Genomic DNA, 57,671 nt, shown 5'->3' on the forward strand with positions numbered 1-57,671 from the left:
CCAAAGAATATTGATAAGATCGTACCGCCTGAATATATCGATCATGCTTATGCGCCGTAGATTTAACGCGCAATATTACAGAAAATGTTAAGCTAATACAGCCTGTGGGCGAGCATATTGTTTAACCAACCCATCAATGATCTGCGCGGTCTCGTCGGGAAAGTTGACCTGTACCCTATCGTTGCTTTGGATCCAGTTGTTGATGTGTGGCACCGCCGCCGAATTGATGCTATCGATCACCGAAACACCCAGCCTTGATGCGGCAAGGGCATTGCAGCGTTGTTCGTACTGATCGCTCATGGGCACCATCATCACCTTTTTTTGCAGGTACAGCGCCTCGGCCGGGCCTTCAAATCCGCCTCCGGTAAGCAATCCTTCGCAATTGGCCATACTTTGGTTGAACATCTGGTTATCTACCGGGAAGATATGGATGTTACCGACCTGGTAAGGTTTCTTTTGGCGTTTGGAAAAGATATGCCATTCTACACCGGTGGTCTGCACCAGGTATTTCACCAATGTGCGGTCATCGTAGGCAGGCAAATAAACGGTGTAGTGACCTTTGTTGGTGGGCTGCAAGCGACGTATCTCACTGCGGATCACGGGTGTATGAATAAAATCGTCATACCGGTCAAAGTGAAAACCGATGTGATGGGTGGTCGGAGAGTAGTACTTGAACAACCATTCGGCATAGTTCCAGCGGCTGGGGCGCGGGGTCTTTGGCGATACGAACGAGCATTGATGGCTCAATGATACCGACGATAAGCCCTGCAACTTACAAGCCCAGGCGCTTACCGGTTCAAAATCGTTGATGATAAGATCATACTGCTTAAGCGGCAGTTGCCTGATATCGCGACGTAGCTGCCATAGGTCCATACGCCGGTAGGTGGACCATTTGTCTACCCCACCCTTTTTACCAAAGACAAAGCTAAAGCCGTGAAAGCGGTATTTGAGCGGTTGCGACAACTGCACCTCTGCCTCGGTACCACTTATGAGCAGGTCGACCTCCCCATACTGCTGCAGCAAAGGCACCACTTCGCGTGCACGGCTAATGTGGCCGTTACCTGTACCTTGTATGCCGAACAGTATTTTCATGGGTGAGATGAATGCAAATATATAGGCCTTTTGTACATCTGCACCTGAACTTGATATGAACTTATTGTAAATGTTCTATTATTTCTCGGCCAGCATCTTTTCCAATGCGAACATCTCATCGCGCAGTTTGGCGGCCTGCAAAAAGTCCATATCCTTGGCGGCGGCCATCATCTCCTTGCGAGTATTGTCAATGGCCTTCTTCAATTCAGGCTTGCTCATATACTGTACGATCGGGTCGGCAGCGATGGATACCTCGTCTGCCTCCACATAAGCCCGCTGTACACCGCCTTTAAAGTCTACCACCGATGTTTGTTCGATGATAGCCTCTTTTGACTTACCCACCGTTTTAGGTATTATGCCATGCTCGGCGTTGTATGCCACCTGTTTCTCACGGCGGCGGGTCGTCTCATCAATGGTGATACGCATACTCTCAGTAATCGTATCGGCGTACATGATCACACGGCCGCGATCGTTACGTGCGGCACGACCAATGGTCTGTATCAGCGATCGTTCTGACCGCAGGAAGCCTTCTTTATCAGCATCCAGGATGGCCACCAACGATACTTCGGGAAGGTCTAACCCTTCGCGTAGTAAGTTGATACCGATCAGTACGTCAAATTCACCCAAACGTAATCCGCGAAGTATCTCTACCCGTTCAAGGGTCTTGACCTCCGAGTGAATGTAGCGACACTTGATCCCTAAACGGTCCATGTATTTGGCCAGCTCTTCAGACATACGCTTGGTGAGGGTGGTCACCAACACACGATCGCCCATTTTAATGGTCTTATCTACCTCTTCCAGCAGGTCATCTACCTGGTTAATGATCGGGCGTATCTCGATCAGCGGGTCTAAAAGGCCTGTAGGGCGTATCACTTGCTCTACCACCACACCGCCCGACTTCTCTAACTCGAAATCGCCGGGGGTGGCGCTCACATAAATGGTTTGCGGGGCCAGGCGCTCAAACTCTTCAAAGTTGAGCGGACGGTTGTCCATTGCGGCCGGCAGGCGGAAACCATATTCTACCAATGATACTTTGCGCGATCGGTCACCACCATACATGGCGCGCACCTGCGGTACGGTCACGTGGCTCTCATCGATCACCATCAGGTAGTCATCAGGGAAATAGTCTAACAAACAGAACGGGCGCATACCCGGTTTACGGCCATCAAAAAAGCGCGAATAGTTTTCGATACCTGAACAGTAACCCAACTCGCGGATCATCTCCAGGTCGTAATTGACCCTTTCCTCCAATCGCTTGGCCTCCAGGAAACGCTTCTCGTCAATAAATTGCTGTTTGCGGGTCTCCAGTTCCTCTTGTATAGCCCAAATACTGCTGGTAAAACGGTCACGCGGGGCAACGTACAAGTTGGCGGGGAAAACCACCATATTGTTCATCTTTTCCAGCGTTTTACCGGTCTTGGGGTCAAAGCTGCTCAACTCCTCAATGTCGTCTCCAAAAAAGGAAATACGGTAGGCATAATCCAAATAGGCCGGATAGATATCGACCGTGTCACCTTTTACGCGGAAGGTACCACGTTTAAAATCGGCAGTGGTACGTGCATATAATATCTCCACCAAACGGTGTAAAAAGGCGTTACGGCTAATGCGTGTGCCCACCGCGAATTTGAAGATAGAGTTGGTAAAATCCTCGGGGTTACCCATACCGTAAATGCACGAGATGGATGACACCACGATCACGTCTCTCCGCCCCGACATCAATGCCGACGTGGTTCGCAAACGCAGCTTCTCGATCTCGTCGTTGATCTGCAGATCTTTCTCGATATACGTATTCGATGACGGGATGAAAGCCTCTGGTTGATAGTAATCGTAATACGACACAAAGTAGTTCACGGCATTCTCGGGGAAGAACTGCTTGAACTCGCCATATAGCTGCGCGGCCAGCGTTTTATTGTGACTCAGGATCAGTGTTGGGCGCTGGGTCTGCTCGATCACGTTGGCTACCGTAAAGGTCTTACCCGAACCGGTAACACCCAGCAGGGTCTGGTATTGCTCACCAGCTTCAACGCCTTGTACCAGTTGCTGAATGGCCGTTGGCTGATCGCCGGTGGGCTTATAATGAGAGTTGATCTTAAAATCCATAGGAAATATAAAGATACGAATATTTTTAGCAATTTGAGACCTGTGACCGGCCCGTTACCGCGTCAGATATTTATCTTCAGGATACCAAACGTTTTGAGGACGTAAATGGTTTATTGTGCAAAACACGTTCACCCTAAATTAATTATATATGCTGTTCGTACTCAATAGATCAAACTCTGTTTGCAACCGATACCTTGCCGAAATGCGCGACATTGACGTGCAGCAGGACCGTATGCGTTTCAGGCGGAACCAGGAGCGCATTGGCGAGGTGCTGGCCTATGAGATCAGCAAAGAACTATTATATACCGAGGCCGAGGTACAAACACCTTTAGGTACCGCTCAGGTGAACCTCCCGGCCGAGCACCCCGTGCTTTGCACCATCCTGAGGGCAGGCCTGCCGCTTCACCAGGGATTTATGAACGTGTTTGACCGGTCGCCCTCGGGCTTTGTGACCGCTTACCGCAAGGTGAATAAGAACGGCACTTTCATCATCAAGATCGAGCATATATCGGCCCCTGACCTGCAAGGCCGTACGCTGATCCTTTGTGATACTATGCTGGCCACCGGTCAAAGTGTGGTGCAGGTATGCAAGGAGATCATGGGACAATACGAATTGGCCGACCTGCACATCGCTGCGGTGATCGCCAGCTCTGAAGGTGTTGAACACGTGCGCGCTAACCTACCTATGGCCAAATTGTGGATAGGCGCCATTGACGAGGAGATGACCACGCGATCGTACATCGTACCCGGTTTGGGTGATGCAGGCGACCTGTCGTTCGGCGAAAAGATATAGCCTGATGTGCAAATGATCGGCTACTATTCGGCGATTTTATAATTCATCTGCACATCCGCATATTTGCACATTGACCAGCATTCGCTCCAGATAAAATGAATAACTATACCCATATCTTCTTCGACCTTGACCATACCATTTGGGATTTTGACCGTAACGCTGAAGAAGCTTTGAACGAGTTGTATGTTTTACACGGGTTAGAGGCTTTGGGCATTAGCTCGTCCACCGAGTTCATTGAGACCTACACGCGCAACAACCATGCGCTTTGGGCCGATTATCATTTAGGCAAGATCGATAAGGAGACCTTGCGCGAGACGCGTTTCCGTAAAACGTTCACTGATCTGGGCCTTACACCCGATGCCATACCGGTCACCTTTGAAGATGCCTACGTGGAACTATGCCCCACCAAGACGAACCTATTCCCGCACGCGCATGAAACGCTGGCTTATTTAAAAAAGAAGTATACCCTGCACATCATCTCCAACGGTTTTGAGTCGGCCACTCGCCGCAAGATCGCAGGAACTGATCTGGCCCAATATTTTGAGAACATCATCATATCTGAGCTGGTAGGTGTGAACAAGCCACATGAAGGCATCTTTGAGCATGCGGTGCTATTGGCCGGAGCTACCAAAGACGAATGCATCATGATCGGTGACAGTTTGGAGGCCGATGTTTACGGTGCGCTTAACTTTGGAATGGATGCCATCTATTTTAATCCACTCAAAGCCGATAAGCCTGAAGATGTGCCGGTGCAGATATTTAGTTTGAATGAGTTGAAAAGGTTGCTATGAAGATAGTTGAAGAACAGCGAGCCATTTATGAGGCCCTTGATGAGTACCGACGCCGGTTGACCGACATTCCGGATGAATTGTTCGACCGTACGCCCCCGTCGGGTGGGTGGAGTTATGCTGAGCTATATTCACACATCATGCAGGCCAGTTTGGGCTCTTCTATAGCCTCCGAAAAATGCTGCCGTAACACCAATGGCGTTACCAAAAAGGGCTTGAACTGGAAAGGCCTTATGTTCTTCCTGTTCGGCAAGTTCCCTAAGTCGTCCACCCCGGCGCCAGCGGCAATAGCCGATCTGGCCAAAAAGATCAGTAAGGAAGATGCCCGCAACCTGATCATCAAACTACGCAAACGCATTGATGAGACCACTCCTCTGTTATTACGTGCTAACGATAACAGCAAGATCAGTCACCCACTGCTGGGCATGCTTAATGCTCGTCAATGGTTCAAATTCACCCGCATACATTTACAACATCATTTAAAGCAGCTCGACAGGATAAAAAAAAGTTTTCCACACAGGTAACTACCTGTAATTTAATATGGTCTTAACGATATAATAATTTTTACGACCGACCTTTATCTTGTTGTTATGAATATCGAATTCCCATATCTCATAGTCACCGGCCTCCTGATGCTTGTTGCCGCTTTTTACCTGAGCCCTTACGAGCTTAGTGTAAAAGAGGACGACGAGGACGAGTAAGCATCCTGCGTACCGGCGGGTACAACGAGGTGACTTATTGGAGCCAGACGAGCAACGCTTTACAGACCACCTGAATGGCCAAGCGCGAAATAGATATCGTAGTTATATCAGACATACACCTGGGCACTTATGGCTGCCATGCCAAAGAGCTGCTTCGTTACCTTAAAAGCATCCGCCCTAAAAAAGTTATCCTCAACGGCGACATTATCGACATCTGGCAGTTCAGCCGGTCGTACTGGCCCGAGGCGCACATGAAAGTGGTACGCCGCATTCTCAAGTTCGTTACCGAAGGAATACCCGTGTACTACCTGACCGGCAACCATGACGAGATGCTGCGCAAATTCACCGACCTTGACCTGGGCAAGTTCCAGTTGCTCAATAAGATGGTGTTAGAGGTGGATGGCAAAAAGGCCTGGGTATTTCATGGTGATGTGTTCGATGTGACCATGCAACATTCCAAATGGCTGGCCAAGCTGGGTGCGGTGGGGTATGATACCCTCATTGTGATCAACAGTATGGTCAACTGGTGCCTAACTGCCTTGGGCAGGCAAAAAATGAGCTTTTCACAAAAGATCAAAGGCAAGGTCAAGGAAGCTGTTAAATTCATCAACCACTTTGAACAGACCGCCGCCGACCTGGCCGTTGATAAAGGATACCATTACGTGATCTGCGGCCATATCCACCACGCCGAGATACGCCAAATCAACGCTACAGATAAGCCCGGCTCGGTCATCTATCTTAACTCAGGTGATTGGGTAGAATCACTCTCGGCTTTAGAATATGCTAACGGTGCGTGGTCCATTTACAAATATGACCATGCCGCCTTCAGTACCGACCCCGATGAGGAGGATAAAGCTGACACTGCCGAACTGGACTCCAGCCTTGACGTTAAACTCCTTTTAGAGAAGTTCAAGCTAAGCGTGCACTGACGCCTCCGCCTAAACATAAGCGCCGGTAGTGTGTTAATTTCAAAAGTCAAACTAACACACTTATGAAAAGAACGATCCTTTGCTTGTCCTTCGCCGTTGTAAGTATGGCGATGTTCAGCAGTTGCCGCGGAGGCCGCGCGCTTCCGAAACCGCCTGGGCCACCACGCCACGCCCAAATGGGACAGTTGCCACGCTAATATGCCCAACGCTCCGCGACCTGCATTGGTAGCCTGAAACACCATGCCGGTCGCGGCGCATAAAAAGCCGGGTTTATGACATGCCGACAACAAGCGGGCGTATCATATACCTAACATTTTTCCGTTAATACAGTATATTTGTAGCCCAACTATTATCAGAATGATACTGTTACGTTTTTTGATCATATCCATTTGTGTGATGTACATCATACGCAGCCTGGTGCGATTATTTCTGCCTATGCTGTTTCAAAGCATGGTGAACAAAGCCCAGCAACAGCATAATTACAGCCAGCAGCGCTATGGCCAGCAACGCCCTCAGCAGCCTGATAACCGCATAAAGGTGGATCATATGCCTCCTGCTAAAAAAAGCTCGATACCTGACAACGAAGGCGATTTTATTGATTACGAAGAGGTAAAATAACCGCGCACATGAATACCCCAGGCAACATATTCAGAGACCGTAATTATAGTTTGCAATCGCTCATCTCACTGGTGACGGCCAACTATATCGTGTTCGCGCTGGCGGTACAAATGTGCACTACCTGCACCCGTACGCACTGGACCCTATGGCTCATCCTGGCCGGTTTGGCCTGGTACAACTACTACATCATCCGCCGCAACCGCGACGAATTTGCCGAAAAACGCACGCAGATCATCTATGGCGTCAGCATTTTAGGTATGGGTATCCTGTATTATTTGCTTGCCGTAGTGGCGCTGCACTGCAATACCCCAACCCCCTTGTAAAACAAACCGTTCGTCATCTCCTTTAATTTTATATTTTTGGGAATTGATTTTTCCAAAACATAGATGAATAATTGGTTCAAACGCAATGGCATTCACTTTGCCATCTTCGGCTTATTTTTAGTGATCTGCTTCCTGTACTTTACCCCGGCTTTTCAGGGTAAAGCCTTAGGGCAAAACGACGTTACCCGCGCCCGCTCTACCCAAAAAGAGATCATGGATTACCGGGCAAAAGGTGAGACCATCCTTTGGACCAACCAGATACTGGGTGGTATGCCTACCTTCCAGATATGGGCACCTTACGCTAAAAATATCACCTCGCATATCGTATCAGGCCTTAAAGCCGTGTTCCCTAACCCGATAGATACGGTGTTGATCCTGCTGTTAGGCGCTTACTTTTTATTCCGGGTGTTACGCATTAACCCTTGGCTTGCTGCGGCAGGTGCGGCGGCGTTCACCTTCTCATCCTACAATATCATTTTGATGGTGGCAGGCCATGCTAACCAGATATTCGCTATCGCCTTTTTTGCCCCTATCATAGCCAGTATCTTACTCACCCTGCGTGGTAAGCATCTCTTGGGTGCATCGCTCACAGCGCTGTTCCTGGCCATGGAGATCAGGGCCAACCACATCCAGATGACCTATTACCTGATGATGGCGTTGCTGATCCTGGTATGTATCGAATTCTATCACGCATTCAAAACCAAGCAGACCGCTGCTTTCATTAAGTCAGTAGCCTATTTGGCCGGCGCCCTGGCCTTAGCCGTAGCGGTGAACGCTTCCATACTGTGGAGCACTTACGAATATGGTAAATACACTTATCGCGGTAAATCGAACCTGACCAAGAACGTAAGCGAACCTGCCGAAGGTTTGGACAAAGACTACACCTTTGCCTGGAGCCAGGGTATCGGTGAGTGTCTGACCTTTTTGGTTCCTAATGCATATGGCGGTGCTTCGGGCATGCGTGAGGTAGATCCGGCCAAGTCGGGCGTTACCAAGGCATTTGTGGCCAAAGGTTTGCCACAAGACCAGGCCGAAGGCTATACCCAGCAATTGGGTGGCATCGGTCTATCTACCTACTGGGGCGACAAGCAATTCACCGAAGGTCCGTTCTATTTTGGCGCTATCATTTGCTTCATGTTCGTACTGGGTGTGATCATTGTGAAAGACCGCCTGAAATGGTGGTTATTGGGCACGGTGGTGTTCACCATGCTATTATCATTCGGCAGGCACTTCCCGCTATTGAGCGACCTTTTCTTTAGCTATTTCCCACTATACAATAAGTTCCGTGCGGTGGAATCGATACTGGCTGTTGCCGGCCTGTGTTTCCCATTGCTGGCCGTTTTGGCTGTTCAAGAGGTGATCGCTGCTCCTGATAAAAAAGCACTCACCAAAAAGGCGTTACTGGCCCTGTACATCGTGGGTGGTATCGCTCTGGTGCTGTTCGCCATACCAAGCGTTCTCCTGAGTTTCCGCTCGGCCAACCAGCAAGACCTCATTACTTATCTTACTCAAGCCTTCCAGGGCGATAGCGCTTTAGCCAACAGTGTGATGAACGGCCTGGTTGAAGACCGCGCTTCATTAGCCCGTATGGATGCCATGCGCTCACTGATCTTCATATTGATCGCCTTTGGTCTGCTCTGGGCTTACCTGAACCAAAAGGTGAACAGCACCTTGTTATCATTGGCTTTTTTCCTGCTGATACTGGTAGATATGTGCCAGGTAGATAAACGCTACCTGAATAACGATAGCTTTACCGAGAAGCAGAACGCCCAGGATATTCAGCCGCGTGAGGTGGATACCTTCATCATGCGCGATACTGACCCCAACTACCGCGTATTTGACGCCACTCAGAGCATTTTACAGGATGCGGTGAGCCCATACTTCCACAAGTCGATCGGTGGCTACTCAGCTGCCCGTTTGAAGCGTTATGACGAGCTGATCGAGAACCAGTTCAGCAAAAGCGTGAACGAAGATGTGCTGGACATGCTGAACGTAAAGTACATCATCTCGGCCGATCAAAAGAACAATGCTGCCACCATGCGTGCTAATACCACGGCTTGCGGTAATGCCTGGTTCGTAAAGAGCATCAAACTGGCCAAGAACGCCGATGAAGAGATGCAGGCGATCAGCAGCTTCGACCCTAAGAACGAGGCGATCGTTGATCAGCAGTACAGCAGCGTGGCCACGATCAAGAACGCCAACGTTGACCCTGCAGCCACCATCAAACTGACCAGTTACAACCCTGACCACCTGGTATACCAATCAGGATCCACTACCGACCAGATCGCGGTATTCTCGGAAGTTTACTATGAAAAAGGCTGGACCATGCTGATCGATGGTGTAGAGAAACCATACTTCCGTGCCGATTACCTGTTGCGTGCCGCACCTATACCGGTAGGCAACCACAAGATCGAGTTCATTTTCCACCCGGCCTCTTACTACACCGGCGAAGGAATATCACTGGCCAGCTCGGCCGTGTTGGTGCTATTGCTGTTAGGCACTGTGGTAATGGAGACCCGCAAAAAGAACCAGTTGGCTCCTAAAGCTTAAATACGCTATAAAGCATATTAAAAAGCCACCGACACCAGGTGGCTTTTTTTGTGGGTTGGAATGAACATTAGCTAATTATGAAATTGGCAAAAAAGAGCGGTTCACCGCTCAAGATGCTGTCGGAATGCCCTGGACGAGCGTCATTAAGGTGTTACATTTCGGACCATCACTGTTACATTTGGTGTTACATTTTGGCTTTTTGTATGCTTTTCCTGGAAAAAGTTGGGTTTTACGAATATCGTAATGACGAAAAGTGGGGAAAGTTGGGGAATTTTGTTACATCGATGTAACACTTCCAGGCGATATGTAACACTGCATGAAACACTGAAAGATCAACGGCTATCTCCATTTAAGATCATGCTATGACCAGTGGGAAAATACATTTCTCACTCCTTTGACCCACCGATCATTGAGGCCCTTTAAGCTTATCAATTTCACGGTAGCGGAGCATGAGCTTTCATAGCATCACTAACACATAGTAGTAGTTCATAAGATCGATCAGGCCAATCATCATAAGAGTTGACATCAACCATTTATCATTGCTAAGCACTTCTTTCTCCTAATACTCAAAAGAACGACCATCGGTTCATTCATCAAGCCGGTCACTTGCCCAAAAGTTTTAACAAAAAAGCCGCCTTACCGATATGGGTAAGGCGGCAATCGATATTATCGTTCAGGTTATAAGTTCTGAATTATTTTACAGCACCTGCGGTGGTGTAAGGAAGGGTGTTAGGGTCAAAATGAGCCCAGCTTGAAGCCCAGTTATCGCTACCGAAAGCACCTCTGTAAGTTACTTTGTCGAAGAAGCTATCAGCAAATTTAGCGTTGGTGAACACAGCTCCCGATGCAGCTGCTGTACCCGACTTAACAGTAAAGTTAGGCGTACCAGCGTTAGCATTACCTGAAGCTTTAAAGTCAAGACCATATTTTAACGGATCGGTCAACAGATCAAGCGCCGACTTGGTAGCATCGAACTCGTTGGCAGCACGCAGGGCAGCTTCAAATAAGGTCTTGTTCTGACCTTTGATCTCGTTGCTTTTGTTATTGCAATTGTAAATGATGTTGTTAGCGAACACGATACGGCCAGCAGTGAAGTTGGTGCTGGTAGCAGCCGGAGTTACCACGGTACCATCGTCAAAGTAAACACCTTCAGTGTAGTTAGCTAATACCGAGTTAACGATGCTTTGAGCCGAGTTACGACGGATCTGAGCAGCGTGCTGGAAGTTAGCGTTGATACCTGATGGAGTTGAGTTGGTACCGTTAGCTACGGTCAGCAATGGGCCAAGGATGGTCATGTTAGAGAACATGGCACCTGTTTGTGGTGTGTTGTTAGAACCGGTAGCATCGTTATCAGACTCGAAACCGTTAGAGCCTGAGAAGTCGGCCACTACCTGTGCACGTTGTGCCAGGCCGAATTGGATCTTACCTGAGAAACCGAAGTCAGTATCAAAGTCATCATCCACCGCACCGATAGAAAGTAAGTGTTTAGCGTTAACAGTACCACCGAACCACTCGAAAGAGTCGTCACCTGAACGGTAAACCTCTACATAGTCGATAGTAGTACCTGAACCTACGCCACCGAAAGTGATACCGTTGATCTCGTTATCTGGTGAGAAAGGGATACCAGCGAACTCTACACGTACATATTTTAAAGTACCTGAGTTGTCGGCAGCATCAGTACCACCGTATTGGATGTATTTTGAAGCATCACCTTTAGCATCTAAACCACCTTCGATAGTGGCCACACCACCGGCAGGGTTGATAGGTGCTTTACCTAAAAGGATCAAACCACCCCAATCGCCACTTGAACGGCCACCGGCCGAAACAGCCGAAGTGAACACGATAGGCTTATCAGCAGTACCTACAGCGCTGATCTTGGCACCGCGGGTGATAACCAAAGTACCTTTTGTTGATTTTTCACCTTTAATGATGGTGCCAGGCTCGATAGTAAGGGTGGCACCGTTAGTTACATATACAAATCCTTTTAACAGATAGATCTTGTTGGCGGTCCAGGTAGTTGACGTTGATATATCGCCGGTCACCTCAACAACGCCGCTGTTGTTTGTACCGCCATCATCTTCAACATCATTTTTGCTACATGAAGCGAAAACGAAGGATAGCAGTGCGAACATTACTGCATAGAGTGTGCTTTTTTTCATATGTGTTTTTGATTTGTGCAAATGAATTAAAATGGTATAAAGTATATGTTAACACGTTTTTATGTTAGCATTAACATTGGCTACCTAAAGTTATGTGTATATGAAAGTGTGAACGTTGAACCTAATTTGTAACGGTTGTAGATAGCGCCTTCAGACAGTGGATAGGTCGATTTTCCCTCTTTGAAATAGAACTTGGTGCTTTGGTTAAGAAGATCCCCGGCGTTGAGTTTGAACTCGCCTTTGTTCTTGAACACACGGTAGCCTAACTGAACGTCGATCACATCACGAGCGTTCTCATACACTGAGGGGAATACGGTACCACCAGCCCTGAATATCCTAGGACCTACGCGGTTGTAGAGTACGTTGATGCTGGCCTTATTTTGAGCGAAGGTTTGTAACAGGCCGGCATTGATCACATATGGCGCCTGACCCACCATCGGACGTTTGCCATCAGGCTCCGAAAGGTCCAAACGTGGGTCTTTCACGGTTGACCTGATCAGTGCCAGGTTAGTGTAAAGGGTGGTGTTCTTCAACTGTGGTGAGAAAAGGTCGAGCGTTTTGCGGAACTCGAACTCCATACCAAAGTTGTTAGCTGTACGTGAGTTAAAGTAAGTGATATTAGGGGTAGACAGTTTATCGTCAAAGTATGACTCGATAGCGTTCTTGAAGTTTTTGTAGAATGCCGATACCGAGATGATCTGGCCTGCTGACGGATAGAACTCGTAACGCAGATCGAGATTGTGGATCTGGGTACGCTTTAACGAAGTATTACCCTGTACAGTAGCGATCAGCTCATAATCGAAGTAAGTTGATGGCGCCAGCTCCCTTAACTCAGGGCGAGCTACTGTACGTGAATATGACAACCTTACGTTAGCCTTTGGTGTAGCGGCATAGGTAAAGTTGGCCGAAGGCAGCAGGTCAAGGTTATCGAGCTTGGCTTTGTTACCGCCCTTAGTGGTCAGATCAAGGTCGAACTTTTCGGCACGTAAACCCCAAACCACGCGCAGTTTGTCGCTTAGTTTATTGTCTAACATGGCGTAACCCGCGTTGGTATAGCTATGAGCCGTGTAAGGGTCATCGGCCAAAGTGATATCCTGAAGGTTATAGTAGTTTTGATCGATCACGCTGCGCAAAAAGATCTTATCTAACGGCAACTGCCTGATCTCTAAAGGAGCCGAGGTGTTCAACACCGGGCCCAGGAAGCGGGGATCAAAGCGACGGTCACGGTAGTTAGAGGCCAAACCTACTTTGAAGGTGCCTTTCTGTTTGAACATGTTAACAGGCAGGCTATAATCTACCTGACCGGTAACGATATTCTCGTTCAGATCAGCGAAATAACGGGCGTTCTGTTTACCCAGGGTGCCAATGGTAGCCTCGTAAACGTTCCCACTTACCAACGCATAATTGGCTTTACGCTGATCAGGCTGCTTGTTCACTACGTTACTGTAGCTACCTACCCAGGTCAGTTTAGCACCACGCGCACCAACGCTATGATCGCCTTGAACAGTGGTTTTGAATAAGCCTTTCTCGATCAGGTCGAAAGCGGTGTAGCGGTTCTGATAACCGGTGCTGGCATCAAATCCCTGACGATACAGGTATTGATCATCAAAATTACGGTTGTAGATGTTCTTCCAAGTGATCTTGTTCTTGCCAAAGCTGTAAGCAAAGTTGGCTAAACCACCGATGGCGGTAGAGAACTTATACTTTTGATCGTTATACTGGTATACGTGGTAGTCGATGTCGACATCAGGCGTGGTTTGCATGGCGTTACGGTAGGTCAGGGCCACGATGGCCCCGAAGCGGTTACCATTCTTACCGATATCCTTAACACGACCTAACGAGATCTGGTAATTTTGGTTGGCGAACGCATTGGTGTTATACACCCGGTAGTTAGGGTTTAGTGAACGCAGGGCAGCAGTTTGTTGTGCTTGTGACAGTGAACCGTTGTTGATACGGGTGGTAGATGGGAAGTTATTAGGTAAGGCACGTGACCCGTCATCAAAGCCTAAATAATCAAGGCTGTTGCGGTAACCGCTTTTGAAGTTCTTGAAAGTAGTGTTGGTGTTATAGGCTAATCCCGCGCTAACGGTCAAAAAGTTCTCATCCGGTATATCTTTAGTATTAATCTGTACTGAACCGCCGGCAAAATCGCCCGGCAGGTTCGGGGTGGCGGTCTTGCTGATCACCAGATTATCGATCAGGTTAGAGGGAACGATATCAAAAGAGAATGCCTTGCGGTTAGGCTCGGTGCTTGGCAGATTGGTACCATCTAACTGAGCATTGTTATAACGATCACTCAGACCGCGTACCACCACAAATTTGTTATCCTGCACCGTAGCACCACTTACCCTGCGCAACACCTCTGAAGCGCTACGATCCGGCGAACGGCGTATAGCCTCGGCCGTGATACCATCGGTAATAGCAGCATTGTTCTTTTGACGAGCATACAGCGAGTTGGTAGACTCTTGCTTAAAAGTAGCCTTTACAGTAACCGCCTGTAGTTGCTGCGTGTTAGCTTCATCAAGCGTGATGTTAAGTGTGGTAGTATTATTGTTGCTTACCTGAACCTCTGATATCAACTTGTTTTGATAACCCACATACCTAACCAGAATGCTGTAAGTACCTCGCGATACATTGAGGATGGTATAATCACCGGTCACGTTAGTGGCTGCCCCACGCTGTGTGCCTTCGATCATCAGGGTAGCGCCGATGAGCGGCTCGCCTGTTTTTTTGTCGGTTATCTTCCCGGCGATCTTGCCGGTGCTTTGAGCAAAACTTAAACTAACTGATAAGGTGAATAGGATACTAAGCGCTAGTTTAAAAAGAGGGGTAGCTATTTTTTTCACTTGTATGTTTTTGTTACAAGCAAAAGTATTAGCGCAAGATTAGCTAAATGTTAGGGTTAAATTAACGGTATAAGGCGTAATTGTAAAGTTAATGTTAGATCAGCTGGGTAATGATTTATAATAACGTGTCTAGTCGACACCTTATGTTATTAGTGGTCCCGGCATATCAAATCGCCATGTTAAGCCTTTTATTTAGAAGGGTAAAAACCAAATTTCCGTGCGATACGGCCGATTTTATCGAAAAAAAAAGAATCTGATTTTTTTAAAAGGCCGCGTAAAAGCCAGTTGTTATTGATGATGCCTACTGCTTCTTTAAGAAAGATATTATCATGCGCTTCGGCACTGTTGAACCTTGTCACCCAATAATTACTATTAGATGCCCTATCATTTAATAACCATCCTAATACTACTCCTTCTGCCCTTAAAGCGGCCTTTTTATAAAGCGAGTTATTGTATTGCTTTAATTGTTTTGCCATGAGCATGTACATCATTGGCCAGCAATCAGTAGTTATTGATTGAGACTTAGCAGCATCCTGATCATCGTGTCGGCGCCAATAATTGATAGTTTTATCGGCAGCAAATAATTTAAAGTTTCTTGCGTTACCATAGATCCATAGCCAATCATTACCACTGTGTGGCTTGTCAACAAATGGGAATCGCAGTAAAGTGCTCCTTTTGGAAATTGTCAATACCGGAAAGGTAACACCATTGATGGCACCATCGATGATCAGCTCCTCTCCTGTCATATATCCCGGTTTATATGTACGTGAGGTTCTCGTGGCCTCCAGAGAGTCGGTAAAGGTGGTAAAGTGACCAAAAAAAACATCAATGTCAGGATGATTGTTATAAGCCTCGTAAAAACTTTCGTAAGCACTAGGAGCTATAAGGTCATCACTACACAATATTGAAACAAATTCACCCTGTGCTATTTGTATACAATTATTCCAGTTGCCGAACAAGCCAAGGTTTACGTCATTCAAGTGATATTTTACACGAGGATCGTTGACTGACTCACATATAATTTTGAATTCATCATGTCCTGATCCGTCATCGCATACAACCACCTCCGTACATCCGTCAACATCAAGTGCCGACCGCAGTGCTTCTTCAAAACCGAAAATACGTTTGTATACAGGTATACCAATGGTATATGATGGTTTGGGTAACATAGCCATATTATTTAACCAAGCTTTTATATAAACTCAAATGCTGGGCTGCAGAAATACGCCAGTCTAAACATTCGACCGAAAAACGGCGCTGAGCGGCCGAAATGCTATCTCGGAATTTTTCATCGGCATAATACTTTTTGAAAAGTTGCACTAATGCACCAGCATCGTTGTTGGGTGCTATCTCAAATACATCGCCTCCACCATATGATCGTATCCCACCGATATCATTGGTAATAATGGGTAAACCAATGGCCAACCCTTGTACAATAGCTGTATTGGCACCACTGGAGGCCAATGGCATCAGCATAACATAGCTGCTTTGGTACTGTTGTAAAAGTTCTTCGTCGCTCAGGTTAGCGTGGAATATGACATTGGGTTGTTGTAGTAAATACTTAATAGCATTGGTGTCTCTGAAATGCTCGGCCAACACAAAATGAAATTCGATTTTACTACTTACTGTATCAGTTATGCTACGATATACCTCCACCATCATGTCAAAATCGCGTAGATAATGCCCTACAAAAAGCACTTTATTTTTGTTGACAGACACTTTATCGTCGGGCTTAAAAAAGTCAAGATCAACTCCGTGCCTAATAAAAGTAATATTTCCATTGTTCATGTATGTTTGAAATTTGGAAATATCTTCTTCATATAAAATAATTGCGTTCTTTAATCTATGCAAACAATCAAGTTTTGCCTGCGGCCATTTATCGAACGGTAGATGTATGGTTCCTAAAAGATTTGCTGGTACTTCTTTTAAACAGTCTACTATATGGATGTTACCTTCAAGGTAAAGGAGATGGGCTATATCAGCTTTTTTCAAATCACGCAAAAAGCATATCTGATTCCAAACTTGCTCGGGACTTTCGTGGGTCCATCTGTACCATTTTTGATAGAGTTTACCGATTAGTTTGTTCTTGAAAATTCGGAGGGACTGATAATTGTGAACTTGGACATCTCTATCTTTAAGATAGTTCGGTAGACACTCATAGCCCGAGTATTTACCGAACCATGCTATTTTATTGATAAGACAATTTACTCTCATTGTTGATTTTGGCCAATAGCCATTCTTTTTAACTTACTAACCACCCGATCCAAGAACCTTTTGTTCCGTTGCATAATCTGTGATAACAGAAAGGCATTACTAAACAAACCGCTTCTATAAATCTGAGTATAAAAAAAGCATCTTATTTTTAAGGAGTCTCCCAATAAACCTAACTGCCCATAAAGCATACGCATTTTCATCGAATCAGAAAATTGATATTTATCCTCAAAAAATTTAAAGAATTGAATTGATGCCTGAATCTTTTTCTTGTATGTCTTCTTTGAATCAGAAGAAATATTATACCCACCCATCCGCCACGATATAGGAGCACCCGAAATGGTATAAATTCCGTCATCCTCAGCAAATTCAGCCCAGGTAGCATCATCAGCAGTCCATGCAAGCGGAAGCTCTACAAATCCTTGTTTTTTTATATATACATCCCGCTTAAAAACGAATTCTACCGCAGTGCTCATGCAATTACCGCTAACGCGGCGGCGTAAATATTCATGAGCGGTCTCGAATGCTGGGTGAGGAGATGCTGGGCGGATAACATCACCTCGATCGTTCACAATCTGTAAGTTAAACCGAATCACATCTTTAGGGCCATGCTTTTCAACAAAAGAATAGAAGCGCTCTACAGCGTCAGGCGGCATTATATCATCATCGCCGAAAAGCCATATATAAGGTTCGTGCTTTGTAAGTGCGATACAACGCTCCCACTGTTTGGTCAGCAAAGTTTTGCCTAAATTATCATCAAAACGATAGAATATTATGTTCTTTTTGAATTCAGGAGTCAAATCTGCCAATATCGGTTGGATGTCATTAGGACTGTTATCGTCACCGATATAAAGTGTAAAATTTTGATTGGTTTGACATGCAATTGAGCGTAAAGTTTCGGCCACATACCTATTTTTATAGTAGGGAATAACTATTGCGAGGTGTTTTTGCACTACTTCGGTCATTGATTCTGGTCTGGAATTATCATGAAAAATCTTCCCACGATTGCAACGAATGCCAATGCGTTAATGGAGTAAGGCCAGCAAGTTCGGCATGAGTTGCGAGCCCCGGTATCGCGTTAATCACTATTCGTTTGTGTTTATACTTTAATCTTACAGGTAATAGTTCAATATATTCTTTCAATGAGCGACTCATAAGTTTAAATTTCTGGCCGGTAAGTAACTGAAAAGCAAAAAAATCATACGGGTTTCTAACATGGGTAAAATGCCACCAAAGTTCTTTATCCTCCTTCAAGGTCTTGACCCGTGTTGCGAAGGTCATTGTTGCTGAATTGGTTTGCTTCCAGTGAAAATGCTCGGTGAATAATACCCTGGTTAATTCACCACCATCCTTTACATAAGGATTGGGGCCGCCTCTGTCGAAATCAACGTACTTGTCAGGATTATCATAAAGGGTTACATAATCAGCTATCTGAATGCCTTCGTTCAAGGCAATGTTTGATCCTGGTAAATGTAGGTAATCATCTTCGACCATATAGACACACGTATCATCAGAAAAGTTGGCTATAGCAAATTCGACAATATACCTCCATGACCTAGAGTTACCTAATGACAAGATATTTGGCTTGATATCGCGTTTATGAAGCTCCGATATGGTCTTTTCGCTACAGTTGTCAGCAAAAATGTGAATATCTGTCTTAAACTCATTAATAAAATTATCAAGACAGCACATTTTTGTGGCCACGTTGAGCCTTTTTTTGGGGTTTCCTCCGTCAGATATTCTGTATAAACATTGCATATTGCTCATAATAAGCCCCCAAATTGCTCTACAAATTTTTTCGTTTCCTCCAAAAATCTTCGCCCCCATTTTTGACAAGGTTCTAGGTGGTTACCTTCTGCCCATTCATTCCAGGCGTTGATAAATAAATACGTGTCATCGCCTTTGTAACGCTTGGCAATATCACTCAACCAACGTGCATAGTCATCTGGGTTGCAATCTTTGAATATGATTGCTCCAGTCCTTTTTCTAGCACTATTATCCCAGCCGGGTGTGATACCCGGATATGTGGTGCTTTTATCAGGGGTGGGTAGGGTAAGTTGCTTATCTACATAAGCCTTATATGAACCTATATAGTTTTTGTAGTAAACCGAATCTTTAATACCCAACCTATGTTTGATTCTATCAATCAGCGGCGGGAACTCTTGCGTTGGAGCTAAATATAAATCTGGGTGGAATTGTACACCACAGTCAAAACCTTGGTTCTCAAAATCCTCAGGATCGTAAAAGGGGCTTTTTATAAAACCCAAATACAGTTCTACACCGCTTTCGGCGGCCACTGTACGCCATCTTGCTATCGTATCTTCAACACTTGGAATTAAATTGGGTCTAAATATCAATAAAAAAGGTTTATCGTTTACTTTGATATATCGATTATCTTGAAAAAAATGTTCTATCAAGAAACGAATATGCTCAATATCATCCTGTTCGCTGTAATTCTGATGCATTAAAACATCTTTTTCATTACCGTCCCACCTTCGACTCCAATTCTCATTGGCCCAGCAAAGCATGAACGGAAAATCAGGTGTTTGGGTGTGTAACATATCATCGAGCGGCCTGTGCAGCAATCGCTTGCCGTTGAACCAATAATGATAATAGCAAAATCCATGTATACCATAAGCTTTAGCCAGTTCGGCCTGTGCTATACGTGATTCTTCAAGCCGAAGATCATAAAAGCCAAGGTCAGCGGGTAGGTGTGGCTGGTAATGACCTTCAAATTGAGGTTTAGCTTTTGTTACGTTGGTCCATTCAGTGAATCCTTTACCCCACCATTCATCGTTTTCTGCGAAAGGATGAAATTGGGGTAGATGTATAGCTATTGGTTTGATCATGAAAGACGATTAGAAAATTTCAAATAGGTACCAATAATAACGTAGTGAATACCCTTTAATAGATTGAGTTGTTTTATTTGCTTTTTACCTTCATTAATGATAGATTTCCTATACTTCCGAAATTCTGGTTTAAGGAGTTGCTTCGAATAGTATCTACATATATTATAGAATATATCAGCTTCAAAGTTCTCATCTTTAGCGAGTGTACTCGCACCACCAGCATTAAAATTAGATACCTTAATGTCCATGTAATCCATTTTGAATCTGGAAGCAACTCTCAAATTCATGTCATAATCTGCACAAACTTTATAGTGGAGATTATATTCTCCACATTCAGAAAACACAGATCTGTGATAAAATATCGCCTGGTGGGCAATGTTTACATTTAGTAGTTTTTCTAAATCAAACTCGCCATCATATACCTGGCCATCATTTGCCCAGCCGGTATTTCCTTTGACAAGCACATTGCCATAAACGACCTTGCTTGAAGTATTAGATATAAAACCGTGAACGTTACCTAAGACATCATTGTCATATAAAGAGTCGTCACTTCCTAGAAAATACAACCACTGACCGCTAGCTAAATTTATGCCCTTATTCATTGCATCATAGATACCATGATCTTTTTCTGAGGTCACCTTTATCCTTTTGTCTTGAAACGAGTTAACTATAGTCAAAGTTTCGTCTTTAGACAATCCGTCGACCAAAATGATCTCAAAATCTTGAAAGGTCTGATTCAAAACACTAGTTAAAGCGCTAGCTATATCTAAGGCGCTATTGAACGTAGGGATTATTATAGAAAAGGTACTCATGAACTACAAGCTTTTGATCACCGTACATGGATTACCACCAGCAATAACATTATCTGGTATGGATTTAACGACAACACTACCCGCTGCAATTATTGAATTCCTTCCTATCGTGACGCCTTTACAAATAATAGACCCTGCACCTATAAATGCATATTCTTTTATATGTACCGGAGAAGTTTTAACGTCATAAGCATAGTGATGTTGATAAGATGTTCTTATTATCGGATCTAATGAATGAAAATTAGTATCCCAAACTCTCACTCCTCCACCTATCATGACGTTATCATCAATAGTGATCTTGTTCCAAGCCAATATCGTACTATTGGATATGCCAACGTTATTTCCAATATTGATCTTGGCTTCGGGAGTGTATGTTATGACCCTCAAGACAGTATCACCCCCAATAGGATTGTTATCGATACCTGAATTGGCAAGAAAACCCGTCCCAATGCTTATTTCGCCTTTATTTAAGATGTATAATTTACCAAAGATATTGAATGTATCATCTATGTTCACACGTGTCTCTTTGAACAAAGCTCTATTGGCCTCTTTGTCTGTTGGAGGCCCACTATTAAAGATCTTCTTCAACCATTTTTTTAACATGTCTCCCAGGTGCTTGATGCGTTCACGATACCATAATTAATGATATTGTACTTGGATCTACCTGTATCTAATATCTCGAACCAAGTGATCTCATGGTTAATGTAAATATTATTGATGGAGCTATCTATACCTAAAGCCAACTGGTAATTTCCGGCACGTAGCGAGTGCTCGATCTTGACTTTGATCTCAAAGTCACCATCTAAAATTATAGATTCTTGGCTATCTAGTAGCCTAGTGGTGAACAAAGAGATATTGTCGGTCGACCTTACGTTAATGGCTAGAGAGACAGCGGAAAATCTTTGTGATGCTCGTCCTTTTAGGGTCAATATGATCGGATCATCGAAGTTGATCGCATTACTTTGTAATGCGTTATTGAACTGCAAGCTATATATCTCAATATTTTCGTTATTTGCTGCGGTCACCAAGCCATCGACGTCGGTTCTAACCGCACTACTATGATAATCATTTATAATATCGTCTATTCCACTCTGTCTTTTCACCAAGCCATTTGCCAGAAATATCCCAACCTGACATAGATTTTTGATGCTAGCCATGTTGTGACTTACAAATAAGACCGTCCTTCCCTCGCCTTTACTGACATCGTTCATCTTACCCAAGCATTTTTTCTGAAACTCTGCGTCGCCTACAGCCAATACCTCGTCGACGATCATGATCTCGGATTCTAAGTGAGCTGCGACCGCAAAAGCCAAGCGAACATACATACCACTCGAATACCTTTTGACGGGAGTATCTATGTATCGCTCCACTCCCGAGAAATCGACTATAGCATCAAAGTGCTTTTTGATCTCGTGTTTGCGCATGCCGAGTATGGCGCCGTTCAAAAAGATATTTTCGCGGCCTGTTAGCTCCGGGTGGAAACCTGTACCAACCTCTAATAAGCTGGCTATACGACCTTTGATCTTTACTGATCCTGTGGTCGGGGTGGTCACCCGGCTCAGCACCTTAAGCAGAGTACTTTTACCGGCACCGTTACGACCGATCACGCCAACTGCATCACCTTGCTTGATCTCAAAATTAATATCCTTCAAGCTCCATACGATATCGCTTGTTCCTTTGGTAGTGCGATCATTAGTTTCGCCGATCTTCAGATAGGGATCTTCTTTTCCTCTCATTAAAGCGATCCTTCGCTGAATATCTTTTGAGAGGGTACCTGTACTGAACTCGCCTAACTGATAAGCTTTGCTTAAGTTCTCGGCCTTGATAGCTATGTTACTCATATGGTGGATCTAAACGGTATCTACAAAGTTCTTTTCAACTCGATTAAAGGTCACTAAACCTAACATGAATATCACGAAGCTGGCTACTATACTGTAAGCAAATGCCCCTGCATAGAACTGACCAGTCCCCAAAAAGCCATAGCGTACGGTCTCGATCAGTCCACTAAGCGGGTTCAGAGCAATTATGTCACGATATTTTTCTGGTGCGGCCGAGAGTGGATAGATCACCGGCGTTGCGTACATCAGTAACTGAACCCCAAAGGCTACCAAAAACATTAGGTCACGGTATTTAGTGGTCATTGCGGTGATGATCAATCCTAGGCCAAGGCCAACCATGGCCATCAGCACGATCACTACCGGGAAAAGAAGGATGTAGAAGTTGGGTTCGATACGATTACCTTGGAACAGATAGTAAACCAACATGATGACGAATAACAGCAGCTGTATACCAAATTTGACCAAGTTTGAAAAGATGATACTCAACGGCATGATCAACCGCGGAAAGTATACCTTTCCAAAGATATTGGCGTTATCCCTGAACACGGTAGAGGTCTTATTCAAACAATCGGCAAAATAGTTCCAGGCAATGGTTCCTGCCATGTAAAACAATGGCTTGGGTGCACCGCTTGTGCTGATGCCTGCCAAATTACCGAAGATGATGGTAAAGGTGATAGTGGTAAAGATAGGCTGGATAAAGAACCAGAGCGGACCAAAGATGGTCTGTTTGTAAAAGGACACGAAATCGCGGCGTACCAGTAGCCATAAAAGATCTCGATAGTTCCAAACGTCTTTTAGGTGCAGATTAAAAACACTGTCCTGGGGCTTGAGTTCGGTGTCCCACGTTTGCTCAGTAGTTGTACTCATCTATTTATTTAATAATATGATCGGTTATTAAGAAGTGGGCCCGTTAGCCCCATGCCAAATCAAAAGATGTGGATCATTAGCTAAAAAAAGTTCGACATCCTTTTGGGCGCATATGCTCACCTTGACCTTACGCTTGATCAGGCCTTCCACCTTATTGATCAGGTTATCTATATAGCCGCCATTGAGTTCGGCTCCAACCAGCAACAGGTCGATCACGTTGCTATCTATCCCCCTGGCAAAATCACCCATCACATAGGCTGCGCTCAGATCACCTATCCTGTTCAGCACTTTTTCGGTTATCTCATCAATGCCCACGAATTTGATGAGCATATTATGAAGGTCGTTAAATATAGAACTCTTTTTATTAGCCTGATATATTTTTTTGTTCCCTTCAGCAAATGATACTAACAATCCGGCTTCCTCGAAACGATTAAGTTCGATCCTTATCGCGTTGCTCGACTCGCCAAATTCGGTCTCTAATCCTCTTAAGTACGACCTATTGTCACCGTTCAAAAAGAATTTGAGCAACAATTTTAGTCGGGTCTTTGAAGTGATCAGTGTATCCAGCATGCATTTGAGCCCATATATTTAACTCACAGGCGATATCGAGTAACAAAACTACTCAATTGTAAATGACAAAGCAAAACTTATTTTAAAATATCAGCAATTTATTTTGATATCTTTTGACAGATCGTTAAACATTTAGCAATTATTTAACACATCGCTAATTGCTAGTATTTAACTTTTACGGAAGACAGCAACTTAGCCGCTGTCACAATTGGAGATACGAACAACAACCTTGATAGGTCTTTGTTTTTGTTAAATATCAAAAAAGTCGAAATGCCCAACGTCAACACCACTCCTCCAATTATCCAAAGGGCAGGTCCGCCAGCTTTTTGCCAGTATTCTAATTGGATGATCAGGTATGACGATGCAAAAAAGAAAAAAAGTACAACATAGGATACCACCGGGGATAGCTTGAGCGCGTAATAGACAAATCCAGCTATTAAAAAAGAAGCCCAGTTCACGAAACCATTATATTTCCCTAAGAATGGGATGTGCGGAAATGGGATGGCCCAAACAAAGGCAAGCAAGCCGAACATGATCAATACGGTGGCCACGTAGGTCAACACCGGATATCGTGAAGTTGCCTGAGCCTGATCAAATTGGCTGACCATGCGATCGATAGGGCGCTGCTGGGTAGATGATCTCATAAGGGCATTAAAAAAGCGGCAAAATGATCATCCTGCCGCTCTATATAGAAGTATACTTTCAGTTATTATTTAGCGAAGGCCACTGAGCGGGTTTCGCGGATAACGGTCACTTTGATCTGGCCCGGATAGGTCATCTCGGTTTGAATACGGTTGGAGATATCGGCAGCCAGGATCTCTGATTGCGCATCACTCACCTTCTCGCTTTCTACCACTACACGCAGTTCACGACCAGCCTGTATTGCAAAGGTCTTCTCAACGCCTGGGTAAGATAATGCTAATTCTTCCAGCTCTTTCAAACGTTTGATATAGCTTTCTACCACCTCGCGGCGTGCACCTGGACGGGCACCTGAGATCGCGTCACATGCTTGAATGATCGGCGATATCATCGAGGTCATCTCGATCTCGTCATGGTGAGCACCGATCGCGTTACAAACCTCTGGATGTTCTTTATACTTTTCGGCCAGTTGCATACCTAAAATGGCGTGTGGCAATTCAGGGTTATCATCAGGCACTTTACCAATATCATGCAGTAAGCCGGCACGTTTGGCCAGTTTAACGTTCAAGCCTAATTCGGCGGCCATGGTAGCACAGAAATTGGCTACCTCACGTGAGTGCTGCAGCAGGTTCTGCCCATAAGATGAACGGTAGCGCATACGGCCTACCATACGGATCAGCTCAGGGTGCAGACCATGTATACCCAGATCGATCACGGTGCGCTCACCGATCTCCACGATCTCTTCCTCGATCTGTTTACGGGTCTTGGCAACCACCTCTTCGATACGGGCCGGGTGGATACGACCGTCGGTCACCAAGCGGTGCATGGCTAAACGGGCTATCTCACGGCGTACAGGGTCGAACCCTGAAAGAATAATTGCTTCAGGGGTGTCGTCCACAATGATCTCGATACCAGTAGCAGCCTCTAAAGCACGAATATTACGTCCTTCACGACCAATGATACGGCCTTTGATCTCGTCATTCTCGATGTTGAAGATCGATACGGTGTTCTCGATAGCACTTTCGGTAGCGGTACGTTGAATGGTTTGAATAACCACCTTTTTAGCTTCTTTAGTAGCCGTAAGCTTGGCTTCATCAACGATATCCTTGATCTGGCTCATAGCCTTGGTACGAGCTTCTTCGCGCAGGGTATCTACCAACTGGTTCTTGGCCTCTTCGGCGGTCAGGCCGGCAATGGTCTCCAGTTGCTGTACGTGCTGCTGTTTCAGGTGCTCAACCTCTTCCTGCTTTTTGTGCAAGGTCTCGGTCTGTTTCTCGAGATTTTTGCGGGTATTGTCGAGTTCGTTCTCCTTGCGGTTAACGTTCTCCAGTTTTTGGTTAAGTGATTGTTCTTTTTGTTTGATCGAGTTCTCGCGTTGGCCAATAGCATTGTTCTTGCTGTTCACCTCTTGCTCGTGCTCGGCCTTTAATTGCAAAAACTTTTCCTTGGCTTCTAATAGCTTGTTCTTTTTCAAGATCTCGGCGTTGTTCTCGGCATCCTTCAAGATTTTTTTGACCTTGTTCTGGGCTGCTACCTCCTGCTCCTTAAAAACCTTTTTGAGCAGATAACGGCCGATCACAAAGCCAATGATGGCGCCTATGAGCAGGCCGATAATGATATATAAAATATCCATAGTTCAGTTGTGTGTTGTTGTATATGTAAAATAAAAAACCGCAATAAAAATTTAAGCATCAGTGATGCAGGCAGGCCGCCAAAGGGTTCACAAGTAACAACTACTACCTGCTGATGACCTTATGCGGCAAGCCCACGCTTGCCAGTGAAACTTAAAATCTAACTGCGGTTAAATTCAATTTGCTCTATAATTGGTATAAAGAACGCTATTGCTTATTAAAGAACTCGTTCAACATGTGGTCTAACTGATAAGCTTTCTCGGCAACGGTGGTATCTTCCTCTGTTACCTTGCGCTCTGCCTTTAATGATGATGTTGCGTAATGCAGCACCGCCATCGACAGCAGATCTTGCTTATCCTTTACCGCATAATTATCCTGAAATTCCTTAATACGATCATTGACCAGCTTTGCTGCCCTGCGTATCAATTCCTCCTCCTCGGTATCTACCTTGAGCGGATATACACGATCAGCAATATTTATTTTTATGGAGATCTCTCCCATTTTTTGAGCTTGTTCACCTTAAGTGCTACTTTTTAAGTAACACTATACACTTATCGATTTCCCGCACAAATTCGTTAATTTTTTGTTTGATGTCAAGGCTTTTTTCATTTGTATCTGAAAATGACCTGGCCACTTTCAATACACGAAGCTTTTCCTCAACGTCCTTTGTTTTGTCTTTACTTGCGTTCAAGGCCGTATGCAGCGACTGATTTTCCAGCTTAAGCAGGTCGTTCTCTTCCTGCAAAGCTCCACAAAGTTCTATCAGGCGCTCTGTTTTTTCTACTACTGCACTTAACTGCTCGGTTACTGATGGCATCTTCCTTTAGTTATCTGCTTGCGGGGTTATCGGGTCACTAAGTTATACAAATACTTAAAAGTTTCTCCTTATTATTAACACAAGCTCACAACGCTTACCTGCTATTTCCTGATCTCGGCTCCGGCCTCTTTGCCAAAGTTGTAGATCAGTTTTTGCATGATCGCGTCGATCGCCTTGTCAGTAAGGGTCTTCTCCTCATCTTGCAGGATAAAGCTCAATGCGTACGACTTTTTGCCGGCCGGGAGTTTATCGCCCTGATAAACGTCAAAAACACTAACCTCAGTCAATAATTTACGTTCGGTACGCTGTGCGATCTGTTTTAACTGACCAAAGGTAACGGCCGTATCCACCAGCATCGACAGGTCACGCCTTACGGCCGGGAACTTGGAAAGCTCCTTGTTAACGATCTTATTCTTTTTAACGATATTGAGTAGCACATCAAAGTTCAAGTCGGCATAGAACACCTCTTTTTCCACTCCAGCTTTCTTCAACGCGGCAGGCAGCACCGCTCCAAAACGTGCTATGGTCTTGTTGCCTTTGTTGTATTGAAGGCCGTAAGCCAGTTCATGATCGTGCACCTCATCAACGGAAACGTCAGTGATGTTCAAGCGCTCCAAAACGCCGTCAACAACGGCTTTAAGGTTGTAGAATGATACCGCTCCAGACTTTTTATCCCAGTGCTCGGCACTAACACCTCCGGTGATAAATATCGACAGCCGCTGAACCTCGGTATACTTCTCATCAGCAAAGGCATAGGTCTTACCGAACTCGTAGAACTTCAGGTCGGCCTGGCGGCGATTCTGGTTGTAGGCGATAGCCTCGAGGCCAGAATAGAGCAGCGTTTGGCGCATGATGTCCAGGTCGCTGCTGAGCGGATTCAACAGCTTAACAGCGCTATCCAGACTTTCGGCATAGGCCGAACTGGTAAGCGAGTTACACAGGATCTCGTTGAAAGCATTAGCGGTCAGCAGATCTGATATGGCATTTTGAACCGTGTCCTTTTCGGGGCGTTGCGAGTTATTGAGCGATGCCCTGATCTGCGTAGGTATCTCGATGTTGTTGTAACCGTAAATACGCAGCACTTCTTCGATCACGTCCACCTCGCGGGTCACGTCAACGCGGTAAGGCGGTACCAGCAGGGATAAGCCCTCGGCGGTCTCATTTACGATCTGTATGTCCAGCGCGGCAATGATAGCCCTGATGGTATCGATACCGATCGCTTTACCGATCAAACGGTCGATGTTCTTATAGGTAACCTCTACCGCGAACGGCTGTACCGGCGTTGAGTAAATGTCAGATATTTGCGAGGAGATAGAACCTCCGGCCACTTCCTGGATAAGCAAGGCAGCACGTTGCAGGGCGAACACCGTGATATCAGGATCAACACCACGCTCGAAACGGAACGAGGCATCGGTCTTTAATCCATGTCGTTTTGACGTTTTGCGCACTGATACCGGGTTAAAGTAGGCACTTTCCAAGAAAACTTTGGTGGTACTCTCTTTTACCCCCGAATCGGCACCGCCGAACACACCTGCTATGCACATCGGTCCATCAGCATTACCAATCATCAGATCATCAGCCGATAGTTTGCGCTCTACCCCATCAAGGGTTACGAATGGCGTTCCTTCTGCATAGGTCTTCACCGATACCTTACCACCGGTAATGGCATCAGCATCAAAGGCGTGCAGCGGCTGACCCAACTCATGTAATACATAGTTGGTCACATCAACGATGTTGTTGATGCTGCGCACACCGATTACAGCCAAACGCTCTTTCAACCATTGCGGCGAATCCTGTACCTGAACACCAGATATGGTCACGCTGGCGTAGCGCGGACAAGCCGCCTCTGCCTCGATGGTCACCGGGATGGTCAGGCTTTCGTTATCTACCTTAAAGGCAGGAACATCGGGTTTGGTGACCCCCTGTTTTAGGAAGGCCGCTATATCACGTGCCGTACCCAGGTGCGATGCCGCATCGGCACGGTTAGGGGTCAAGCCTATCTCGAAGAGATAGTCGTCGTTAAGCTTGAAGTATTCTTTGGCTGGCGTACCTACGGGCGCATCGGCATCCAGTACCATGATACCGGCATGCGACTCGCCCAAACCGATCTCGTCCTCGGCACAGATCATCCCTTCTGATACCTCGCCACGGATCTTCGACTTGCTGATCTTGAATGGCTCTCCAGTGGTGGGGTGTACGGTACTGCCTACTACGGCTACAACTACCTTTTGACCGGCAGCTACGTTAGGCGCGCCACAAACCACTTGCAGGTCCTCGGCACCACCAACATCAACCTTTGTGACGCGTAAACGATCAGCGTTAGGGTGCTGCACCGCTTCCTTCACATAGCCTATCACCAGGCCTTCAAGGCCGCCGGGTATGGCCTGTACTTTTTCCAAGCTTTCTACTTCCAGGCCAATGCCGGTGAGGATGCCTGATATATCTTCGGGTGATCGATCAGTATCGATAAATTCTTTGAGCCAGTTATACGAGATCTTCATTTATTATAATATCGTAGGCCAAAGATAGGATTTTTTTTATCCTGAGGGGTGTGATGGCGGCCGGCTAAGCATATGCAGCTCGGTTACCGGCTATATTCTACCTGTCCTGAGAGATGCCGATATGCGTCGGCATGACGGATCGTGTTATCAGCATAGCAAAAACCGGTCATGCTGAACTTGTTTCAGCATCTCACATGCAAGGCAATGAAGCAGCCGTTGATCGGACTTTGATTTGTCGTGAAAGATGCCGATAGGCATCGGCATGACAGGTATATTTTATAAAAAGGGAAAAAGTTGGTCATACTGAACTTGTTTCGGGATCTCACATTCAAGGTAATGAAGCAGCCGTTGATCGGACTTTCACTTGTCGTGAGAGATGCCGATAGGCACCGGTGTAACGGGGTGGAGGAGCCTCTTAATGTGATCAAATATCGATCTTGGTAACCTTCTCCTTCATCAGGTTATCGGCTACGCGTTTGATGAAGATGTAATTGGCTGATGCACCTACTACGGCACCTACCACTGGTACCAGGCGTTCGGCAGTTTTAGAGCCAATGTTGAGCATCAACTTCTCGGCTACCTCTTCCATGATGTTCTTGGTCATGGCCATGCCGGCGTCCACTTTTAAGGATGATGCCACGATCTTGAAAAAATCATCGAACCGGATCTTATAGCTTCCGGTGCGGTGATATGAAATGGCCAGCGTTACCCTGAATTGTTGGGTGATCAGATTGATCATATCCACCGGCACACCGATCAGCATACTGGTCACGCCACCTGCACCGGTGATCGCACCTGAGCCAGCGGCCAGTAAAGCGCATTGCTGAATAAATCTATCGATACCTAACTGATCCACCCCTTTTTTAATACCCAGCTGATCGATCTGCTCAAAGATCTTTTGGAAACCGCCTTTGGCCAGGCCGGTCATGCTCTGTTTAAAGTTTCGGCTTATTTTACGCAGATTGAGTTTTGGCAATGTAAAAGGGCGCATGTTTCAAGTTTTGATATAATAGTGGTGCTATTTCCGTGCCATATTATCAATACGAACGGATCAGCGATCAGTAAGGGTCAGGTGATACGCGTGGTACAAATAGTGGCTACCCATTCCTGATGGTGGCAACGCGGGCAAACGTTCTTTTGTTCTTTCAGATCCATTACATGTGCGCAGTAGCTGCATGCGTAAGGGCCGGGCTCATTACAGGTATCACTTTTTTGGTCGTACACTTTGGGGAGTACCGGTAAGCCGGGTCTCACGTCCTCGTCCGGATAAAAAAAGAAGCTTACCACACCGTTCGTCTCCAATATGGCGGTCTTGACCTGGCCTACATGCTCTACGTTCTTCTGGCGCATCTCGGCAAAGAACTCATCCTTTGCGAACATCGGCTCATCATGGTCGATCACAAATTGCCCATCCTCGATGATATACACCGGCTCGCCCTCCAATACCTTTTCGAACCATTCGTATTTAGTGGCTAAATAGGTAAGGCCGCGATAAAATAACAGGATACACAAAAAGACGATCACCGCTGGTAATATGGCATCCTCATTATGGAACATGGGATCGCCTGCGGCGGAGCCTAAGCCAATGATCACGGCCACCTCGAACAGCGATAATTGCCTTACTCCCTTTTTTCCCGAGAGCCGCAGGAACAGCAGGATCATGGAGAACATGATCAGCGTGCGGAACAGGATCTCACCCGCGGCCATCAGGTCCAGGTCATGGATAAAAATATTATGCCAGTCAAATTTCATCAGCTCAGACAACTAATCAACCCTATGACCGGTAAATTGTTGCATATCACGCCATAAAGAAGTACGGGGCGTGATGGTGATGAGTGGCAAGCGGATGTTAGTAATCCTTGTTCAGCAGTTTTTCAAGCTCGGCAAAGCTGATGTTCATTTTTACGCGACCTTGTTTGGCGTATGATATCTCGCCGGTCTCCTCAGATACGATAATGGCCGTAGCATCATTAGCCTCAGTGACACCGATACCCGCACGGTGACGAAGGCCGAACTGAGCCGGCAGGTCAGTATTATCAGTAAGCGGCAATATGCAACTGGCCGATTTGATCTTGTTGCCCGATATCACCACCGCGCCATCATGCAGTGGTCCGTTCTTTTGAAATATGGCCTCCAATATACGTTTAGATATCTTGGCATCCAGAACCTCGCAGCTGTTCTGGTATATCTGCTCGTCGTAATCCTTTACAAAAACAATGAGCGCACCGGTGTGCGTTTGTTTCATGGTCTTGCAGGCGTCAATGATGGGTTTGATGCGCTTGTAGTTGTCCTTCTCCACATCATTACGGCCTAAAAAGTATTTCCACCAGGCCCGGTTACGTTGCAGCGATGCGTTACGCCCCACCAATAACAAGAAGCGCCTGATCTCCTGCTGAAACACCACCACCACCGCTATGATACCCACGTTCATGAAGTTACCCAGGATGTTGGTCAGTAACTTCATTTCCAGTGCACGCACCACAAAGTACAGCAGGCATATAATGGCCAAACCGATGAATATATTCGCCGCTATGGTACCGCGGATGAGGTTGTAAAGCTGATAGATCAAAAAAGCTACCAGCAGCACATCTACCACATCGAAAAGATTGAATTTGAATAAGTGCAGGTCAATAGATGGCATGAACAAAGCTAACCAATTTTTGGCAAAGGCAAATGCTTTTACCTTGCGCCACTACTCCGACCTGAGCGTACGCACCGGGTTCATATTGGCTGCTTTGAGTGCCTGCAAGCCGATCGTGAACATGGCGATCAGCACCGCCAACGCACCTGATAAGGCGAACATCCACCAGCTGATACTGATCCGGTAGGCGAATGAGCGTATCCAGGCATGCATAAAGTACCAGGCGATGGGCAACGATATTACGATAGCGATCATGACCAGTTTCAGGAAATCGCGTGACAGGAGAGCCACTATGCCACTTACGCTACTACCCAGCACCTTGCGTATACCGATCTCTTTACGGCGCTGCTCGGCACTAAAGGCGGCCAGCCCGAACAGTCCTAAGCATGATATGAGTATAGCCACGATGGTGAATGCATTGATGATCTGCGACAAGGTGATGTCGGCCTCGTATTGCTTTTGTACCGCAGCATCCAAAAAGGAATATTCGAATGGCACATCGGGGATGTCGCGCTTCCAGATCGCTTCGATGCGGGATAGTAAGTGTTTAGGATCATCACTTTGAATGGACACTACGAGGTTGTTCAATTCCTCACCCTGTTTCCGGTATACCAGCATGAACGGTTTGATCTCGGTATGTAACGAGTTGTAATTAAAATCTTTGATCACTCCGGCCACTTCAACATGTGTGATAGGGTCGGGCGCATATTGAGTGTACAAATAGGTACCAGGCGCCTTATCGGGCGTGAGCCCTAACCTGCGGGCCATGGTCTCGTTGATCAACACTTTGCCGGAGTCGTTCACACCGAACTTGCGGCCGCTCAGCAACTTTACGTCTATGGCCTCGGTAAAGTGCTCATCGGTCAGCATATTTTGCGCATCCACCGAATTGGCCATGTTACCGCCTGCCAGGTACACGCCGTGATCACGCAGAACCGACTGTCCGGGGAAGTTATCGGTTCGGCTTACTGCCTTAACCTCCGGCAGCTGCTTAACATCCAAAGCAAGGCTGTTCATTTTAGCGATCGCCTCGGGCGTATAAACGCTGAATACCAGCTTTTGGTCCTTGCTAAAACCAAGGTCCTTGTTCTTGATGTAGTTCAACTGGCTATAGATCACGATGATGCCCGTGATCAGCACGATAGACAATACAAATTGGAACACCACCAAAGACCGGCGGATACCAGCGGCAGACGACCGGCTTACAAAGTCGCCTTTGATGACCTTGATCGCCTTGAACGCTGAAAGGTAGAATGCCGGATAACTACCTGCCAATACGCCGGTGAGCAGAACGATACCTCCCAGTACCAGCCACAACTTGAACTGCGCGAAGACCGAAAGATCCAATTGAATGCCGGTGATGTTATTGAGATAAGGTAAGATCAGCGCCAGCAACGGTAGAGCAATGAGCACGCTGATCAGGGCCAGGATCAATGATTCGCTCAGGAACTGTTTGACCAGGTCGCCCTGTTCGGCACCGATCACTTTGCGCACCCCTACCTCGCGCGCACGGCTTGATGCCCGGGCGGTAGACAAGTTCATAAAGTTGATACAGGCGATCACTTGTATCAGCACTGCGATAAGCGATAGGATGAGCAAAAATGAAGATGCGATGGGCTGTGTTGGCTCGTTCTTGAGGCCGGTGCTGGTATGGATGCTGGTTATGGGCTGCAAGGATAACTGTTTGTTAAATCCCAACTCTTTAAGCTCCCGACCGCCATATTTATTAAGCAACGCCGGCAGCTTTTTCTCGAGTGCTTGTGCGCTGGCACCATCATGTAATCTTATATACGTGCTCACAAAGTTATTGCCAGCCCAACCATTATTCTTCAATACAAAATCGCCTATTCCACCGCTGTTCATCGTGATGAACATATTCGCTTTGAGGTGCGACATGCCCGCACTTTCATCTACCACGGCGGTCACTTTAAAGTCGTGCTTACCGTAACCGTTGTTAATGGATATCACTTTGTTCACCGGATCTGCGTTGCCAAAAAGCTTGGTCGCAACTGGCTTCATTAAAACCACCGAATAAGGCTCCTTCAGTGCATCCTTGCTTCTGCCGTTCACAAAGGAATACTTGAACACGTTGAAAAAGGTCGAGTCCACGTAAACGACATCTTTTTCATAAAAGGACCGGTCCTGATATGTGAGGGCACTTTTATTGGAGCCCAGCGTTGGGGCTACGCGCGTATACTGCTCCACCTCAGGCAGTTCCTGTTTAAGCACCGGAGCTATGGGTGGCGATATGGTGGCACTGTTGAATTTGTCGCCACGCGATAGGATCAGCGTATTTACCCGGTAAATAGCATCAGCATGTTGGTGATGCTGGTCAAAGCTATAATGGTATTTGATGAACAGGAAGATGTACAAGCAACTTACGGTACCTACAGTGAGGCCTATGATGTTGATAAAGCTGAACGTTCTGTTCTTCAACAAAAAACGGACGGAGGTTTTAAGATAGCTTTTGAACATATGCAAGTTGAATGATGGTGATCACCCAATATGCCACCGATCAAGTGCCAGCATTACAAATCATTATATTACAGATATTTACGACCATACGATGCCAAATAATGTTCGCTTTCGATACAGCCGACCGTTCGTTTATAAAGAAAAAACACCGGGCGGAGCCGGTGTTCATATTTAGTGTTATATAACTATCTTATCGTTGGACCACCGCCCACACCCTGGTCGTCCGGGTTACCGCCGCCGTTGTCCTGATCACGTTTTTTGCGTTTTTGCTGATCGGCACCATTGCTACCAAAGCGGTACGACAAGGTAAAGCCATACGTACGGCGCGAGAATCGGCGATATGATTCAGAAGTGTAAGGGAATGCCGTATCGGTATTGTCAATTATGGAACCGAACTTACGGGTGCTGAATATATCGCGCACGTTAAAGCTAGCGTTCAGCTTATTGGTGATATCGTACCGCAAACCACCGTCAAAGCCGTATACCGGGCGGGTATAGCCTTGAGCGTTCACCTGCTTGCCCTGGTAATCTCCACGGAGTTGGACACCTAATTTTTTGATCGGTTTAAGGTTGGCGGTCACGTTGGTGTTGAACGCGTAACCCGAGGCCGACGGTACGTTAAGCGCCAGATCGCCTTTAATGTTACGGTAGTAAACGTTCACGTTACCCGTAACATCGAATTTGGTAGATGGGGTCAGCTTGGCTATGAGCTCGTAGCCTGCATTGGCCGCGCTGTTAATATTCTCGAAACGGGTAAGCGTTTGCGAAGTACTGAACGGCGTACGCACCTGTTGAATGTTATTGAGCGTGTAACGATAGTAAATAGATGACGTGAGCGTGAGCAGGTTGGTGTAGTTCACATAACTGAATTCGAAGGCATGGGTATCCTCAGGCCTTAGGTTAGGATTACCCTGCTGGAAGTTTAGCGGGTCGCTTCGGTCAAGGAATGGCGAAAGCTGCCTGTCGCGCGGACGGCTTACCCGGCGGGTATAGCTTAACTGCAAGGTCTGGTTCTCGGTAAGCTTGTTACTCAGAAAAACGCTCGGGTAGATCCGGAAATAATCTTGCTTGTACTGCTGAACACTGTCTACCAGTCGGCTGCGGATGTGGGCATCCTCTAAACGTGCACCCACCTGCACTCCGAACTTGCCGAACTGCCTTGAATAGTTACCATACACCGCATGTACCTGCTCGTTGTAAATAAAGTGATTAGAGCGCAGCCCGTTAAATACGAACTGATCGGTAGTACCATTCAATAAAGAGAACGCCCGGTAATCGTTGTCGTTGCGGTTGAATGTGCTGCGGTAGCCCGCCTCCAACTTACCTTCCTTACCTATTGGCATGGTATAGTCGGCCTGGAGATTAAAGTTACGCTGCTTTTGGTCAATGAAGTTGTTTTGCTTGAATAAGCTATCACGGCCGAGCGTGTATAAGTTATACGTGGTCAACAAGTTCTCGGTGCCGTCCTCTTTTTCGGTAGAGTAACCAAAGTTGGCGGTGAGCTCCTGACCTGGCTTTTTGTATCTATGGCTGAAATCGGCATTAAGGTCGATGTTGTTACCCGAATTGCCCGAAAAGTTGTTTTGCGACAGCGATTGTGTGAGCACATTGCGCCGGGTGATGTTGGTACCGCCATACTGAAAGCGATCACGATCACGAATGTTGATGTTGTTAGATAACGTCAGCACCGTTTTGGGCGTGAAATTGATATCGATACCCGAACGGATGTTGTGCGACTTGAACTCGAAGGTCTGGTCGTTGATCTGGTTCTGGAAGATGGCCGAATCAGTACCTGGATAGGTGATACGGTCGGTATAACCATTGCCGATACGCTTGGCTTTACGATAGCTGTAATTACCAAAGATGTTGACCTTTGAGGTTTGGTATGCCAGGTTCAAGCTCCCATTAGCGGTGTTCAGGTTGCCAATGGTACCCGATACCGAGCCATTGAAACCTAATTGCGCGTTCTTTTTCAAAATGATATTGATGATGCCCGACTGTCCTTCGGCATCATATTTAGAGGATGGGTTGGTGATCACCTCGATGTTCTCGATAGCACTGGCCGGTATAGATTGCAATATATCGCTCACGCTACCGCCAGAAATGGCCGAAGGCTTACCGTTCACTAATACGCGCACATTATTTGATCCACGCAGGGCCACGTTACCATCCACATCTACCTGTACCGATGGCACGTTGGTCAGCAGATCGGTGGCAGATCCGCCTTGGCTCACCAGGCTCTGATCCACACTGAACACCTTTTTATCAGCAGCCAGCTTAATGGTCTGTTTTTGAGCGGTCACTACCACCTCTTTCAGCACACCTTTGGCAGGTGTCATTTTGATGGTTCCCAACTGCACGGCACGCCCACCGTTAATGCGGATGCTATCTTTTGTGTTGATCAAAAACCCTAAAAATGTGGCTTTAAAAGTATAGCTACCATCGGCCAAACCACTAACCTTAAAGTTACCGTTCAGGTCGGTCTGTATGCCTTTGGCAACTTTGGTGGCCTTATTGATCAGGCTTACACTCGCAAAATCAAGCGCCTGTCCATTGGTGCCATCAACCAGCTTACCGCTTACGCTGCCTCCTGAAGTGGCGGCGGTTTGCGCAGCGGCGGTTAAGATCAGGAAAGAAAAGAAAGTAAAAAATAGTCCCTTGAGTACCGAAAAATTCATCCGGCAAAGATCACCAAATAAGCTTATGGGCTATCAGCAAGCATGTAACTTTATTGAAACCTACTTTGCTATAATGGTAATATTTTCATTACCGATATTAACGCATAGTTAAGCCTTTTTGACCAGCGCTGCTAACTCTTTGATCTTAGGTGCTTTATCGTAGGCCTTGATCAGTTGGTGCTTGCGGTCATACACGGCTATGTAGGGTGTCATTTTTACGCCGTAATACTCTAACACCTTGTAGCTGCGTCCTTCGGTACCAACGGTGAAGTTAGGGAAGCCCGACAAACCAAAATCGCGGTAAAATCCCTTCACCAGTTTATAATCAACGGGCGTGATCATGACCACCTGTATCTTCGAGAAATCGCCTTTATGCTCCTTGACCTCGTACATCATTTGCTGGCAGTGGCCGCAATCAGGCGAAAAGTATACGATCATTACCGGCAAGCCTTTTTTGAGGTTGGCGGGGGTACGTACAGCGCTGTCAGGTGCGCTAACGATGCTGTAAACAGGCAGGTTCTTGATATTCTTGTTCTGTGCCTGGCTGCATCCTGCGGCAACGATCATGGCTAATACAAACAGTAACTTTTTCATAGTGGGTATCATTAGGCTTCCAGCAGTTCGAGTTGCCATGCTATATGTTCATTAGTTATAGGGTACAGTGCACCATGAGCTATGGTTTGGTAAACGGCCTCAAATAAGTTCAAATAATTTGCGGTGATGGATGGGATCTGTTCCACCGTCCTTTCATCATCCACGCCCATCAAGGTCAGCTTACCTTCACTGTTGGCGGGCTCTACGCCGTAACCGTCATCAGTAGGTTTGATGCTTTTGTCGAGCTGTGCTTCCTGTACATCTACCCTATCTTTTATATAACTGCCCAAGGTACCATGTACCACGAATGACGGGACCGGCTGGGCGATAAGCAGGCCCGAAGTAATGTGAACGGTCAGCTGGTGCGGGTAGCTTAGCATAAAGCTAAAATAGTCGACCACGGCCGAACCTTCGCGGTGCGATGCCGTGACCTTACTAAAGCTTAACGGCTTGCCGAACAAGCTAATAGCCTGATCCAGCAAGTGCGGACCAAGATCATACACGAGGCCGTTAGATGGCATATCGGCCGCCTCCTTGAAAGCTTTCGGACTGAGCACCGGCTTATAACGATCAAAGCGGAAGTTCACCTCCACCAGCTCGCCCAAACGCCCACTCTCGATCACCTCTTTTACCGACAGGAAATCGCTGTCCCAGCGGCGGTTCTGGTAAACCAGCACATGCAGGCCCTTGAGTTTGGCAAGATCCAACAGTTCCATGAACTGTGCCGAGGTTGCGGTCACCGGTTTTTCTACCAGTAAGTGCTTACCGGCCAGCAGCACCTGCTTAGCTTGTTCAAAGTGTAGCTCGTTGGGCGTGTTCACGATGATCAGTTGGATCTCTTCATCAGCAAGCATGTCCTCAACACTGTCATAGCTAATGATACCGGGATATATCTGTGCAGCGTTCTTTTTGCTGCGCTCCACAACGGCTTTAAGCCTGAAGCCCTCGTGTGCATGCACGAACGGTGCATGAAAAATACGGCCCGACATACCGAACGATAATATACCGGTTACAATAGGTGCTGACATAGTGCAAGTATAAAAATTAAAGAGAAGATCTATAAGAATATAAACGATGATATAGCAAAAAGAAAGACCAGACTCGTTACAGCTACAATAATTATCGCATTTAAAAGAGTGATTTTGATCTTGAACAAATGGGCACTCAAAATCAAAAGAATCGTTAGTAAAAATCCGAACATCAAAGTAAATGCTAAAGCCATTACGAACAAGCCAAATACCATCCCATTTTGGCCTTCGGCTCGACACAATAGCGGCATAAAGAATAAAAATGTTAGTATTAACCTTCGTTTTGACACCCGCCTAAATTTTTTTCATATTCTCGACGTTATAATCGATCTGACAAGTAAATTTAGAAGAATAAATATACTTTACGGCACTGCTTAAACAAGCCCACGCTTTAACGCAAAAAGGCATACCGTATGGTATGCCCTCTCGCTAATATGATAGGTATATTATTTCAAGCCTTTTTGAATGGCCTCGATCGCTTGTAAGTGACCTTTGATCACTGGCAAGGTTTCGGTAGCAAAAGCTTTCAGGTCGGCATCTTTAGCATCTTTTGAACCTTTTTCGAACAGGTCAGCTGCATCTTTGTGACCTTTTACCATAGCGTCAACATAAGCTTTGTCAAAATCGGCACCGCTTTTGGTTTGCAGGTCGGCCAGTTCTTTTTGCTCATCAGCACCAATGGTAGTTGGTAAAGTGATGTTCTTCTTTTTAGCCAGTTCCATCAGTTTTTCGTTGGCACCACCATGGTCTTTGACCATCATGTCGGCAAACTCTTTTACTTTGGCGTTGGTGCCTTTGGTTTGTGCTAATTTGCTGAATTCAACTTCGGTCATACCACCGTTGGCAGCTTTAACAGCCCACTCAGCATCGTCGTTCACAACAGCTATACCGCCGGTCTCGGCTGCATTAGTGGTAGTGTCTTTAGTGTAGTTGGCACTGTCAGCATTAGCAGCGCTATCATTTTTAGTGTTGCTTCCGCATGATTGAAATGCTAAGGCACCCATGGCCAAAAGCATCATTGAACATAATTTTTTCATAGTGTGTACGATGTTCTTTAAATTGTTAACCTCTCCATAACAAGTATCATGGCTTTGGGTTTTATCAAAAAAATATCCCGTAACATTTTCGCATCAGCTTTAGGCTAAACCTGAACGTTTTGTTATTTTTGAAGCACAAATCAACAAGCGATATGAATTTTCCGGCAGAGTTAAAATATACCAAGGACCACGAATGGATCAGGGTGGAAGGCAATGAGGCCTACATCGGTATCACCGAATTTGCACAGCGCGAACTGGGCGACATTGTTTACGTTGACATCAACACCGTTGGTAACGATGTGAATAAGGAGGAAGTATTTGGTACCGTTGAGGCCGTAAAGACCGTTTCGGACCTGTTCATGCCTGTGAATGGAAAGGTATTAGAGATCAACCCTATGCTGGATAGCCAGCCTGAACTGGTGAACAGCGACCCATACGGCGATGGCTGGATGGTAAAAGTTTCGCTGGCCGATGCTGCGGAAGTGGACGGACTCTTATCAGCCGATGATTATTCAGCTTTAGTAGGCGTTTAATTTTCGGATGCGTAACATCTTCAGATATCAAAAGCTCACCCTTAGGTGGGCTTTATTTGTTTTGGTAATGTGCAACATGAACATGGGTTCGGTAGCGCACTCGCCACGTTTTTTCCCAGGTTTTGATAAGCTGGTGCATTGTGGTTTCTTTTTTATGTTCACGGCGCTGTACAGCTATGGCATGATCTTACAGTGGGGTAACTTTACCATACTTACCGCCGTAAAAGCCTTTGTTGTGAGTGTAACGTTCGGCGCCATTATAGAGGTGCTGCAGCTTTACATCTTCACCTGGCGTTCGGGCGAATGGGGCGACCTTTTTGCCGATAGCGTAGGTGCGGGTATGGCAGCCTTTTGCGCACTGATCACCACAGCGGCATTGAACAGAAAAGATAGATAAGTGATGAGCAAGATCAGGTGTTGTGTGGCCATAGCTTTAATGATGGCCTTATCCTCATGCGGTATATTTAAAAAAGGCTGCGGCTGTCCGCATGTAAGTAAAACGCAATTAAAAGCAGCTTTTTCAGGCAACATCTGCTGATCACTCTGGCCAAATTTCCCATCTAACATAACCGCCGCCGCTATTTGGCAGGGTTTTGAAGATGACCCTGAAATGCTTTAAAACATCGTGGATGAGGCGAACCGCCTTATTTTTCAGAAATCTATTGTTATTTGGATTTGTTTTAAATAAGCGGTATGTTTGTTTCGATTTATGAAGAAGCTTTCGCAACTTGAAGTAGGTAAAAAAGGGGTCATCAAAGAGTTCACCGATCTGGAAATGTCGTTGAAACTCATGGAAATGGGCTGCCTGCCAGGCGAAGAGATCAAGCTTGAACGCATCGCTCCGCTGGGCGATCCTATTGCTGTAAATGTGTCGGGATATATGCTGAGCTTGCGTAAACAAGAAGCATCGACCATTATTTTACAGTAATTCCCAAATTGAAGGACGAGATCAAAGTTGCACTTGTAGGGAACCCTAACACCGGGAAATCGACCCTTTTCAACGTTCTTACCGGACTCAACCAAAAGATAGGTAACTTTCCGGGCGTAACGGTAGACCGTAAGACAGGTCATTGCAGCTTGCCCGACGGCCGACGCGCCGAGATCATCGACCTTCCAGGCACTTACAGCCTTTATCCTAAAAGCCGTGATGAAGCCATCGTATTTTCGGTACTGGCCGATCAAGTGAACGATCAGCGTCCCGACCTGATAGTGGTCATTCTCGACGCTTCCAATCTTAAACGTAATCTTTTACTATATACCCAGGTAGCCGACCTGAAGATCCCGGTCATCATTGCACTTAACATGATGGACCTGGCCAAAAAGGACGGCATCACCATCGATATCGATGCACTGTCTAAGAAGTTAGGGGTGATGATCGTCCCGATATCGGCCCGCCGCAACGAGGGTATCGATAAGCTTAAACAAAGTATCGTCAATGCCAACAAGTTTGCCCTGCAACAAGATAGTGTTGATACAAGGTCCATAGCCCCCGAACTGGTGGACGCCATTAGCGAGGAGCTGGCTATCGATAACCCGTACTTTGCCCTCCAACTTGCACATCAGCACGAGACCTTGAGCTACCTAACCCCAGCTCAAAGCGATCGCATAGAGGAACTGGAGAAGATACACGGCTTCCACTCGCAAAAGGCCCAGGCCAGCGAGACCATTGCCCGCTACAACTACATTAACGACCTACTGTACGATACCGTTAAAAAGGCAGAAAGCGCCGAGGAGGAGACCGCCAGCAACCGTATAGACCGTATACTGACGCACCGCGTTTTCGGCTTCCTGATCTTTTTCAGTATCTTGTTGTTCATGTTCCAGGCCATATTTGCCTGGTCGAGCTACCCGATGGACCTGATCGAGAAACTTTTTGTTTGGATGCAGGGCGGCGTGCATGACCTTTTACCTCCCGGACCATTGACCGACCTGCTGGCCGACGGCGTTATTGCCGGATTGAGTGGCGTATTAGTATTTATCCCACAGATCGCCATCCTGTTCGCATTCATCGCTATTTTAGAAGATACCGGCTACATGGCCCGCGTTACGTTCATGATGGATAAGATCATGCGTAAGGTTGGGTTGAACGGTAAATCGGTAGTGCCGCTTATCGGTGGTTTTGCCTGCGCCGTACCCTCGATCATGAGTACCCGCACCATCGAGAACTGGAAGGACCGTATGATCACCATTATGGTCACTCCACTGATCAGCTGCTCGGCACGTTTGCCGGTGTACACGCTGCTGATCGCCCTGGTGGTGCCCAACCGCAATGTTTGGTGGATCTTTAACCTGCCGGGTCTGGCGCTAACTTTCATGTATGTGCTCAGTATGGTGTCGGCCATTGTGGTGGCCTGGGTAATGAAGCACATTTTAAAGGCGCGCGAGCGTGGCTACTTCATTATGGAACTGCCCGTTTACCGTATGCCCCGCTGGAGCAATGTGGCCCTTACCATGTACGATCGCTCGAAGACCTTTGTGATCGAGGCGGGTAAGGTGATCATCGCCGTGTCTATCATTTTATGGGTGCTGGCCTCTTACGGCCCGGGCGACAACTTTGCGCAAATAGAAAAGAAGTACAGCGAGTCCAAATACGGACAGACCATGAAGCCCAGCGAGATAGAACACGCCAAGGCCTCTGAAAAACTGGAAAGCTCATATGCTGGCTACCTCGGCCATTTCATTGAGCCGGTGATCAAGCCACTGGGTTACGATTGGAAGATCGGCATTGCGATCATCACCTCCTTTGCCGCACGCGAAGTGTTTGTAGGCACCATGGCCACTATTTATAGTGTGGATGGTGATACGGAAGAGATACAGCCGGTTAAAGCCAAACTGGCCAACGCCCGCAACGCCGAGACCGGTCAGTTGACCTTCACGCTTGCTTCCTCCTTCTCGCTCATGATGTTCTATGCCTTTGCCATGCAGTGCGCCAGCACCGTGGCCGTAGTATACCGCGAGACCAAAGACTGGCGCTGGCCCGCCGTACAGTTCCTGTACATGACGGTGCTGGCTTACGGCATCAGTTTTCTCACCTATCAGTTGTTGAAATAGCGATCGGCTTTTACTTATATTTGAGTAGGAGTAAGATGTGGATAAAGTAAAGGTACTGGAGCGTTACCTGCCTCAGGGCGCTGCACCGCTGATCGGTAAGTGGATCGATCATTTTCAATGTGAGTTCAAAATATCGCGAAGCCGTAACAGCAAGTTCGGCGATTATCGCCCGCCCTTCGGTGGCAAAGGGCATCGTATTTCAGTGAATCACAACCTGAATCCATACGCCTTCCTGGTGACCACTGTGCACGAGTTCGCTCACCTGCACACTTGGAACCAACATAAGCACCTGATCAAACCTCACGGCGCCGAATGGAAGGCAAATTTCAAGCGCATGATGCAGCCTTTCTTTGAGAAACAGGTCTTTCCGGCCGATGTGACCTTCGCGATAAATAGCTACCTCAACAACCCGGGTGCCTCCAGTTGTTCTGACCTCAATTTGTACCGTACCCTGCGCAAGTACGACCCGAACAACGCATCAGCCACCACAGTAGAGAAAATACCATTAAAGGCTGTATTTAAGATCAAAGATGGAAGGGTGTTCCGTAAAGAAGAGCAACTGCGCAAACGCTTCCGCTGCATCGAGGTGGCCACCAAACGCATCTACCTGTTCAGCCCCGTAGCCGAGGTGGAATTGGTGGAAGTAGCTTGACGACGCTTATATATCCAACCCTGAAGCCGTGAATAACACATCCAGTTTACTTTCGTCGAATTGAGGTTTCAGGGCATATTTTAATTGCACTAAGCCGGTTTCGTAGCTTTGTGTTTCGGTAAGCAGGAGTTCCACTTTGTCTTTGATATCGTTGAATAACGGCTTACCGCCGCCCAGTATCAACGGATGTACAGAAAGGGTCAAGTTAGAGACCAAGCCTTTGTTCACAAAGGTCGTGGTGAGGCCCGAACCTCCGAACAACCAGATGTCCTGACCTTCTTCTTCCAATATCTGCTTCACCTTAGTATCGAACTCGGCCGAGCGAACGACCTCTATAGCCGGGCTATCTACGGATCCCACAGTATCAGAAAAAAGGTATATCTTTTGAATGGCCGGGAAGTATTCTGCTTCATGACCGGCGATCAGTTCCCAACTTTTGCGGCCAATGAACATCGTATCCACGTGGCCGAAAAGCTCGGTCATGCCGTAGTCCTGATCGGTAAAGCACCAGTCGTATTCGCCGTTAGGGCCCTCGATAAAGCCATCCAGCGATACGGCCACATTCAGTATTACTTTTCTCATTGGTCTTTAGCTTTTTGTTCGTCAGCCCAGCGCTGCGCAAAGGAGCGTTCGGCCACATTTGGCATCTCGCGGTATTTGCCCCATGCATTTTTAAACAGGGTGCGTAGTGCCAGGTTCTTGATCTTACCGCCAAAAAAGTCGGTGAGCTTGCGGCTTTCCATAGCTTTTTTCCAGATCTGCCAACCCCATTTCTCGGGTTTGGTCACGATGTTCTCTTTCACAGCATCACGGCGGTTCAGCAGCAACATCTTATGTATATCGATCTTTACCGGACAAACCTCGGTGCAGCGCCCGCATAAACTGGATGCATAGCTCAAGTGCTTGAACTCTTCCATTCCCTTCATGTGCGGGGTGATCACCGAACCAATAGGGCCGCTGTAAGTAGTGTTGTACGTATAGCCGCCCACGTTCTGATAGATCGGGCAGGCGTTCAGGCAAGCACCACAGCGAATGCAATACAGACCCTGTCGCTGATCTTTTTGGGCCAGCAGGTCGGTACGGCCATTGTCAAGCAGTATCACATACATCTCCTCCGGTCCATCGGTCTCGCCGGGTTGTCGCGGACCGGTGAGGATAGAATTGTATACCGTCAGGTTCTGCCCTGTTCCATGGGTGGACAGTAACGGCCAGAACAGGTCAAGGTCGGCTATGCTTGGTATCATTTTCTCAATGCCCACCACCGCGATGTGTATCTTAGGGAATGTGGTACTCAAGCGGGTGTTACCTTCATTTTCGCTCAAAGCGATGCTGCCCGTGTCGGCAATGAGGAAATTAGCACCAGTGATGCCTACATCGGCTTGCAGATATTTATCACGCAGGAGTTCCCGCGCTTTCAAGGTCAGTTGTTCGGGAGTGGCATCTATTGGGGTACCGAACTTTTCGTTGAACAGTTTGGCTATATCCTCTTTAGAGAGGTGCATGGCCGGGGTAACGATATGGTAAGGCTTTTGGCCCAACAACTGTACGATGTACTCGCCCAGGTCGGTCTCTAACGATTCAATATTATTTTGCTCCAGGAACTCGTTAAGGTGTATCTCCTCGGTGGCCATGGTCTTGGATTTGACCACACGTTTGGCCCCTGCCGTTTCCAGGATCTGCAGGATCTCTTGCTGGGCTTCTTCCACATCATTGGCCCAGATCACCTTGCCACCTCTGCGCTGAAAATTAGCCTCAAATTCGGGCAAGTACTTATCAAGGTTCTCAATGGTGCGCCACTTAATGGTATGTGCCTTGTTACGGGCTGTGGCCAGGTTCACTAAACGTGCGGTACCACGTGCGACCGACGTATGGTAGCGCCCCATATTGAAATTGATGATGCGGCGATGATCACGATCGAACACCTTCTCCTCTGCATCGGTCAAAAATTTCTCGGCCGTATTTCCCATGTATGCGAAAGTAATATATTTTCCTATGGGTTCATAACATTGACCGGCACAACGGAATGGCGGAAGTAGCGTGGAACAACTCATGTGGTTCATCACTAACGAAAAAGCACCGTTGAAGTTTCCCTCAACGGTGCTTTTATATGATCATCTGTCAGTGATAATTATCGTGTGGCCGGCATGTCGTTCTTCACGTCCACCACGGGGCGCTCGTTACGGTTAGCCAGTTCCCAACCGGTATAGAATACCAATTGAGCACGTTTTACCATCAACGGGAAATCGATCTTATCTACCTCATCGCTCACACGGTGATAATCCTCATGCACACCATCAAAGTAGAACACGATAGGCACATCATGCTTAGCAAAGTTGTAGTGATCTGAGCGGTAATAGATACGCTCAGGATCGTTAGGATCATTGTATTTGTAGTCGATCGCTAACTTGGTATAAGTGTTATTGGCACTCTCGCTGATCCTATGCAATGTGGTGCTCAACTTATCAGAACCGATCAGGTAGCAGTAGTCTGGCGAATCTTTGTGCGCAGGGTCACGACGACCGATCATATCGATGTTCAGGTCGGCAACGGTATTGGCCATCGGGAACACCGGGTGCTCAGAATACCATTCTGAGCCCAATAGGCCTTTCTCTTCACCAACGTTACCTAGGAAAAGGATGGTACGACGCGGGCCTTTACCGTCTTTTTTGGCTTTCATGAACGCGCGGGCGATCTCTAATATTCCTACGGTACCTGAGCCGTCATCGTCAGCGCCGTTGTTGATACGGTCGCCTGGGGTACCTTCGGGCATCATACCAATGTGGTCATAATGTGCCGAGAACACCAACACTTCATTCTTCAATTTGGCATCCGAACCTGGTATCATGGCCACGATATCTACCGCTTTGGCATCTTTAGCCACGGTCTCGTAGTCAGCTGCTATATCGGCCTTCACCGTTTGCGTAGCTGTGCCTTGCGCAGCTGCAGCTTTCAGATCAGTATAAGTTTTTCCCGATGCTTTCAGTACCTGATCTGCAGTAGCAGTATTGATGGTGAGGGTGAGGGCGCGGTTCATTACCTGGCGTGGGTTAGCTTGCTTGAGGGTCATACGCTCGCTTACCTTGCCTCCCATACCCGGACGCACGTTGGCCACCATTAGGATCAGTGCCGGATTTTTAGCACGTAAAGTCGGCGAAGCGCCGAAGCCTACTCTCGTGCCCGGAGCTGGTGCAGGAGTACCCGGTTTAGGCTCGCCAATGATCATCACGATCTTGCCAGCCACGTCAACGTTAGCAATCTCAGCCTCGCTACCATAACCTACGAACACCACTTCATTAGTTTTCAACGCTGCGGTACCTGACCCGCCTAATGAACTGTAATCCTTACCATAAGTAAGGGTAGCACCATTCACCGTAAGCCCTTTAAAGGTAAAAATGGTATTGGTTAACGGCACATCTAAAAAGTATGAGCCATTGTTGGCGGGTAAAAGTCCTAATTTTTTGTATTCGCCGGCCAAGTAGTTGGCGGCCTTGTCAGCGCCTGGTTTACCGGTCTCGCGGCCTTCCATGTCGTCGGCTGCAACTATGGTCAGCTGCTTTTTGGCATCCTCTACGGTGATCACCTGCGCATATTTAATGGCAGTTGGGTTCTTTTGAGCAAAAGCCCCAAATGCGGCCACCAAAGCGGTACCGCACAAAAACGTTCTCTTCATATTAGTTTAGTGTAAATAGCAGCAAGCAAATTAATCAATGCTCACTTAACGGACGGCAACAAATGTGTGACCTTGTCAGGCACTTAGCAAGATATCTTACCCACGCGTGTAGCATGACGGCCACCTTCGAACTCGGTGGTCATGAAAGTCTCCACGATCTTTTTGGCATCATCTAACGAGATGAAGCGTTCGGGTATGCAAACAATGTTCGCGTTATTATGCTTGCGCGCCAATGACGCCAGCTCAGGCTGCCAGCATATAGCCGCACGGATACCCTGGTGCTTATTGGCGGTGATGGCCACGCCGTTGGCGCTACCGCAGATCAGTATACCCAGGTCAAATTCGCCACTCTCTACAGCTGATGCTACCGGGTGTGCAAAATCAGGGTAATCGGTAGACTCTGGTGAGTAAGTGCCAAAATCCTTTACCGTTGCGTTGGGCAACCACTCCAAAAGAGCCTGTTTGTAGTTAAACCCCGCATGATCGGCGCCAAGCGCTATTTTAAGTTCTTTATTCATATTGATAGTAGCCAAGCGGATGCTCCTCTTAGCCTTGTTGTTTCATTAATGCGTTGTGCTTTTTCAGCTTCTTCTTTTCTACACGGCCTGCTACCACGATACCCACTTCGTATAAAATGAAAAGTGGGACACTAACGATGCTCATGGTCAGCATATCGGGCGTTGGTGTGATCACCGCTGCAATGACCAGGATACCCACAATGGCATACCGGCGGCCCGAGCGCATGAACTTGGGTGTTAACAAGCCGATGGTAGATAGGATGTATACGATCATGGGCAATTGGAACACTACCCCTGTAGCCAACGTAAGCGTAGCTACTGATGATAGATACGAATCGACCGTGAAGGTATTCTTGATCTGGTCACTCACGCTCAGGTTGGCCAAAAAGCTGATCGACTCGGGCGCTACCACATAATAGCCGAACAGGATACCGGTAATGAACAGCAATGAGGCATACAGTACAAAACCTGAAGCTGCCTTGCGCTCATTCTCATGCAGGGCAGGCTTTATGAAGCGCCATAATTCCCAAAGCAGATATGGAAAGCCCAAAGTGACGCCAATGATCAGCGCAGAGTTCAGCTCGAGCGTGAACTGGCCGGCCATCTCGGTATTGATGATCTCGCCGGGTATCTTATCTATACAAAAGCCAGGGCGGCCTAAATAATCGCCCAGCTTGCAAAGCATACGGTAGGTCCAAAAGTCAGGACGTTTAGGGCCCATAATGATCTTGTCGAACACAAAATCATAATAAACGAAAGCCAATACAGTGAACGCCAGGATGGCTATACACGACCGGATCAAATGCCACCTGAGTACCTCTATGTGGTCAAAGAACGACATTTCTACTTCGAGGTCTTTGGCCTTATCCTTTATAGCTTTTACAATTTTATTGTCCTGATCGTTACTCATATGTTGCAAACAAAAATACCATTCTGTATTACATACGAATGGTATCAATGTTGAATTTTATTTCATGAAATAATTATTCGGCTATCTCAAAGCTTTCCATGAATTTGGTGGTAAAATTACCTGCTCTGAAATTAGGATCTTGCATCAACTGCAAGTGGAATGGTATAGTGGTCTTGATACCCTCGATCACGAATTCGCTTAACGCGCGCGACATGGTATTCAAGGCCTCCTCGCGAGTTTGAGCCACGCAGATCAGCTTAGCGATCATCGAGTCATAGTTAGGTGGGATCACATAACCACTGTACACGTGCGTATCTACACGTACACCATGGCCACCCGGTGAGTGGAAGTTAGTGATCTTACCCGGCGACGGACGGAAGTTATTGAAAGGGTCCTCGGCGTTTATACGACACTCGATGGCGTGCATGGTAGGCTCGTAGTTCTTGCCTGATATCGGTGTACCGGCAGCAACTTTGATCTGTTCTTTGATCAGATCCACGTTGATCACCTCTTCGGTCACGGGATGCTCCACCTGTATACGGGTGTTCATTTCCATGAAGTAGAAGTTGTGATGCTTGTCTACCAGGAACTCGATAGTACCGGCACCTTCGTATTTAACAGCTTTAGCACCTTTAATGGCCGCTTCACCCATTTTTTTACGAAGCTTTTCGGTCATGAACGGTGAAGGTGATTCTTCCACCAGTTTCTGGTGACGGCGTTGAATAGAGCAATCGCGCTCGCTCAGGTGGCAAACTTTGCCATACTGATCGCCCACTACCTGTATCTCGATGTGTCGTGGATCCTCAACATATTTTTCGAGGTAGATACCATCGTTACCGAACGCAGCGCCGGCCTCAGCACGAGCCGAATCCCAGGCGGGTTCAAATTCCATGTCGTTCCAAACGATACGCATACCGCGGCCACCACCACCGGCAGTAGCTTTCAATATGATCGGGTAACCGATCTTAGCAGCAATCTGTATACCTTCTTTAACATCGTGCAGTAAGCCTTCAGACCCAGGGATGGTAGGAACGCCGGCTTTTTTCATGGTCGCTTTGGCAGCGGCCTTGTCGCCCATATCATTGATCTGATCAGCAGTGGCACCAATGAATTTGATACCGTACTCAGCGCAAATGGCCGAGAATTTAGCGTTCTCTGACAAAAAGCCGTAACCCGGATGTATAGCATCAGCGTTGGTCAGTTCAGCAGCAGATATGATGTTGGGGATATTCAAATAGGAGTCGCGGCTTGCTGGCGGACCGATACATACGGCCTCATCAGCAAAGCGAACGTGTAAGCTATCGCGGTCGGCGGTAGAGTATACTGCTACCGTTTTGATGCCCATCTCCTTACAAGTACGGATAATGCGCAAGGCTATTTCGCCGCGATTAGCGATCAAGATCTTTTTAAACATGTCTTTTTAGATGTGCTGATATGCAGATGTGCAGATGTGTAGATGAAAAAGATCATTCGCACATCTGCACATTCGCACATTTACATATTTACATAGGTTCAACTAAAAACAAAGGCTGATCGTACTCAACCGGAGAGGCGTTATCGACCAGTACTTTAACGATACGGCCTGAAACCTCTGATTCGATCTCATTGAACAGTTTCATGGCTTCGATGATGCAAAGCACGCTACCGGCTTTGATCTCGTCGCCCACGTTCACGAATGATGGTTTTTCAGGTGTTGATGAACGGTAGAAGGTACCGATCATTGGCGATTTGATGGTCACATATTTTGACACATCAGCAGCGGCAGGCGCTTCGGCCGGAGCCGGGGTATGCACGGTAGTAACCGGTGCAGGAGCAGCAGCGGTAGCCACTGTCAAGCCTGTTGGTACAGTTGCGTTAACTATGGTCGGTGCCTGGTTGGTCTTTATAGTGATCTTGAATTCGTTCTGCTCGATAGAGACCTCATTCACTCCAGATTTAGACACAAAGCGTATTAGATCCTGTATTTGTTTAATATCCATATCGTAGGTACAATTGGTTTTATATTTGGATAAATAAAAACCTAAGTTATAACAAATTAAATAATAATCTTTCCAAATTTAGTAAGCCCATTTCAAATACATAGAGCCCCATGTAAAGCCTCCGCCAAAAGCGGCCAGTACGATGTTATCTCCTTTTTTGAATTTGCTTTCCCACTCCCACAGGCAAAGTGGTATGGTACCGTTGGTGGTGTTGCCGTAGCGCTCAATGTTCACTACTACCTTTTCATCGCTGATGCCCATGCGGTTGGCAGTAGCATCAATGATGCGCTTGTTAGCCTGGTGAGGTACCAGCCAGGCGATATCATCGGCCTGAAGTTCGTTGCGTTGCATGATCTCGGCAGCTACCTCAGCCATGTTGGTCACCGCGAATTTGAACACGGTCTTACCTTCCTGGTAGGCAAAGTGGTCGCGGCGGTCGATACTTTCGTGCGAGGCCGGTATGAGCGAGCCGCCACCTTTCATGTTAAGGAACTCACGGCCTGAGCCATCGCTTTTCAGTACCGAATCAACGATGCCGTAGCCTTCGGTATTCGGTTCAAGCAAGGCGCAACCGCAGCCGTCACCAAAAATGATGCAGGTGGCACGGTCGGTATAATCAATGATAGATGACATTTTATCGCCACCTACTACCAATACTTTTTGATGCTTACCACTTTCGATGAATGATGCGCCGGTGGCTAACCCGAACACGAAGCCCGAGCATGCCGCTTGCAGATCATAACCCCAGGCATTTTTGGCGCCTATCTTATCGGCCAAAATGTTGGCCGTTGCCGGGAATGGCATATCAGGGGTGGTGGTACAAAAAATGATCAGGTCTATCTCTTCGGCGCTGATACCGCGCTTTTTGAGCAGGCCCTCAACAGCCGGTACGGCCATATCTGAGGTGGCCTTACCTTCGCCTTTTAAAATGCGGCGCTCTTTTATACCGGTACGTGTGGTGATCCACTCGTCATTGGTATCAACCAGTTCCTCAAGTTCGTGGTTGGTGAGCACATATTCGGGTGCATAGCCATTTACGGCAGTGATCGCAGCCTGTATCTTATGCATTTAAAAATGATAATAGTTTAAACAAAAGCTTGTTTGATCTTTTCAACAAGCCCGCTCTCGGCCATATTGGTCGATAACAATACCATGTTCTTAATAGCCTCAGGGGTCGAGATACCGTGACCAACCACTACCGGTGCGTTAACACCTAATATAGGGCTGCCACCATATTGCTCGTAATTGAAGCGATCAAAGAACTCGTCGTTCAATCTTTTTTTGCGGGCGATCACATAATATGATTCAGCCAGTTTGATGATCACGTTGCCGGTAAAGCCATCGCAAACATAAATGTCAGCAGCGTCACCGAACAGGTCCCGACCTTCAACATTGCCCACAAAATTGAACTGGTTAGTACCTTTCATCAGTGGGTAAGTAGCCTGGCACAGCATGTTGCCTTTTTCTTCCTCTTCGCCAATGTTTATGAGCCCCACCTTTGGATCGGTAAGGTTATAAACATGCTGACCCAGCAGGCTGCCCAGTACCCCGAACTGCAAAAGCACATCGGGTTTACAATCGGCATTGGCACCTACATCCAATAAAATACCCAAACCGCCTGACAGTTTGGGTACAATGGTGGTCATAGCCGGACGGATCACGCCAGGAATGGTCTTGACACTGAACATGGCTCCTACCAGCATAGCGCCGGTATTACCTGCCGATGAAAAGGCCTGGATCTCTCCCTCCTTTAATAACTTAAAGCCCAGCGCTATGCTGGAACCCGGCTTTTGCGAAATGGCCTTAGTTGGATGCTCGCCCATGCCGATCACTTCGGTCGTATGCACGTACTCGAATACATCGGGGTCATGGCCTGCCTCGGCAAGTATGCTCAAGGCTGCATCTTTGTCGCCTACCAGTACCAGCTTACTGCCGGCCGGCAAGGCTTTATAAGCTTCAACAGCTCCTAAAACAGCCGCTTTAGGAGCATAGTCACCGCCCATAATATCTAAGCCGATCTTCATTTGCAGAAAATGCGGGCTTAGGCTGTGGCAGCTTTTTCGATCAGTAATTTACCGTTGTAGTAAAGGTTACCATCAACAGTGTAAGCACGGTGCGGTAAGTGTACAGCGCCAGTGGTAGCACAGGTAGTTAATGAAGGAGCTTCAGCTTTATAGTGCGTTCTGCGTTTTGCAGTTCTCGATTTGGAGAACTTACGTTTTGGATTTGGCATAACTTCTTAAATATTATATCATTTTAACTTTTTGAGGGCATCCCAGCGTGGGTCGCCACTCTTTTCATTCTCATCACCGCCTGATAGTTCATTCAAACGATCAAGCATATCTTTATCACAATCGCGGCCGTTACCTTCATTACTGCAAACCGCAATAAATGGTACCGCCACATTAATGTATTCATATATCAAACCCGCAACATCGATCTCAGTATCGTTCTTGTGCAGGGTAATTATCTCATCATCCTCGTCAATATCCTCCTCAGCGAACTTGTATACCTGCTGTTCCTTCGCATCTACCGGCTGTTGATACTCCGACAAACAACGATCACAGGTTAACTCCACGGCACCTTTGATGTGGAAGTTCAAGATGATCATGGTCTCCTGTTTATCCAGTTCCACACGCACCTCTAACTTGCCATTCTTGACCAGCGAATATTCGAATTCCTTAAAGAAATCCGCATCTATCACATAGTCGAACTCGTGCTTACCCAGCTTAAGTCCGGTAAAAGGTATCGAATATGTTCTTAATGACCTCAATGAGCGATAATTAGCCCGCAAATGTAGATAAATTAAATGGAATAGGAAAACGTTTTTTCAAATTGGATGTCGCCTTATCCATCATCGAGCCACTATATCTTCAGCCTGATGTTCACCTTCTCTAAAAGTCCAGCCAGCCAGATCATGGCCAACGAGAACACCAGGCATTTGATCAACCCTCCCATCCCCTCGCTCAACACGGCCGGATATCCTGCATCGGCCATCTCATACATGGGGTAAAATATAAAGGGAATGATGTAGCAGGTAAAGGTATTGGTACCCGCCGGCCTGATCGCGTTGAACCAGTGATATTTTTGCTTGATGTCCACAACGTACAGGAAGAACATATATACCACTAAGCTAATGGCCGTACAAATGAACACCCAAGATGGCGTGTCATGAGCTTTAGATATACCGCCACTTACGTAGCGTACAATGAAGCCCATGTTGCCCAGTATGATAGCCAGTAAAATGATACCCGGCCACAGCAGCTTAAGCTCGCCACTTTTCATGAGCCGCATATACATGGCCGAAGTAACGATACCTGCCATGGTGAACGCCTGCATGGCGCCATTTCCGGCCAGCCAAATGTGGCTGTTGTACTTCATGATGAAGGTAAGCCAGCCAAAATGAAAATCAAGATTGATGAGCAGGAAAAATATCCAGGCGGCGGCTTGTATCCACAGTACGCCTTTTGAAAAGTAGTAGATGAGTGCACAGAACATGTACGACCAACCGATGAGCCCCAATATGCCCCACCAGCTAAAGTGCAGCCAGGTAGCATGGGCCGGGTCATTACTGCGGTACATGACCGACATGCCCACCAGCAGCACAACGCCAAGCCCCTGCAGGGCATACCGTTTGAGCATAGTGACATGCCTGTAATCAAGAAATAACAAAAAGAAACTGATGGTTAGCAGGCTTTGCCAAACGGGCTTGGGCAACAAAGTATAAACCTCATCATAAGTTTCCATATTGGCATGGAAGAAACCGATCAGGATCAGTGCCAGCGACCGGGTAATGATGCGCCATGGCACCTTACCGCCGCTGTTCACCCTATTTTGGAAAGCAAAAGGGATCGACAGACCTACAATGAAAAGAAAGGCTGGGAAAATCACGTCGGCCAGGCCAAGGCCGTCAACATCGTCGCCGGCATGCATGAGCCATTTTGGAACATTGGGCATCCCTTCCAGATCATTCACAAAGATCATGAGGAACATAGTTACCGCGCGGAACGCGTCGATAGACCGTACCCGGGTATATAAGTTATCCATTATCGAGTAAAAGTGCTGATCTTAGAACTATCACTAATTGGGTAACGCTCTTAACAAGGAAACATTGCCAACAGTTTGTAACAGTATGGTATCAATCGCGGTCGCGGCTGTGTTTGCTAAAGGCCAACGGGTTCTCATTCAGCACGGCCGTTTCGCGGCGGCGCTTCACGATATGAATAGCCTCGAACAAGGCTTCTCTGAACGAAACCTCTGATGCCTGGTTCTTACCGGCAATGTCATAGGCGGTACCATGATCGGGCGAGGTACGCACAAAACTCAGCCCTGCCGTATAATTAACGCCCGATTCGAACGATATCTGTTTGAACGGAATAAGCCCCTGATCATGGTACATGGCCAGCACAGCATCAAATTTCATGTAGCTGCCGTTGGCAAAAAATCCATCGGCCGGGTACGGACCAAAAGCCAATATGCCGTTGGCTCTCGCCTCTTCAATGGCCGGTATGATCACGTCCTTTTCTTCGTTACCGATCAGTCCATTATCACCCGCATGCGGGTTTAGGCCCAGCACCGCGATCTTGGGTTTACGTATCCAAAAGTCCTGTTTCAGGCTCTTGTTCATGAGCTTTAATTTACCCAGGATCTTTTCAGTAGTGATGCTTTGCGCGATCTGGTTCACCGGTATATGGCCGGTCACCACGCCTACGCGCAGCGTATCGCTTACCAGGAACATGAGCACCTCGGCAGCGTTGTCACGCTCTTGCAGGTATTCGGTGTGCCCTGGGAACTTGAACTCTTCGTTCTGTATGTTGTCTTTATTGATGGGAGCGGTCACCAGCGCATCAATGTTGCCGGCCAGAAGATCATCAGTGGCCTTTTGCAGTGATAGTAATGCGTATTTGCCGCCGGCCTCGGTCACCTGACCTAACTCGATCTTCACTTCATCTTCCCAGCAGTTGATCAGGTTGGCTTTTTTATGATGAGCCTGTGCAGCGCTTTCGATCACGTTAAAATTAAGATCATGCACCTGCACCGTACGGCGGTGGAACGAAGCCACCTTGGTGTGTCCGTAAACGATGGGGATACAGTGATCGAATATGCGGCTATCAGCCAATGTTTTGATGATCACCTCTAACCCAATGCCGTTAACATCACCTATGCTGATACCTATCTTTAACTTTTCGCTCATGATTCTAAATTTCGCTGACCAGCTGTTGACCGGCCAGTTAGCCGTGCGGCTAAAACGCCGCATCTTTGCAAATTAATGTAATTTCGGCAACAAGTTTCGCCTTTACGTTACAAATATCACGTAATTTGTAAAAATTTGAGCATATATAATGTCGTTAGTTCGTGCAAAGAAACACTTAGGGCAGCATTTTTTGACCGATAAAAACATCGCCACCAAGATCGTTGATGCCCTCCGGCCTGAAGGTAGTTACACACAAGTATTGGAGGTAGGCCCGGGTATGGGTATCCTGTCCGACATCCTGCTGCAACGCACCGAATACGATACACACCTGCTCGATATCGACACCGAATCATACCTTTTCCTGCAAAAGAAGTATCCGCAACTGCGTCAGCGCCTGATCAATGCCGATTTTCTGGAGGTCGACCTGAGCGCTATATTTGATGGACCGTTTGCCATCATCGGTAACTTCCCTTACAATATATCCTCACAGATACTGTTCAAGGTGCTTGACAACCGCCAGCAGGTGCCCGAGGTGGTAGGCATGTTTCAAAAAGAAGTAGCCGAGCGCTGCAACGCAAAGGCTGGCAGTAAGGAATATGGCATCCTCAGCGTTTTTTTACAGGCTTATTATAAGGTCGAGTACTTGTTCACGGTGAAGGCTGGGGTGTTCAATCCGCCGCCTAAGGTGTTATCGGCCGTGATCCGCCTCACTCGCAACGACACCAAGGAACTCGATTGCGACGAGAAACTATTTTGGCAGGTGGTGAAAGCGGGCTTTAACCAGCGCCGCAAGACCTTGCGTAATGCCTTATCGAGCCTGATCAACAAAGAGGCCATGGCCAATGAACCTGCGTTGGACCTGCGTGCCGAGCGCCTCACCGTGGCAGACTTTGTAGCCCTGACCAATCAAATAAGCGCCAACCGCTAATATGAATAAAGACCTGCTTATCGTGGACGACCTCCACCCTATATTTATTGAACACACTCAGACCCTGGGCTACACCTGCGACTACAGACCGACCATCAAACCCGATGAGGCTTTGGCCGTTATTGGTAACTATACAGGGTTGGTGATCC

Annotated in this window: 55 protein-coding genes (2 of these 55 cut by a window edge); 14 read left to right on the top strand and 41 right to left on the bottom strand. The window is 46.9% G+C overall.

Annotation, left to right across the window (positions count from 1 at the left end; all coding sequences use genetic code 11):
- From LLH06_RS18535 to uvrB, 3 genes are all read right to left on the bottom strand, one after another.
- On the bottom strand, window positions 1-45 hold the 5' portion of the coding sequence (locus LLH06_RS18535) for a DUF6427 family protein (protein ID WP_228170780.1). 942 nt of this gene lie to the left of the window's left edge; only the first 45 of its 987 coding nucleotides appear in the window; the start codon lies at window positions 43-45; the stop codon falls past the left edge of the window.
- A gap of 42 nt (window positions 46-87) precedes the next feature.
- Window positions 88-1,092: a glycosyltransferase family protein gene (locus LLH06_RS18540; RefSeq protein WP_228170781.1), complete on the bottom strand. Its 1,005-nt coding sequence runs from the start codon at window positions 1,090-1,092 to the stop codon at window positions 88-90.
- A 78-nt stretch (window positions 1,093-1,170) separates the two neighbouring features.
- Complete coding sequence (uvrB, locus tag LLH06_RS18545) at window positions 1,171-3,192, bottom strand: excinuclease ABC subunit UvrB (RefSeq protein ID WP_228170782.1); 2,022 nt, start codon at window positions 3,190-3,192, stop codon at window positions 1,171-1,173.
- Window positions 3,193-3,340: 148 nt separating this feature from the next.
- Here uvrB and upp point away from each other — a divergent pair, with 148 nt between their 5' ends.
- The 7 genes from upp to LLH06_RS18580 all read left to right on the top strand — a co-directional run bounded on the left by upp (window position 3,341) and on the right by LLH06_RS18580 (window position 9,894).
- A complete protein-coding gene (gene upp / locus LLH06_RS18550) occupies window positions 3,341-3,985 on the top strand; it encodes a uracil phosphoribosyltransferase (protein ID WP_228170783.1) in 645 nt (214 codons plus the stop codon).
- A gap of 95 nt (window positions 3,986-4,080) precedes the next feature.
- Window positions 4,081-4,776, top strand: coding sequence for a YjjG family noncanonical pyrimidine nucleotidase (locus tag LLH06_RS18555; protein ID WP_228170784.1), 696 nt, complete (start codon window positions 4,081-4,083; stop codon window positions 4,774-4,776).
- A complete protein-coding gene (locus LLH06_RS18560; protein WP_228170785.1) occupies window positions 4,773-5,297 on the top strand; it encodes a DinB family protein in 525 nt (174 codons plus the stop codon). The genes LLH06_RS18555 and LLH06_RS18560 overlap by 4 nt, the downstream gene beginning before the upstream one ends.
- A 251-nt stretch (window positions 5,298-5,548) precedes the next feature.
- The gene (locus tag LLH06_RS18565; RefSeq protein WP_228170786.1) at window positions 5,549-6,403 is read left to right on the top strand and encodes a UDP-2,3-diacylglucosamine diphosphatase; all 855 of its coding nucleotides are present in this window, start codon (window positions 5,549-5,551) and stop codon (window positions 6,401-6,403) included.
- A 357-nt stretch (window positions 6,404-6,760) separates the two neighbouring features.
- Window positions 6,761-7,021 carry a DUF4834 family protein gene (locus LLH06_RS18570; protein WP_228170787.1) on the top strand — a complete coding sequence of 87 codons (261 nt, stop codon included), beginning with the start codon at window positions 6,761-6,763 and terminating at the stop codon, window positions 7,019-7,021.
- Window positions 7,022-7,029: 8 nt separating this feature from the next.
- The gene (locus LLH06_RS18575; protein WP_228170788.1) at window positions 7,030-7,344 is read left to right on the top strand and encodes a hypothetical protein; all 315 of its coding nucleotides are present in this window, start codon (window positions 7,030-7,032) and stop codon (window positions 7,342-7,344) included.
- Window positions 7,345-7,407: 63 nt separating this feature from the next.
- Window positions 7,408-9,894: a YfhO family protein gene (locus tag LLH06_RS18580; protein WP_228170789.1), complete on the top strand. Its 2,487-nt coding sequence runs from the start codon at window positions 7,408-7,410 to the stop codon at window positions 9,892-9,894.
- 692 nt (window positions 9,895-10,586) lie between these two features.
- On the opposite strand, the gene LLH06_RS18585 is transcribed toward LLH06_RS18580, so the two are convergent.
- From LLH06_RS18585 to LLH06_RS18705, 25 genes are all read right to left on the bottom strand, one after another.
- Window positions 10,587-12,053 carry a hypothetical protein gene (locus tag LLH06_RS18585; RefSeq protein ID WP_228170790.1) on the bottom strand — a complete coding sequence of 489 codons (1,467 nt, stop codon included), beginning with the start codon at window positions 12,051-12,053 and terminating at the stop codon, window positions 10,587-10,589.
- Window positions 12,054-12,133: 80 nt separating this feature from the next.
- Entirely contained in the window at window positions 12,134-14,899 is a 2,766-nt protein-coding gene (locus LLH06_RS18590; protein ID WP_228170791.1) for a TonB-dependent receptor, read from the bottom strand.
- Between the two features lie 188 nt (window positions 14,900-15,087).
- On the bottom strand, window positions 15,088-16,068 hold the full coding sequence (locus LLH06_RS18595; RefSeq protein ID WP_228170792.1) for a glycosyltransferase family 2 protein: 981 nt from the start codon (window positions 16,066-16,068) through the stop codon (window positions 15,088-15,090).
- A 7-nt stretch (window positions 16,069-16,075) separates the two neighbouring features.
- Window positions 16,076-16,891 carry a glycosyltransferase family 4 protein gene (locus tag LLH06_RS18600; protein WP_228170793.1) on the bottom strand — a complete coding sequence of 272 codons (816 nt, stop codon included), beginning with the start codon at window positions 16,889-16,891 and terminating at the stop codon, window positions 16,076-16,078.
- A gap of 218 nt (window positions 16,892-17,109) precedes the next feature.
- On the bottom strand, window positions 17,110-18,075 hold the full coding sequence (locus tag LLH06_RS18605) for a glycosyltransferase family 2 protein (protein ID WP_228170794.1): 966 nt from the start codon (window positions 18,073-18,075) through the stop codon (window positions 17,110-17,112).
- A 19-nt stretch (window positions 18,076-18,094) separates the two neighbouring features.
- Entirely contained in the window at window positions 18,095-18,877 is a 783-nt protein-coding gene (locus LLH06_RS18610; protein WP_228170795.1) for a hypothetical protein, read from the bottom strand.
- The gene (locus LLH06_RS18615; RefSeq protein ID WP_228170796.1) at window positions 18,874-19,959 is read right to left on the bottom strand and encodes a glycosyltransferase WbsX family protein; all 1,086 of its coding nucleotides are present in this window, start codon (window positions 19,957-19,959) and stop codon (window positions 18,874-18,876) included. The genes LLH06_RS18610 and LLH06_RS18615 overlap by 4 nt, the downstream gene beginning before the upstream one ends.
- Complete coding sequence (locus LLH06_RS18620) at window positions 19,956-20,771, bottom strand: glycosyltransferase family 2 protein (RefSeq protein WP_228170797.1); 816 nt, start codon at window positions 20,769-20,771, stop codon at window positions 19,956-19,958. Before LLH06_RS18620 ends, LLH06_RS18615 begins: the two co-directional genes overlap by 4 nt.
- A 3-nt stretch (window positions 20,772-20,774) precedes the next feature.
- Window positions 20,775-21,359, bottom strand: coding sequence for an acyltransferase (locus tag LLH06_RS18625; RefSeq protein ID WP_228170798.1), 585 nt, complete (start codon window positions 21,357-21,359; stop codon window positions 20,775-20,777).
- 8 nt (window positions 21,360-21,367) lie between these two features.
- A complete protein-coding gene (locus tag LLH06_RS18630; protein ID WP_228170799.1) occupies window positions 21,368-22,612 on the bottom strand; it encodes an ABC transporter ATP-binding protein in 1,245 nt (414 codons plus the stop codon).
- A gap of 9 nt (window positions 22,613-22,621) precedes the next feature.
- Window positions 22,622-23,476, bottom strand: coding sequence for an ABC transporter permease (locus LLH06_RS18635; protein ID WP_228170800.1), 855 nt, complete (start codon window positions 23,474-23,476; stop codon window positions 22,622-22,624).
- Window positions 23,477-23,503: 27 nt separating this feature from the next.
- A complete protein-coding gene (locus tag LLH06_RS18640) occupies window positions 23,504-24,046 on the bottom strand; it encodes an ArsR family transcriptional regulator (protein ID WP_228170801.1) in 543 nt (180 codons plus the stop codon).
- Window positions 24,047-24,207: 161 nt separating this feature from the next.
- On the bottom strand, window positions 24,208-24,690 hold the full coding sequence (locus tag LLH06_RS18645) for a hypothetical protein (protein WP_228170802.1): 483 nt from the start codon (window positions 24,688-24,690) through the stop codon (window positions 24,208-24,210).
- A gap of 65 nt (window positions 24,691-24,755) precedes the next feature.
- Entirely contained in the window at window positions 24,756-26,318 is a 1,563-nt protein-coding gene (gene rny / locus LLH06_RS18650) for a ribonuclease Y (RefSeq protein WP_228170803.1), read from the bottom strand.
- 205 nt (window positions 26,319-26,523) lie between these two features.
- The gene (locus LLH06_RS18655) at window positions 26,524-26,817 is read right to left on the bottom strand and encodes a cell division protein ZapA (protein WP_228170804.1); all 294 of its coding nucleotides are present in this window, start codon (window positions 26,815-26,817) and stop codon (window positions 26,524-26,526) included.
- A gap of 25 nt (window positions 26,818-26,842) precedes the next feature.
- Window positions 26,843-27,133, bottom strand: coding sequence for a hypothetical protein (locus tag LLH06_RS18660; protein WP_228170805.1), 291 nt, complete (start codon window positions 27,131-27,133; stop codon window positions 26,843-26,845).
- Window positions 27,134-27,234: 101 nt separating this feature from the next.
- A complete protein-coding gene (pheT, locus tag LLH06_RS18665) occupies window positions 27,235-29,634 on the bottom strand; it encodes a phenylalanine--tRNA ligase subunit beta (RefSeq protein WP_228170806.1) in 2,400 nt (799 codons plus the stop codon).
- Window positions 29,635-30,058: 424 nt separating this feature from the next.
- Window positions 30,059-30,625 carry an EcsC family protein gene (locus LLH06_RS18670; RefSeq protein WP_228170807.1) on the bottom strand — a complete coding sequence of 189 codons (567 nt, stop codon included), beginning with the start codon at window positions 30,623-30,625 and terminating at the stop codon, window positions 30,059-30,061.
- A gap of 77 nt (window positions 30,626-30,702) precedes the next feature.
- Window positions 30,703-31,386: a DUF421 domain-containing protein gene (locus LLH06_RS18675; protein ID WP_228170808.1), complete on the bottom strand. Its 684-nt coding sequence runs from the start codon at window positions 31,384-31,386 to the stop codon at window positions 30,703-30,705.
- A gap of 97 nt (window positions 31,387-31,483) precedes the next feature.
- Window positions 31,484-32,275, bottom strand: a complete 792-nt coding sequence (gene cdaA / locus LLH06_RS18680) for a diadenylate cyclase CdaA (protein ID WP_228170809.1) — start codon at window positions 32,273-32,275, stop codon at window positions 31,484-31,486.
- A 51-nt stretch (window positions 32,276-32,326) separates the two neighbouring features.
- Window positions 32,327-34,750 carry an ABC transporter permease gene (locus LLH06_RS18685; protein ID WP_228170810.1) on the bottom strand — a complete coding sequence of 808 codons (2,424 nt, stop codon included), beginning with the start codon at window positions 34,748-34,750 and terminating at the stop codon, window positions 32,327-32,329.
- A gap of 185 nt (window positions 34,751-34,935) precedes the next feature.
- A complete protein-coding gene (locus LLH06_RS18690) occupies window positions 34,936-37,428 on the bottom strand; it encodes a TonB-dependent receptor domain-containing protein (protein ID WP_228170811.1) in 2,493 nt (830 codons plus the stop codon).
- Between the two features lie 108 nt (window positions 37,429-37,536).
- Window positions 37,537-38,022: a TlpA family protein disulfide reductase gene (locus LLH06_RS18695; RefSeq protein ID WP_228170812.1), complete on the bottom strand. Its 486-nt coding sequence runs from the start codon at window positions 38,020-38,022 to the stop codon at window positions 37,537-37,539.
- A gap of 11 nt (window positions 38,023-38,033) precedes the next feature.
- Window positions 38,034-39,050: a Gfo/Idh/MocA family oxidoreductase gene (locus tag LLH06_RS18700; RefSeq protein WP_228170813.1), complete on the bottom strand. Its 1,017-nt coding sequence runs from the start codon at window positions 39,048-39,050 to the stop codon at window positions 38,034-38,036.
- 446 nt (window positions 39,051-39,496) lie between these two features.
- Window positions 39,497-40,087: a DUF4142 domain-containing protein gene (locus tag LLH06_RS18705; protein ID WP_228170814.1), complete on the bottom strand. Its 591-nt coding sequence runs from the start codon at window positions 40,085-40,087 to the stop codon at window positions 39,497-39,499.
- A 152-nt stretch (window positions 40,088-40,239) separates the two neighbouring features.
- On the opposite strand from LLH06_RS18705, the gene gcvH reads away from it, so the two are divergent.
- From gcvH to LLH06_RS18730, 5 genes are all read left to right on the top strand, one after another.
- Entirely contained in the window at window positions 40,240-40,620 is a 381-nt protein-coding gene (gene gcvH, locus LLH06_RS18710; RefSeq protein ID WP_228170815.1) for a glycine cleavage system protein GcvH, read from the top strand.
- Between the two features lie 67 nt (window positions 40,621-40,687).
- The gene (locus LLH06_RS18715) at window positions 40,688-41,017 is read left to right on the top strand and encodes a VanZ family protein (RefSeq protein WP_228170816.1); all 330 of its coding nucleotides are present in this window, start codon (window positions 40,688-40,690) and stop codon (window positions 41,015-41,017) included.
- A 312-nt stretch (window positions 41,018-41,329) separates the two neighbouring features.
- Entirely contained in the window at window positions 41,330-41,548 is a 219-nt protein-coding gene (locus LLH06_RS18720; protein WP_228170817.1) for a FeoA family protein, read from the top strand.
- Between the two features lie 8 nt (window positions 41,549-41,556).
- Window positions 41,557-43,671, top strand: a complete 2,115-nt coding sequence (gene feoB / locus LLH06_RS18725) for a ferrous iron transport protein B (RefSeq protein ID WP_228170818.1) — start codon at window positions 41,557-41,559, stop codon at window positions 43,669-43,671.
- 37 nt (window positions 43,672-43,708) lie between these two features.
- Window positions 43,709-44,323 (top strand): SprT-like domain-containing protein, encoded by a 615-nt coding sequence (locus LLH06_RS18730; RefSeq protein WP_228170819.1) that lies wholly within the window; start codon window positions 43,709-43,711, stop codon window positions 44,321-44,323.
- A 6-nt stretch (window positions 44,324-44,329) separates the two neighbouring features.
- Here the strand turns inward: LLH06_RS18730 and LLH06_RS18735 are convergent, their stop codons facing one another.
- The 13 genes from LLH06_RS18735 to pdxA all read right to left on the bottom strand — a co-directional run bounded on the left by LLH06_RS18735 (window position 44,330) and on the right by pdxA (window position 56,594).
- Entirely contained in the window at window positions 44,330-44,905 is a 576-nt protein-coding gene (locus LLH06_RS18735) for a dihydrofolate reductase family protein (protein ID WP_228170820.1), read from the bottom strand.
- Window positions 44,902-46,290 (bottom strand): LutB/LldF family L-lactate oxidation iron-sulfur protein, encoded by a 1,389-nt coding sequence (locus LLH06_RS18740; RefSeq protein ID WP_228170821.1) that lies wholly within the window; start codon window positions 46,288-46,290, stop codon window positions 44,902-44,904. Before LLH06_RS18740 ends, LLH06_RS18735 begins: the two co-directional genes overlap by 4 nt.
- 161 nt (window positions 46,291-46,451) lie before the next feature.
- Window positions 46,452-47,993: a M28 family peptidase gene (locus LLH06_RS18745; protein ID WP_228170822.1), complete on the bottom strand. Its 1,542-nt coding sequence runs from the start codon at window positions 47,991-47,993 to the stop codon at window positions 46,452-46,454.
- An 83-nt stretch (window positions 47,994-48,076) separates the two neighbouring features.
- Window positions 48,077-48,511, bottom strand: a complete 435-nt coding sequence (gene rpiB, locus LLH06_RS18750; protein WP_228170823.1) for a ribose 5-phosphate isomerase B — start codon at window positions 48,509-48,511, stop codon at window positions 48,077-48,079.
- A gap of 28 nt (window positions 48,512-48,539) precedes the next feature.
- Window positions 48,540-49,421: a twin-arginine translocase subunit TatC gene (gene tatC, locus LLH06_RS18755; RefSeq protein ID WP_228170824.1), complete on the bottom strand. Its 882-nt coding sequence runs from the start codon at window positions 49,419-49,421 to the stop codon at window positions 48,540-48,542.
- Window positions 49,422-49,494: 73 nt separating this feature from the next.
- Window positions 49,495-50,835, bottom strand: a complete 1,341-nt coding sequence (accC, locus tag LLH06_RS18760) for an acetyl-CoA carboxylase biotin carboxylase subunit (RefSeq protein ID WP_228170825.1) — start codon at window positions 50,833-50,835, stop codon at window positions 49,495-49,497.
- 88 nt (window positions 50,836-50,923) lie between these two features.
- A complete protein-coding gene (gene accB, locus LLH06_RS18765; RefSeq protein ID WP_228170826.1) occupies window positions 50,924-51,400 on the bottom strand; it encodes an acetyl-CoA carboxylase biotin carboxyl carrier protein in 477 nt (158 codons plus the stop codon).
- A 78-nt stretch (window positions 51,401-51,478) separates the two neighbouring features.
- Window positions 51,479-52,468: a beta-ketoacyl-ACP synthase III gene (locus LLH06_RS18770; protein WP_228170827.1), complete on the bottom strand. Its 990-nt coding sequence runs from the start codon at window positions 52,466-52,468 to the stop codon at window positions 51,479-51,481.
- Window positions 52,469-52,485: 17 nt separating this feature from the next.
- Complete coding sequence (gene plsX, locus LLH06_RS18775; RefSeq protein WP_228170828.1) at window positions 52,486-53,424, bottom strand: phosphate acyltransferase PlsX; 939 nt, start codon at window positions 53,422-53,424, stop codon at window positions 52,486-52,488.
- A 17-nt stretch (window positions 53,425-53,441) separates the two neighbouring features.
- Entirely contained in the window at window positions 53,442-53,633 is a 192-nt protein-coding gene (rpmF, locus tag LLH06_RS18780) for a 50S ribosomal protein L32 (protein ID WP_228170829.1), read from the bottom strand.
- An 18-nt stretch (window positions 53,634-53,651) separates the two neighbouring features.
- The gene (locus LLH06_RS18785; RefSeq protein WP_228170830.1) at window positions 53,652-54,194 is read right to left on the bottom strand and encodes a YceD family protein; all 543 of its coding nucleotides are present in this window, start codon (window positions 54,192-54,194) and stop codon (window positions 53,652-53,654) included.
- Window positions 54,195-54,265: 71 nt separating this feature from the next.
- Window positions 54,266-55,447: a DUF5009 domain-containing protein gene (locus LLH06_RS18790; RefSeq protein ID WP_228170831.1), complete on the bottom strand. Its 1,182-nt coding sequence runs from the start codon at window positions 55,445-55,447 to the stop codon at window positions 54,266-54,268.
- Window positions 55,448-55,538: 91 nt separating this feature from the next.
- Window positions 55,539-56,594, bottom strand: a complete 1,056-nt coding sequence (gene pdxA, locus LLH06_RS18795) for a 4-hydroxythreonine-4-phosphate dehydrogenase PdxA (RefSeq protein ID WP_228170832.1) — start codon at window positions 56,592-56,594, stop codon at window positions 55,539-55,541.
- Between the two features lie 148 nt (window positions 56,595-56,742).
- On the opposite strand from pdxA, the gene rsmA reads away from it, so the two are divergent.
- Both rsmA and LLH06_RS18805 read left to right on the top strand, forming a co-directional pair.
- Entirely contained in the window at window positions 56,743-57,522 is a 780-nt protein-coding gene (gene rsmA / locus LLH06_RS18800) for a 16S rRNA (adenine(1518)-N(6)/adenine(1519)-N(6))-dimethyltransferase RsmA (RefSeq protein ID WP_228170833.1), read from the top strand.
- Between the two features lies 1 nt (window position 57,523).
- Window positions 57,524-57,671, top strand: partial view of a 2-hydroxyacid dehydrogenase gene (locus tag LLH06_RS18805; protein WP_228170834.1) — the 5' portion only. It continues 788 nt past the right edge of the window; 148 of the gene's 936 nt are visible here — the first part of the coding sequence; its start codon is at window positions 57,524-57,526; the stop codon falls past the right edge of the window.

Origin of the sequence: Mucilaginibacter daejeonensis (genome assembly GCF_020783335.1) — a bacterium.
Lineage (GTDB): Bacteria > Bacteroidota > Bacteroidia > Sphingobacteriales > Sphingobacteriaceae > Mucilaginibacter > Mucilaginibacter daejeonensis.

Excerpts from the sequence above, each read along its gene's own strand:
- LLH06_RS18540 (WP_228170781.1), bottom strand. The coding sequence starts at position 1,092 with ATGAAAATACTGTTCGGCATACAAGGTACAGGTAACGGCCACATTAGC.
- uvrB (WP_228170782.1), bottom strand. The coding sequence starts at position 3,192 with ATGGATTTTAAGATCAACTCTCATTATAAGCCCACCGGCGATCAGCCA.
- upp (WP_228170783.1), top strand. The coding sequence starts at position 3,341 with ATGCTGTTCGTACTCAATAGATCAAACTCTGTTTGCAACCGATACCTT.
- LLH06_RS18555 (WP_228170784.1), top strand. The coding sequence starts at position 4,081 with ATGAATAACTATACCCATATCTTCTTCGACCTTGACCATACCATTTGG.
- LLH06_RS18560 (WP_228170785.1), top strand. The coding sequence starts at position 4,773 with ATGAAGATAGTTGAAGAACAGCGAGCCATTTATGAGGCCCTTGATGAG.
- LLH06_RS18565 (WP_228170786.1), top strand. The coding sequence starts at position 5,549 with ATGGCCAAGCGCGAAATAGATATCGTAGTTATATCAGACATACACCTG.
- LLH06_RS18570 (WP_228170787.1), top strand. The coding sequence starts at position 6,761 with ATGATACTGTTACGTTTTTTGATCATATCCATTTGTGTGATGTACATC.
- LLH06_RS18575 (WP_228170788.1), top strand. The coding sequence starts at position 7,030 with ATGAATACCCCAGGCAACATATTCAGAGACCGTAATTATAGTTTGCAA.
- LLH06_RS18580 (WP_228170789.1), top strand. The coding sequence starts at position 7,408 with ATGAATAATTGGTTCAAACGCAATGGCATTCACTTTGCCATCTTCGGC.
- LLH06_RS18585 (WP_228170790.1), bottom strand. The coding sequence starts at position 12,053 with ATGAAAAAAAGCACACTCTATGCAGTAATGTTCGCACTGCTATCCTTC.
- LLH06_RS18595 (WP_228170792.1), bottom strand. The coding sequence starts at position 16,068 with ATGTTACCCAAACCATCATATACCATTGGTATACCTGTATACAAACGT.
- LLH06_RS18605 (WP_228170794.1), bottom strand. The coding sequence starts at position 18,075 with ATGACCGAAGTAGTGCAAAAACACCTCGCAATAGTTATTCCCTACTAT.
- LLH06_RS18610 (WP_228170795.1), bottom strand. The coding sequence starts at position 18,877 with ATGAGCAATATGCAATGTTTATACAGAATATCTGACGGAGGAAACCCC.
- LLH06_RS18615 (WP_228170796.1), bottom strand. The coding sequence starts at position 19,959 with ATGATCAAACCAATAGCTATACATCTACCCCAATTTCATCCTTTCGCA.
- LLH06_RS18620 (WP_228170797.1), bottom strand. The coding sequence starts at position 20,771 with ATGAGTACCTTTTCTATAATAATCCCTACGTTCAATAGCGCCTTAGAT.
- LLH06_RS18630 (WP_228170799.1), bottom strand. The coding sequence starts at position 22,612 with ATGAGTAACATAGCTATCAAGGCCGAGAACTTAAGCAAAGCTTATCAG.
- LLH06_RS18635 (WP_228170800.1), bottom strand. The coding sequence starts at position 23,476 with ATGAGTACAACTACTGAGCAAACGTGGGACACCGAACTCAAGCCCCAG.
- LLH06_RS18640 (WP_228170801.1), bottom strand. The coding sequence starts at position 24,046 with ATGCTGGATACACTGATCACTTCAAAGACCCGACTAAAATTGTTGCTC.
- LLH06_RS18645 (WP_228170802.1), bottom strand. The coding sequence starts at position 24,690 with ATGAGATCATCTACCCAGCAGCGCCCTATCGATCGCATGGTCAGCCAA.
- rny (WP_228170803.1), bottom strand. The coding sequence starts at position 26,318 with ATGGATATTTTATATATCATTATCGGCCTGCTCATAGGCGCCATCATT.
- LLH06_RS18655 (WP_228170804.1), bottom strand. The coding sequence starts at position 26,817 with ATGGGAGAGATCTCCATAAAAATAAATATTGCTGATCGTGTATATCCG.
- LLH06_RS18660 (WP_228170805.1), bottom strand. The coding sequence starts at position 27,133 with ATGCCATCAGTAACCGAGCAGTTAAGTGCAGTAGTAGAAAAAACAGAG.
- pheT (WP_228170806.1), bottom strand. The coding sequence starts at position 29,634 with ATGAAGATCTCGTATAACTGGCTCAAAGAATTTATCGATACTGATCGA.
- LLH06_RS18670 (WP_228170807.1), bottom strand. The coding sequence starts at position 30,625 with ATGCGCCCTTTTACATTGCCAAAACTCAATCTGCGTAAAATAAGCCGA.
- LLH06_RS18675 (WP_228170808.1), bottom strand. The coding sequence starts at position 31,386 with ATGAAATTTGACTGGCATAATATTTTTATCCATGACCTGGACCTGATG.
- cdaA (WP_228170809.1), bottom strand. The coding sequence starts at position 32,275 with ATGCCATCTATTGACCTGCACTTATTCAAATTCAATCTTTTCGATGTG.
- LLH06_RS18685 (WP_228170810.1), bottom strand. The coding sequence starts at position 34,750 with ATGTTCAAAAGCTATCTTAAAACCTCCGTCCGTTTTTTGTTGAAGAAC.
- LLH06_RS18690 (WP_228170811.1), bottom strand. The coding sequence starts at position 37,428 with ATGAATTTTTCGGTACTCAAGGGACTATTTTTTACTTTCTTTTCTTTC.
- LLH06_RS18695 (WP_228170812.1), bottom strand. The coding sequence starts at position 38,022 with ATGAAAAAGTTACTGTTTGTATTAGCCATGATCGTTGCCGCAGGATGC.
- LLH06_RS18700 (WP_228170813.1), bottom strand. The coding sequence starts at position 39,050 with ATGTCAGCACCTATTGTAACCGGTATATTATCGTTCGGTATGTCGGGC.
- LLH06_RS18705 (WP_228170814.1), bottom strand. The coding sequence starts at position 40,087 with ATGAAAAAATTATGTTCAATGATGCTTTTGGCCATGGGTGCCTTAGCA.
- gcvH (WP_228170815.1), top strand. The coding sequence starts at position 40,240 with ATGAATTTTCCGGCAGAGTTAAAATATACCAAGGACCACGAATGGATC.
- LLH06_RS18715 (WP_228170816.1), top strand. The coding sequence starts at position 40,688 with ATGTGCAACATGAACATGGGTTCGGTAGCGCACTCGCCACGTTTTTTC.
- LLH06_RS18720 (WP_228170817.1), top strand. The coding sequence starts at position 41,330 with ATGAAGAAGCTTTCGCAACTTGAAGTAGGTAAAAAAGGGGTCATCAAA.
- LLH06_RS18735 (WP_228170820.1), bottom strand. The coding sequence starts at position 44,905 with ATGAGAAAAGTAATACTGAATGTGGCCGTATCGCTGGATGGCTTTATC.
- LLH06_RS18740 (WP_228170821.1), bottom strand. The coding sequence starts at position 46,290 with ATGGGAAATACGGCCGAGAAATTTTTGACCGATGCAGAGGAGAAGGTG.
- LLH06_RS18745 (WP_228170822.1), bottom strand. The coding sequence starts at position 47,993 with ATGAAGAGAACGTTTTTGTGCGGTACCGCTTTGGTGGCCGCATTTGGG.
- rpiB (WP_228170823.1), bottom strand. The coding sequence starts at position 48,511 with ATGAATAAAGAACTTAAAATAGCGCTTGGCGCCGATCATGCGGGGTTT.
- tatC (WP_228170824.1), bottom strand. The coding sequence starts at position 49,421 with ATGAGTAACGATCAGGACAATAAAATTGTAAAAGCTATAAAGGATAAG.
- accC (WP_228170825.1), bottom strand. The coding sequence starts at position 50,835 with ATGTTTAAAAAGATCTTGATCGCTAATCGCGGCGAAATAGCCTTGCGC.
- accB (WP_228170826.1), bottom strand. The coding sequence starts at position 51,400 with ATGGATATTAAACAAATACAGGATCTAATACGCTTTGTGTCTAAATCT.
- LLH06_RS18770 (WP_228170827.1), bottom strand. The coding sequence starts at position 52,468 with ATGCATAAGATACAGGCTGCGATCACTGCCGTAAATGGCTATGCACCC.
- plsX (WP_228170828.1), bottom strand. The coding sequence starts at position 53,424 with ATGAAGATCGGCTTAGATATTATGGGCGGTGACTATGCTCCTAAAGCG.
- rpmF (WP_228170829.1), bottom strand. The coding sequence starts at position 53,633 with ATGCCAAATCCAAAACGTAAGTTCTCCAAATCGAGAACTGCAAAACGC.
- LLH06_RS18790 (WP_228170831.1), bottom strand. The coding sequence starts at position 55,447 with ATGGATAACTTATATACCCGGGTACGGTCTATCGACGCGTTCCGCGCG.
- pdxA (WP_228170832.1), bottom strand. The coding sequence starts at position 56,594 with ATGAGCGAAAAGTTAAAGATAGGTATCAGCATAGGTGATGTTAACGGC.
- rsmA (WP_228170833.1), top strand. The coding sequence starts at position 56,743 with ATGTCGTTAGTTCGTGCAAAGAAACACTTAGGGCAGCATTTTTTGACC.